Genomic DNA, 54771 nt, shown 5'->3' with positions numbered 1-54771 from the left:
ACGGCAACCAGTTCTTCAACACGCTAGGCAACCTGGCCGCGCACCCGCGCGCGGGGCTGCTGTTCGTCGACTTCGACAGCGGCGAGCTGCTGCACCTGGCGGTCACGTCCGAGATCGTCTGGAACGGCCCCGAGGTGGAGGCCTTCGAGGGCGCGGAGCGGCTGATGCGCTTTCGGGTGACGCATGCGCTGCGCCGGCCCGCGGCGCTGCCGCTGCGCTGGGGCGACGCGCAGTTCTCGCCGCACCTGTCCGGCACCGGTCAGTGGAACAGCGGAATGCGCGTGTTGACCGACGGCCGGTAGCGCCAGCCGCGCTGGCGCAGCGCATCGAGGTCGGGTGCGCGGCACAGCAAGGCCTCGAGCCCGGCGGCGGCCAGCGTGCAGGCCAGCGCCTGGCCGGGGCACGCGTGCATGCCGTGGCCGAAGCCGAGCATGCGGCGCCTGGCGCGCACGCGCATGAAGCGGTCGGGGTCGGGGTTGAACGACGCATCGCGGTTGGCGCTGGCCAGCAGTACCAGCACGGCGTCGCCCGCTGCGAGCGGCGTGCCCGCGAGGGTGACCGGTTCGGCCACGAAGCGGCGCGTGTTGTGCACCGGCGGATCGTGCCGCGCGGTTTCCTCGACGACGGCCTGCAGCCCGTCGCGCGTGCGGGCCGCCGCACGCAGCGCGGGCTCGCGCACCAGCGCGACGAGGCTGTTGCCGAGCAGGCCGGCGCTCGCATCGCAGGTCTGCGACAGCAGGCCCACCAGGTTCGCGAGCAACGAGCGCGAAGGCGCGGCGCCTTCTGCCGACCCGTCTGCCAGCGCGTCTGCCAGCGCGCCTGCCATCGTGCCGTTCATCACGCCGGCCAGCAGCGTGCCGTGCCGCGGGGTTGCGCCCGCGACCAGCACTTCGAAGCGCGTCATCAGCGCGCCGGCCGCCGCACTGGCCTGCTGCAACTGCTCCGGCGTGGACAGCGGCGACAGGCAGGCCACGAAGTCACGCATCCATCGCTCGACCTGCGGCAGCGCGTCGTCGTCGAAGCCGAGCAGGTGCGCCACGGTCTGCACGGGCACGGAGAACAGCGTGTCCGACAGCGCTTGCTGTGCAGGCACGCGCTGGGCCACCTGCAGCGCCGCGTCGCGCACCGCGTTCAGGTCGAGCCCGGCCAGCGCGCGTTGCAGCGCGGGCCGGTGCGCCTGGTGCGCCGCGCCGTCGTTCATGCGCACCAGGTGGCCGAACACCTCGCCGGCCGCGCTGCCCACGATGGCGCGCGGCACCGGCTCGGCGGCGGGACGCACGCGCAGTACGGCGTGCGCCTGCAGCACCTGCTCGACCACGTCCGCACGGCTGGCGACCCACAGGCGCAGCGTGTCGTTCCAGGCGAGCGGCGGCCCTTCGCGCAGCGCGGCGTAGTACGGGTACGGGTCGGCATGCGTGACGGCGGCGACCGGGTCGGCGGGAAAGTCGTGGGTGGCTGGGTTCATGGACCGCAGTGTGCGATCGGCCGTGCCGCCACACTTCGCCCGCGAACGAAGTGTGGCGTGCGCCACCGTCTTAGGATGCGCCCATGGACACCCTTGCCACCTCCGCCGACTTCCACCTGGCCCGCCTGGCCGGCGCCATCGCCGAGCCGGCGCGCGCCCGCATGCTGAGCTGCCTGATGGACGGCCACGCGCGCACCGCCACCGAGCTCGCCACCGTGGCCGAGGTGGCCGCGTCGACCGCGAGCGCGCACCTCGCGCGGCTGAAGGACGAGCGCCTGGTCGAGCTGCTGGTGCAGGGCAAGCACCGCTACTTTCGCCTCGCCAACGACGACGTGGCCGCCGCGCTTGAAAGCCTCATGGTGGTGGCCGGCGCGCCGCGCACGCCGGAGTTCAAGCCGAACACGCCGAGCCGGCTGCGCAGCGCGCGCACCTGCTACGACCACATGGCGGGCACCGCCGGCGTGGCGCTGCACGACCGGCTGCATGCGCAGGGCTGGCTCAGCGGCCTGCAGAGCGGCTCTTACGAGCTCACGACCGAAGGCGCCGTCGCGCTGGAGAGCCTGGGCGTGGAAGTCGACACGGTGCGCCGCTCGCGCCGCCGCTTCGCCTGCGCCTGCCTCGACTGGAGCGAGCGCCGTCCGCACCTGGGTGGCGCGCTGGGCGCGGCGTGGCTGCAGCTGTCGCTGCGCCGGGGCTGGGTGCGCCAGGAGCTCGACGGGCGGGCGCTCACGCTCACGCCGAAGGCGCAACGCGAGATGCCGGAGCTCTTCGCCTGAACCGGAAGCGCAGGGGGCGAGGTGTCGTGCTCAGGCCTTGAGCTTGAGCAGATAGATCAGCGGGCCGGCCATGGCCGTGTCCAGGTCCAGGAAGCTCTCGAAGTCCTTGCCCGCCATCCAGTACGCCTCCCAGTTGTTGCGCTTGATGGTCTTCTGCCAGAGGTCGGCCGCGGTGGCGCGGCGCACGGCCTCGAGCAGCACGGCGCGGCGCTCGGCGGGCACCTTCTTGCCGGTGAGCACGCCGCGCCAGTTGGCGAGGTCGGCGTCCACGCCCTGTTCGCGCACCGACGGAATCCCCAGGAACGGCCGCTTGGACGACACGCCGATGGCGCGCAGCTTGCCGTTGGCCAGGTGGTCGCTGAATTCGCTGTAGCCCGAGATGCCCGCGGCCGCCTTGCCGGTTTCCAGCGCCTCGACCACCTGCGCGCCGCCGGGGTGCGCCTGGTAGACCAGCGCGGCGGCGTTGCCGGCCACGCGCGCCAGCATGCCGGCGTACATGTGGTCCACGCCGCCGGCCGAGCCGCCGGCAATGACGGTCTTCGCGGCGTCCGCGCGCAGCTGGGCGATCAGGTCCTTCGGCGTCTTGATGGGCGAGTCGGCCTTCACGGCCACCACCTCGTAGTCGCTCGTGAGCCGCGCCACGGGCGCGACCTGCGCGATGGTCACGGCGGGCTTCTGCAGCGCCACCGCACCGACCATGACCATGCCGCTCATCAGGATGGTGTCGGGGTCGGCGTCGTATTTCTCGACGTACTTGGCCAGGCCGATGGTGCCGCCCTTGCCGCCGATGTTCTCGTAGCTGATCTCGCCCACGGCACCCGAGGCCACCATCGCGGCTCCGAGCGCGCGGCCGGTCTGGTCCCAGCCGCCGCCTTCGTTGGCGGGAATCACGATGCGCAGCTTGGGCGCCAGCTGCGGCTCGGCCGCGCCGGCCACCGCGGGCCAGAGCGCGGCGGGCATCACGCCGGCGGCGGCGGCCGACGCCATCCATGCAGCGAGGTGGCGGCGGGAAAGGCCGGCAGGCACGTGATGCGGCATTTTGTTTCCAGTTGTCTGTAAAAGTAACCGGATGATGTCCGAAAAACGTGTCAGCTCCGCGGGTTTTCGGATAAGGGAAAACCCGCGGAAATGGGCCGCGAACCCGTGCGGCTCAGGCCTTCAGCTTCAGCAGATAGATCAGCGGCCCAGCCATCGCGGTGTCGAGTTCGAGGAAATTCTCGAAATCCTTGCCTTCCATCCAGAAGGGGTCCCAGTTGTTCTGCTTGATGGTTTTCTGCCACAGGTCGGTGGCGGTGGCGCGCCGCACCACCGTCAGCAGCGCCGCCTTGCGGTACGGCGGCACCTTGCGCCCGGTGAGCACGCCGCGCCAGTTGGCGAGGTCGGCGTCCACGCCCTGTTCGCGCACCGACGCGATGCCCTGGAACGGCCGCTTGGACGACACGCCGATGGCGCGCAGCTTGCCGCTGGCCAGGCCTTCGCTGAATTCGCTGTAGCCCGAGATGCCCGCCGCGGCCTTGCCGCTGTCGAGCGCCTCGACCACTTCGGCGCCGCCCGGGTGCGCCTGGTAGACCAGCGTCTGCGAGGCCTCGGCCACGCGCGCCAGCATGCCGGCGTACATGTGGTCCACGCCGCCGGCCGAGCCGCCCGCGATGACGGTGTTGCCCGCATCGCTGCGCAGCTGCGCGATCAGGTCCTGCGGTGTCTTGAGGGGGGAGTCGGCCTTCACGGCCACCACCTCGTAGTCGCTGGTGAGGCGGGCGATGGGCGCCATGCTGGCCATCGTGACGGTGGGCTTCTGCAGCGCCACCGCGCCGACCATGACCATGCCGCTCATCAACATCGTGTCGGGGTCGGCATCGTATTTTTCGGCGTACTTCGCCAGCCCGATGGTGCCGCCCTTGCCGCCGATGTTCTCGTACACCACGTTGCCCACCGCGCCGGAGGCCAGCATCGCGGCGCCGAGCGCGCGGCCCGTCTGGTCCCAGCCGCCGCCTTCGTTGGCGGGAATCACGATGCGCAGCTTGCTGCTGAGCGGTGCGTCGGCGGCGTGCGCGGCACGCGGCCAGAGGGCGGCCTGCCCGCCGCCGACGGCTGCGGCCGAGGCCGCGATCCATGCCGAGAAGCTGCGGCGGGAGAGGGGAACGGAACGCGACTGGGTCATCTTTTTTCCGGTTTCTGTGGGGTAAACCGGATGATGTCCGCGAAACGACGCAATCAGCGTGCCGCGGCGGCAGGACAAACCCTGATGGTGCCTGTCCCCTGCGGCACACCCGCCGACGGGGCCGAAGGCACGGCTGGAGCCCTTCTTCTTACTGTCTTACTGGAACGCCACTTCGGCAAAGCTGCGCAGCTTGCGGCTGTGCAGCCGCGAAGAGCCCTCTTCGCGCAGGATCTCGATGGCCCGCATGCCGATGCGCAGGTGCTGCTCCACGCGCTCGCGGTAGAAGTGGTTGGCCATGCCGGGCAGCTTGATCTCGCCGTGCAGCGGCTTGTCGCTCACGCACAGCAGCGTGCCGTAGGGCACCCGGAAGCGGAAGCCGTTGGCCGCGATGGTCGCGCTTTCCATGTCGAGCGCCACCGCGCGGCTCTGGCTGAAGCGGCGTTGCGGCTGGTTGCCCGGCAGCAGCTCCCAGTTGCGGTTGTCGGTGCTGGCCACGGTGCCGGTGCGCATGATTTTCTTCAGGTCGGGGCCTTCGTAGCGCGTGACGTCGGCCACGGCCTTTTCCAGCGCGAGCTGGATTTCCGACAGCGCCGGAATCGGCACCCACAGCGGCAGCTCTTCGTCGAGCACGTGGTCCTCGCGCACGTAGGCGTGGGCCAGCACGTAGTCGCCGAGCTGCTGCGTGTTGCGCAGGCCGGCGCAGTGGCCCAGCATCATCCAGGCGTGCGGGCGCAGCACGGCGATGTGGTCGGTGATGGTCTTGGCATTGGCCGGGCCCACGCCGATGTTGGTCATGGTGATGCCGCTGTAGTCCTCGCGCACCAGGTGGTAGGCCGGCATCTGCGGCAGCCGCGGCGGAGCGGTGCCCTGGCTGCCGTCCAGCAGGTGCGCGAAGGTTTCGCTCGCGCCGGCCGCCAGCCCGCGCCGGCGCGTGATGACGTTGCCGGGTTCGACGAACGCCACGTACTCGCTGTTCTCGTCGGCCATGGCCTCGTGGCCCAGGCGCACGAACTCGTCGATATAGAACTGGTAGTTGGTGAACAGCACGAAGTTCTGGAACCACTCGGGCGCGGTGCCCGTGTAGTGGCGCAGGCGATGCAGCGAGTAGTCCACCCGCGCGGCCGTGAACAGCGACAGCGGCTGCGCCTCGCCGTCGCGCGCCTCGTAGGTGCCGTTGGCAATGCCGTCGTCCATCACGCCCAGGTCGGGCAGGTCGAACACGTCGCGCATGAGCGCGCGGCGCTCGTTGCTCATCGTGCCTTCGATGTGGTCGTTCTCGGCAAACGAGAAGTGGATGGGAATGGGCTGCGTGCTGGTGCCCACCTCGATCTCGACCTGGTGGTTTTCCAGCAGCAGGCGGAACTGGTCGAGGTAGTAGCGCGAGAACAGGTCGGGCCGCGTCAGCGTGGTCTCGTAGCGGCCGGGGCCGGCCACGAAGCCGTAGCTCAGGCCGGCATTGGCCGGCGGCGTGTGGCGCGAGACGGTGTGCGTGTGCACCCGCACGAAGGGGTAGCAGGCCCGCACCCGGCCCGGCAGTGCTTCGCCGGCAACGAAGCGCAGCATCGATTCGCGCAGGTGGGCGAGGCCGCCGTCGTAGATGGCCTTGACCTGTTCGAGCGCGGCGGCGGCATCGGTGAAGCGGGCGGGAGCGACAAAGGTGGGCATGTAGGGCATGGCGGCATTGTGCAATGCCAGCTGTGTTTGCCTTGGGCCGTGTTGGGGCTGTAGTTCAGGGCGGCGCTCACGCCGACGGGATGCCTTGCTCCGCGAATGTCCTCCGGCCTGCGGGCTCCCCCTTAATTGCGCTGCGCAAGGCACCCCATCGGCGCGAGCGTTTTCAGAGCCGGGGTTGATCAGCGTTGCACCGGCAGCGCGTCCACGCGCTCAGGGCATCGGGTGCTCCCCGCAGCGAAATAAAGGAGGAGGGGCAAGCCCCGGGGGACATTCGCGCAGGGGGGTACCCGGTGGCCTGTGCACGCGCCCCGAACGCGCCCAACCCGCTCAAACAGATCAGGCCAGCAGGCAGGCCAGCACCTTGGTGAGCATGTCGTCCACGTCGCGGGCCTGCACCGCGCCGGGCAGTTCCACGTCGCCGTGCATCACGAACACCGGCTTGCCCCATTTCAGCCCCATCGCCATTTCAGACAACGTGCCCATGTTGCCGCCGATGGCGACCAGGCACACGCCGCTGCGCGCGATGATGCCGTTGCGCATCTCGCCCATGCCCGTGGGAATGGCCACGCTGAGCCACTCGTTGGCGTTGCGGTCGTCCTCCTCGGGCAGGATGCCCACGGCAATGCCGCCGGCTTCCACCGCGCCGCGCGAGGCCGCGGCCATCACGCCGCCGCGTCCGCCGCACACCACCGCCATGCCCGCGCCGGCCAGCGCATGCGCCACCGCATAGGCGGCCTCGCACTCGGCCGGCCCGCCGTCGCCCGGGCCCAGCATGGCCACCGGCTGGCGATGGCGCTCGGGCCCCCACTGCTTCTGCGCCAGGCGCGTCAGCGCCTCAGTGACCGGCGCCGACAGCACCGCGCTCGCGCCTTCGCGTAAAGACATCGCCCACTCCCATCACGATCACACACACCACCATCAGCACCAGCGACAAGGCCGCCGCCACCGCGAAATCGGAACCCCCGTCGCCCACCTGCGCCAGCAGCATCAGCGGCAATATGTTGAGCTGCGTGCCCACCAGCGCCAGCGCCGTGCCATACGTGCCCATGGCAATCGCGGCCACCATGCAGGCGTTCGACAGCACCGAGGGCATCACCTCGGGCACCACCGTGTCCCAGAAGGCCCGCGCCCTCGACGCACCCAGCGTGCGCGCCGCCTGCGCCGGGCGCAGGTCGAGGTTGGCGAACACCGGGTACAGCGACAGCGCCACGCGCGGAATCAGGTAGTAGGCATAGGCGAAGCCCAGGCCCGACACGCTGTAGATCCAGCTGCCGATGGCCGCCGGGTCCGCACCCAGGCCCGCCAGCAATTGCGTCACGAACCCCGCGCGGCCGAAGGCCAGGATGAAGCCGTACGCAATCACCAGCCCCGAGAACGCCAGCGGCAGGCCCAGCAAGGTCATCATCCATTGGCGCCGCGCCGCGGGTTGCCGCGCCAGTTCGATCGCGATGCAGGTGCCCACCAGCGCCGACACCGCGCCCGCCGCCAGCCCGAGCGCCAGCGTGTTGCGCAGCGCCCCGAAGAACAGCGGGTTGCCGAACAGCCGCCCGAAGGCGCTGCCGCCCTCGCCGAAGGCTTCGGGCAGCAGCGCCGCCAGCGGCACCGCGAAGAACAGCGCCATGAAGGCCCAGGCGGGCCAGGCGCCAAAGCGTCGCATCACGTTCCTTCGGGCCTTCTTACTTGCCCAGGGCGGCCAGCGCCCAGAGCTTGTCGACCTCGGCCTTGCGCTCCGATGCCTTCACCACGTCGAGCGGGTGGATCTGCGGCGCGGGCGGCATCTTGGCGGCCACGTCGGCGGACAGCGGCGTGCCCGGCACGGCAGGGCGCACGAAGCCCTGCGCGAACAGCGACTGGCCGGCCTCGCTCATGATGAAGTTGAGCCACAGCTTGCCGGCGTTGGGGTTCGGGCCGTTCTTCACCAGGCTGATGGCATAGGGCGCGGCCACGCTGGCTTCCTTCGGGATCACCACCTCCACCGCGTCGCCCATGCCGTCGACGTGCTTGGCCTTCAGGCCGTCGTTCTCGTAGCTGATCCACACCGGGATCTCGCCCTTCAGGAACTTGGCGTACGGCGTGGTGCCTTCCACGCGCAGCACGTTGCCGGCCGAGTGCAGCTTGCCCAGGTAGTCGGTGCCGGGCTGCACGTTGTCCACGCTGCCGCCGTTGGCGTAGGCCGCGGCGAAGGTCAGCACCTGGCCGATGCCGGTGGAGCGCGGGTCGAGGTAGACCACCGTGCTCTTGAACTCGGGCTTGAGCAGGTCGGCCCAGCCGGTGGGCACGTTCTTCACCAGCTTCTTGTTCACCAGGAATGCGATGTTGAGCGTGTGGATGGTGAACCAGCGGCCCTCGGCCTCGCGGAACACCGGCGGCAGCTTGTCGAAGTTGGCGGGCTTGAAGGGCGCGACCACGTCCTTCCTGGCCGCGTCGACGCCCGAGGCCGCGAAGTAGTAGGCCGTGTCGGCCTGCGGGCGGCGCTTGGTCTTCTCGAGCGCGACCACGGTGGCGGCGGAGCCGATGTCGTTGTAGGTCAGCTCGATCTCGGGGTAGCGCTTCTTGAAGGCGGCGAACAGCGACTTCCAGTTGGCCCACTCGGGGCCGGTGTCGAAGGAGACGCACAGGCCTTCCTTCTGCGCATCGGCGTACAGCGCCTTCTCGCCCGCGTAGAGCTCGGGGCCGTCGAAAGCGAAGGCGTTGCGCGCCGCGAGGGTGGCCAGCGACAGCACTGGCAATGCGCCGGCGGCCTGGATCAGATGTCTGCGTTGCATGGTGGCTCCTTGAAGGAAAAGTTCAGTGGTCGAGTAAACGGAGGTGTTCGGGCGCGATGGCGATGGCCTCGACGGCTGGCGCGGGCGACTCGGCGAGGAAGGGCTTGGGCGCACCTGCCACTTCGAAGTCGTAGCGCGTGAGCGCGCCCAGGTAGCGCTGCGCGCCGGTGCGGCCCGCGAGGCGGTTCACCGCGTCGGGTGCCGGGTCGGGGCGGATGTGTTCGGGGCGCACCAGCACGTGCACCTGGGCGCCATGGGCGCGGCGGCCCGTGGGCGCGGCGAGTTCGGCAAAGCCCAGGTCCAGCCTGTCGGCGCTGCTGACCCTGGCCGGCAGGATCGTCGAGAGCCCGACGAACTCGGCCACCGCGCGGCTCGCGGGGTTCTCGTAGATCTCGCGCGGCGTGGCGATCTGCAGCAGCCGGCCGTCTTTCAGCATGGCCACGCGGTCGGCCATCACCAGCGCTTCTTCCTGGTCGTGCGTGACCAGCAGCGTGGTGGCGTTGAAGCGCTGTTGAATGGAACGGATCTGGTCGCGCAGATGGCCGCGCACGCTGGCGTCGAGCGCCGACAGCGGCTCGTCGAGCAGCAGGGCGCGCGGGTCGATGGCCAGTGCGCGCGCCAGCGCCACGCGCTGCTGTTGCCCGCCCGACAGCTGCGCGACGGCGCGCTGCGCGTAGTCGCCCAGGCCCACGATGTCCAGCAGCTCCTGCGCGCGCTGGCGCCGCTCGGCGGTGGCCACCTTGCGCAGCTTGAGCCCGTAGGCCACGTTGTCGAGCACGCTCAGGTGCGGAAAGAGCGCGTAGCTCTGGAACACCATGCCGATGTGGCGCTGGTGCACCGGCGTGCGCGACATGTCGTCGCCGCCCAGCGCAATGCGCCCCGTGTGGCCCGTCTCCAGGCCCGCCACCAGCTTCAGCAAGGTCGACTTGCCCGAGCCGCTGGGCCCGATCACCGCGACCAGTTCGCCCGCGCGCACGTCGAGCGACACCTCGTGCAGGCCGTGCGTGCTGCCCGGGTAGTTGTAGCTGACGTTGTCGAGGAGGAGGCTCATGGTCGGCTCACGGTCGATTCATGGTGGTCAAGCGCGTTGCTTCACCAGGGAGGAAGAGAGAAGCGCCGACGCGCCCGCCAGCACCAGGAGGATCACCGTGGCCGCGCAGGCGAAGCCCGTGGCGCCGTAGAAGGCCTGCAGCAGCACCACCGGGTAGGTGCGGTTCTGGAAGCTCGTGAGCAGGTTCGACACGCCGAACTCGCCCACCGAAATGGCCGCCACCATCACCAGCCCGCTGATCAGGCTCTGGCGCAGGCTCGGCAGCACCACGCCGGTGAACTGCTGCCAGCCCGAGGCGCCCAGCGTGGCCGCGGCCTGCTCGAGCCGGCCCAGGTCGAGGTGGCGCAGGTCGGTCAGCAGCGTGTTGGTGAGGTAGGGCAGCGTGAGGATCGCGTGCGCCGCGATCAGGAGCGGCATCGAGCCCAGCCAGGGCGCGAGGTCGGTGTTGAACACGATCATGTAGCCGAAGGCCAGCGTGATGGCCGGCACCGCCACCGGCGTGGCGCTCACGATGCGCGCCGCCAGGCTGCCGCCGCGCCGCGCGCCGTGGTACAGCGCGTAGGCCAGCGGCAATGCCAGTACGGTGTTGATGGCGCAGGCCGCCATGGCCACCACCAGGCTGCTCACGAAGGCCTTGCGGAACGAGGTGTCGAGCCACAGGTCGACGTACCACTGCCCCGTGATGCCCGTGGGCAGCAGCGTGTTGGTCCAGTTGCCGCCCAGGCTGCCGATCATCAGCAGCACGATGGGCAGCAGCAGGTACAGGCCGTAGATGAGCGAGATGCCGCGAACCAAGGTTGTCTCCAGTGTCATGCGCGCCCGGCATACTTTCCGGATGCGCTACTGTCTGCGCAGAGCGTGCCGCAGCGATGTCCCGAATTCTAGGAAGCGCATGCGTACCTATGGGTGAAAGTTGGATGACGACACTTGAGCAATTGGAAAACGTTTTTCACGCAGCTTTCACACGGCGCAGCCATGTGCAGCGGGGCCGCGCATGAAGCGCGACTGCCCCACCATCCAGGAACTGCTGGCCTTCGACGCCGTGGCGCGGCACCAGAGCATCACGCTCGCGGCCGGCGCGCTGTGCATCACCGTGAGCGCGGTCAGCAAGCAGATCGCGGGGCTCGAGGCCTTCCTGGGCCGCGAGCTGCTGCAGAAGAACGGGCGCGGCGTGCAGCTCACGCCGCAGGGGCGCGTGTACTGGCAGAAGATTTCGGGCGGGCTGCGCGCCATCGAGACCGCGACCTTCGAGGCGCGCTCGGGCGACGCCGGCGCGGGCCTGCTCACGCTGGCGAGCGTGCCCACCTTCCTCACCAAGTGGCTCATTCCGCGCCTGCCGGCCTTCAGCCAGAAGAGCCGCCACGTGATGCTGAGCTTCAGCCGCCACCTGGAGCCCAGCGACGGCATTCCGGCGGGCGTGGACGCGGCCATCCGCTACGGCCCCGACGGCTGGCCGGGCGTGGTGTCCGAGTACATCGCGGGGCGCGAGTTCGTGCTGATCGTGGCGCGCTCGCTGGTCGAGGGGCGCCACCGCATCGCGCAGCCCGCCGACATCCTCGGCCACACGCTGCTGCACCACGAGGGCGCGCCCACCGCCTGGCGCCAGTGGGCCGCGCAGCACGGCGTGCCCGAGGTGCAGACCGTGGCCGGCCCGCGCTTCGCGCAGTACTCGGCGCTGATCCAGGCGGCGCTCAACGGCCTGGGCATCGGGCTCGTGCCCAAGCTGCTGGTGCAGGAGGAACTGGCCGAAGGCGCGCTGCTGAGCCCCTGCGGCACGCCGGTGAGCGTGAACCAGGGGCACTACCTCTGCTACCGGCCCGACCGGCTCGACCTGCCGGCGTTCGCGGCGTTTCGCGAATGGCTGCTGGACGAGGGCGTGGCCTCGCGCGGTGTCGAGGTGGAAGCATGAGAAATGAGAAGGCCGTCTTGAGTAACCTCAGGGCCGAACAGACAACCCAGACCCCCGGAGGATGAATCGATGAAAGTTACAGTCATGGGCGCCGGCGCAGTCGGCTGCTACTACGGCGCCATGCTGGCGCGCGCGGGCCACGAGGTGGTGCTGGTCGGGCGGCCCTCGCACGTGGAAGCGGTCAAGGCCCAGGGCCTGCGGCTGGAGACCCAGGCCTTCGACGCACACGTGCGCATGGCCGCGAGCACCGAGGCCGGCGCGGTGCAGGGCGCCGACCTGGTGCTGTTCTGCGTCAAGTCGACCGACACCGAATCCGCCGCCGCGCAGATCGCGCCGCACCTCGCGCCCGACGCGCTGGTGCTCACGCTGCAGAACGGCGTGGACAACGACGCGCGCGTGCGCTCGGTGCTGTCGAACGACGTGGCCGCTGCGGTGGTCTACGTGGCCACCGAGATGGCGGGGCCGGGCCATGTGAGGCACCACGGCCGCGGCGAACTGGTCATTGCGCCGTCGCGCCGCAGCGAAGAAGTCGCGCGGCACCTGGAAGCCGCCGGCGTGCCCACGCAGATCTCGGGCAACGTGCGCGGCTCGCTGTGGGCCAAGCTCATCCTCAACTGCGCCTACAACGCGCTCTCGGCCGTCACGCAACTGCCCTACGGCGTGCTCGTGAAGGGCACGGGCGTGACCGACGTGATCCGCGACGTGGTGGCCGAGTGCCTGGCGGTGGCGAAGGCCGAAGGCGTGGACGTGGTCGGCGACACCGGCGCCGCGATCCGCGGCATCGCGCAGACCATGCCGTCGCAGTATTCATCGACCGCGCAAGACCTGGCGCGCGGCAAGCTCAGCGAGATCGACCACCTCAACGGGCTGGTCGTGCGGCGCGGCGAGGCCCTGGGTGTGCCCACGCCGGCCAACCGGGTGCTGTTCGTGATGGTGAAGCTGCTGGAAGGCAAGCAGCAGGCGCGTTGACTGCTTCCATGCGCGGAACACCGCGGAGCCGGCTTCGCCGGGCCGCAGGTGTTGCCCCCGGCAGGGGGGTGGAGAAGCGACACGCAGTGCGCGAAGCCTGGGGGCGAGCCCTTTCCCTTACCCCGGCATCGGCTCGCGCATCGTCACGAACTCTTCCGCAGCGGTCGGGTGGATGCCCACCGTGCTGTCGAAGATCGCCTTCGTCGCGCCCGCGCGCATGGCCACGGCGAAGCCCTGCACCACTTCGCCCGCGTCCGCGCCCACCATGTGCAGGCCGACCACGCGGTCGCTGGCCTTGTCCACCACCAGCTTCATGAAGGTGCGCTCGGTGCTGCCCGACAGCGTGTGGCGCAGCGACTTGAACTCGCTGGAGAACACCGTCACCTCGCCGAACTTCGCGCGCGCGTCGATCTCGCTGTAGCCGCAGGTGCCGATGTTCGGGTGCGTGAACACGGCCGTGGGAATGAACTCGTAGTCGAGCCGGCGCTTGCCCTTGCCGAAGAGTTCGTCGACCACCACCATCGCCTCGGCCAGTGCCACCGGCGTGAGCTGCACGCGGGTGGACACGTCGCCCACCGCGTGGATCGACGGCACCGACGTGCGGTAGTGCGCATCGACCGCGATGGCGCCGCGCTCGTCGAGCTTCACGCCCGCCGCCTCCAGGCCCAGGCCCTGCGTGTTGGGCACGCGGCCGGTGGCGAAGAGCACCGTGTCGGCCTCCAGCTGCTGGCCGCGCGCGAGCGTGACGGTGAGGCCGTGGCCATGCGCGTTGCGCGCGACCGATGTGACGTCGCAGTTCAGTCGCACGTCGACGCCGGCCTTGCCCATCTCGTTGGCGACGAACTGGCGCACGTCGTCGTCGAAGCCGGTGAGCAGGTGCGCGCGGCGGTGCAGCTGCGTCACCTTGGAACCCAGGCCGTTGAAGATCGATGCGAACTCGCACGCGATGTAGCCGCCGCCCACCACCAGCAGGCGCTTGGGGAAGGGGTCGAGGTCGAACATGGCGTCGGAGGTCACGATGTGCTCGCGGCCCGCGATGTCGGGCACGAAGGGCGTGCCGCCGGTGGCCACCAGCAGGTGGCGCGCGGTGTGGCGCTTGCCGCCGATTTCCACCGTGTGGGCGTCGGCCAGCTGTGCCCAGCCGATGACGAGCGTGACGCCCGAGTTCTTCAGCAGCGAGGCGTAGATGCCGTTGAGCCGCGTGATTTCCTTGGCCCGCTGCGACTTGAGGTGGGCCCAGTCGAACTGCGGCTCCTTCAGCGTCCAGCCGTAGCCCGCGGACTCCTCGAACGCTTCGGCGTAGCCGGCCGCGTAGCTGTAGAGCTTCTTGGGGATGCAGCCCACGTTGACGCAGGTGCCGCCGAGGTCGGCGGCCTCGGCCAGGCCGACGCGCGCACCGGTCTGCGCGGCCATGCGCGCGGCGCGAACGCCGCCGCTGCCGCCGCCGATGACGAAGAGATCGAAGTCGAATGTGGGCATGAAAGGCTCCTTGGCCGCCGACTGTAGCGGCGGGGCGAAGGCGGCGCTTTCGGCGGGGCTTAGGGGAATGGCGGCCGGTGCACCGCGCGGCGCACCGGGGCGGCCACGGCGTGCACAGCGTTCAGGGCGGTCACGACGTACACCGCGTTCAGGGCGGCGCCGTTCCGCGCGAGTCCGGCGAGGTCCAGAGCCGGTTCGGATCGTCGCGCGGGGCTTGCGGTTGCGCGATGCCGTGCTGCTGCTGAATGGCGCGCAACTGCGCTTCCTGCGCCTGGCGCATCGCGTTCTGCTGCGCCGCCTGCTGGGCTTGCACCTGCTGCTGCATCTGCAGGGCACGCAGCTGCATTTCCTGCTGTTGGCGAATCTGCTGCTGCTGTTGCTGGGCCTGTGCCGCCTGCTGGGCCGCGCGCTGCTGCTGTTGGAGCAATTGCTGTTGCTGCTGGGCCTGTGCCTGCGCGGCGCGCAACTGCATCTCCTGCTGCTGGCGCAAGGCCTGCTGTTGCTGCTGCTGGAGTTGCTGCTGCATCTGCTGTTGTTGCTGCTGTTGCTGCCAGCGGTCCTGCTCGGCGCGCTGGCGGCCGTCGCGCTGTTGTTGCCAATCGCGCTGCTGGCGTTGTTCGCGCCATTCCTGCTGCTGGCGCCAGTCCTGTTGCTGGCGCCAGTCCTGGTCGCGCTGCCACTCCTGCTGCTGCTGGGCCGCCTGCGCCGCGCGCTGCTGCTCCATCCATTGCGCTTGCTGTGCCTGCTCGTACCCGATCTGCTGTTGCCGCGCGATCGACGCCGCCGACGGCACCAGCGCGGCCGGCTGGCCGTAGCGTACGGACCCCGACGTGTCGTCGAACCGGTTGCGTTCGGCCACCCAGGCGTCGAAGCTGTTGTTCTGCGACCGCGTGTTTCTTGCCGTCGCGAGGTTGCGCCCCGACACCGTGGTCTGCTGGCGGCCGGTCAGCCGTTGCGACATGCCGTTCTGGCCATGCAGCGTGAGTTGGCCCGAGGCCACCGCCACCCAGGTGGTCGCCGAATCCGCTGCGATGCGGTAGTCGCCCGGCGTGCGGATCTCCGCCGAGAGATTGCCGGTCTCGATCCGGATGCCCTGGCTCTGACCCGACGGCGCGTCGCCTGCGCGCAGTTGCAGGTCGCCGCGGCCGAGGGTGACCTCGTCGACCCCGGAAAACTCCACGTCCGTTGCGCCATCGAGCCGCAGCGCGGTCGAGCCGATGTACACCTCGGCGCGCGCGTTGCGATCGGTCCGCAGGCGGTCGCCCACGGCCAGTGCACGGTCGGAGCGGGCCGCGTACCAGCGGTCCTGGCCGGCGGGCGAGACGCTCACCGTGCCCTGCTGCAGGTTCAGGCGCGCGATGGCGCCCGACGGGTCTTGCTGGGCGCTGGCCGCGAAGCCGGCGCACAGCAGGGCCAGGCCGAGCGCCCATTGGCGCAGCGGACGTTGAAAGGCCGGAAGGCTGGTTCGAGTCATGTGGTTTCTCTGATCCCCGGAAAAGGCAAGGCGATGGAAGCGATGAAAAGCGACGTAAAGCGACGGAAGCGTTGGAGTTGTAACGCGCGAGAATCCGCTGCCGCTGTCACCGCCTGTCACGTGGTTGGTGAAGCGCGCGTGCAATCGGCAACCGGGTGTAAGGAGGGAATTCACATGAAAAAGCAACAAGGCGCACGTCCAGTGGACGCATTGTGCTATCAAAAGAATAGTGTTTTCGCGCTGTGCATGGGGCTCGCCGCCCTCCTGGCCGCGGCGCCCGCCGCCGCCCAGCTGGCGCGCAAGCCCTCCTACTACCAGCAACAGAACCAGCCGCAGCCCGACGGCCCGGCCGCGCAACTGGTGCCGCGCCCGTCGGTGCCGTCGTCGTTGCCCGCGCTGCGCAGCCAGGGCGACTTCGACCAGCTCGCGCGGGTCTACGACGCCGGCACGCCCATGCAGCTCGCGCACGTGCTGTTCGCCATCGACCTGAAGGCCAGGCCGCCGCGCGCCTACTACATCGACACGCCGCGCTACCAGCTGCACGTGCGCTTCCTGCGCGACACGCGGCTGGTGCCGAACACGCTCAAGCGCGAGATCGACCGCAACTACCTGGTGCCCGAGCGCCGCTTCCTGTTCGGCACGCTGAGCTGGCAGCAGAACATCGGCAGCTTCACCTACGAGTTCTGGGAGGGCGACCGGCTCACCGTGGCGCTGCTGCGGCAGGCCGACGCGCAGGTGAAGGCCAGCTTCTTCGCGCCCGTGAAGTTCAAGACCAACTCCACGCTGCACGAACGCGTGGCCAAGGAGGCCGGCATCGATGCCGTGAGCCAGGAGGCGCTGATCCGCGAGCAGCCGTTCCTGCCGATGAACCTGGGCACGGCCACCGGCCGCGTGCGCATCGTGGACGACGAATCGGGCATCAACGCCTTGCTGCCCGACGACATCGCCGTGCTGCGGCAGGTGCCCATCAGCCTGCCACCCGTGGCCGGCGTGCTGACCGAGCGGCCGTCGACCGCGCTGTCGCACGTCAACCTGCTGGCCAAGGGCTGGGGCATTCCCAACGCCTACGTGCGCGATGCGGCCAGCGTGCTGAAGGAGCACGCGGGCCAGTGGGTGGCGCTGAAGGTGGCGGCCTCGGGCTACCAGGTGCGCCGCCTCGCGCCCGAGGAAATCGCGGCGCTGCCGCTGCGTTCGGCGCGCGTTGCCGCCGCGGGCGCGGTGCCCGGCGGTGCGCGCGGCATCCAGCCCGACCTGCGCGAGACCCGGCTGCTGCCGCTGGCCTCGCTGCGCGCGCGCAACAGCGCGCAATGCGGCGTGAAGGCCGCCAACCTCGGCGCCATGCAGGCCGCGCGCATTCCGGGCACGTCGGTGCCCGACGGCTTCTGCGTGCCGTTCGCGCACTACGACCGCTTCATGCGCGCCAACGGCCTGGCCGGGCGCATCGCGCGCATGCAGCAGCAGCCGGGCTTCGCGAGCGATCCCAAGCTGCGCCAGAAGGCATTGGCGCAGCTGCGCGACGAGATCGTGCAATGGCCCGTCGATGCCGCCACGGCCGCGGCGTGGCGCGCCGCGTGGCAGACGCAGCTGGGCGGCGGCGGTGTGTTCGTGCGCAGCTCGTCGAACTCGGAAGACCTGCCCGGCTTCAGCGGCGCGGGCCTGTACACCACCGTGCCCAACGTGAAGACCGGCGACGCGCTCGAGGCGGCGGTGAAGAAGGTCTGGGCCTCGGTGTTCAACCCCGAGGCCTGGGAGGCGCGCGGCGCCGCGGGCTTCAATGCCGAGTCGGTGCTGATGGGCGTGTTCGTGCAGACCGCCATCGACTCGGCCAACGCGGGCGTCATGATCACCCGCGACCCCTTCGACGCGGGCCACCCGCACGTGACCTACATCTCGGCCAAGCGCGGCATCGGCATCCGCGTGGTCGAGGGGCAGCGCGTGGCAGAGCAGGTGATGTACTCGAGCTGGTCGAAGGCCGTGCAGGTGCTCAGCCGTTCGGCCGAAGACACGGCGCTGCAGCTCGACAAGGACGGCGGCGTGAAAGAGGTGCCGGTGGAAGCCGGGCGCAACGTGCTGACCGACGAGCTGGTGGTGCGGCTGGCCAGCGTGGGGGCGGCCGTGAAGCGCACCTTCAGCGGGGTGGACCAGGACATCGAGTGGGCCACGGTGGGCGACAGGATCGTGCTGCTGCAGGCGCGGCCCTATGTGGAGCGGCGGCGCTGGCGGTGAAGCAGGATGGTTTTTCTATCTTTCCACTGCCTCTTTCCACTGCCTGACTGCGCGGAAACGACAGATTTTCTATCGTGGCGCCGCGCGGGCGAAGCCCATAGGCTCGCCGCATGAGCGAGTCACACATCGATGCCGCCCTTGCACCGGCGGCATCGCGCGGCGCGACTGAAGGGAAGAGCAGAAAAACCAGGAAGCCGGGCCTCGGCGCACCCGTGCCCCGCGCGTTCCGCTACGTCGAGACGCACGGCCCGCTTCGCATGTTTGCGGAAGGCGTGGTGTTCGTCGGCGCCCGCGTGATCTCCGCGAACCCCGCCAGCGGCGCCGCACAGCGCATCGAATGGCAGTCCGCCTTCTACCCCGGGCCGCGCCACCGCAACAGCGCCGATGCCGCAGGCGGCGCGCAGATGCTGCCGCTGGGGTTTCACGAGGGCTTCGACCTCTACCTGCAGCGGCGGCCCGGCGCAGGCGGCGACGCGGTCGTCGCGAGGTCGGGCGCTGGCGATGCGAACACGCTCGACACCGCCGTCCCGTGCGCGCCCGGCGCGGCCCAGGCCTTGCGCGAGGGCACGCGCCGCGCCGGTTTGCTGGCCGCCGGGCCTTACTTGTAGAGCAGCTGCGGCAGCCACAGGCCGATCTGCGGCCACACGTACAGCAGCACGATCGCCAGCACCTGGATGCCCATGAACGGCAGCATGCCCAGGAAGATCTGGTTCAGCGTGACGTGCGGCGGGCTCACGCCCTTCAGGTAGAAGGCGGCCATGGCCACCGGCGGCGACAGGAACGCCGTCTGCAGGTTCAGCGCCACCAGCAGGCCGAAGAACAGCGGGTCGACGCCGAAGTTGTCGAGCAGCGGAATGAAGATGGGCATGAAGATCACGATGATCTCGGTCCACTCCAGCGGCCAGCCCAGCAGGAAGATGATGACCTGGCTCAGGATCAGGAACTCCACCTTCGTGAGGTTCATGCCCAGCACCCACTCCTCCACCAGCGCCTGCCCGCCCAGCAGCGCGAACGCGGCCGAGAAGATGGCCGAGCCCACGAACAGCCAGCACACCATGGCCGAGGTCTTGGCCGTGAGGAACATCGACTCCTTCAGCACCGTGAGGTTCAGCCGCCGGTAGGCCGCCGCCAGCAGCATGCCGCCGAGCGCGCCCATGGCCGCGGCCTCGGTCGGCGTGGCCAGGCCCAGCACGATGGAGCCCAGCACCGACATGATCAGCAGCACCAGCGGGAAGAACGAGGCCAGCAGCATCTTGAAGATCTCGAGCCGCGCGAAGCTCAGGAACAGGTAGAACAGCGCGACCATGGCGCCGAACACCGCGAAGGTGACCCACCACCAGGTGGGGGCGGGGCGCACCGTGGCGGCCTCGGCCCCACCCTCGACCGCGCCCGGCGTTGCCGCCGACGGCTCGGCCAGCGCTGGCGCGGGCGTGGGCGTGGAAGGGGCGGGCTCCGCGGCCTGTCCTTCCGAGGGCGGCTCCTGCAGCCCACCTTCTTGCGGTGGTTCCGCCAACCCGCCTTCAGCCGGAGGCTCCTGCAGGCCGCCCTCGCTGGGCGCGCTGCGCACCGCGCCGATCTCCTCGATGTCGTAGCGCGCCTGCGCCTCCACCGTGGTCACGGCCTTGTAGCTGGAGGCCGCCAGCAGCAGGAAGATCACGCCGGGCATCGCGACGATGCCGAGCTGCCGCAGCACATGCGAGAACGGCACGCCGGCATTGCGCCGCCCCTTCAGCAGCCCGACCACCGCATGCGCCGCAGGGCTCTCGGCCAGCCGCTGCGACAGCGGCGGCAGCGGCACCACGCGCTCGGCCATCGACAGCGGCGGCGCCCACTGCGGCTTGAGCCACGCGATGAGGATCACGTACAGCACATAGAGCGACGCCAGCATCAGCCCCGGAAAGAACGCACCCGCGTACAGCTGCACCACCGACACGCCCGCCGTGGCGCCGTACACGATGAGCAATACAGACGGCGGAATCAGGATGCCCAGGCACCCGCCCGCGGTGATGGCGCCCGCGGCCAGCGGCACGCTGTAGCCGCCGCGCAGCATGGCCGGCAGCGCCAGCAGCCCCATCAGCGTGACCACCGCGCCCACGATGCCGGTGGCCGTGGCGAAGATGGTGCAGGTCACCAGCGTGGCCACCGCCAGCGCGCCGGGCAGCCGCGCCAGCGCCAGGTGCAGGCTCTTGAAGAGCGACTCGATCAGGTTCGCGCGCTCCACCAGGTAGCCCATGAACACGAACAGCGGCACCGCGATGAGCACGTCGTTGGCCATGGTCTTGAAGGCCGACTGCACCATCAGGTCGAGCGTGCGGTGCCAGTCGCGGTCGTAGGCCAGCCAGGTGAACAGCATGCCCATGCCCATCAGCGTGAACGCCGTGGGAAAGCCCAGCATGATGGCCACCACCACCAGCGAGAGCATCAACAGGCCCAGGTGGCCGTTGGTGATGGTGTCGGCGCTCAGCAGCACCGAGCCCGCGCCCACGACGATCAGCGCCATGAACGACAGGCCGAACCAGAGTTCGCGGCGGATCATCGCGTGCTCCCTTGCTGCGCGGCCGCGCCGTGCGCCACCACCATGCGGTCGAGCGCGGCGATGTCCTCGTCCTTCACGTGCACCATCTCCTTGAGCTTCTGCACGTCGACTTCTTCGACGTCCTGCTCGCGCGACGGCCACGCGCCGCTGCGGATGCACAGCACGCAGCGGATGATTTCGACGAAGCCCTGCAGCAGCAGCGTGAAGCCCGCCAGCGGAATGACGTACTTGAACGGGTACAGCGGCAGCGGCTCGGCCGAGAAGGTCTGCTCGCGGATGGCGAGCGACTCGCCCGCGTAGATCCAGCCCGCCCACGTGAGCGCCACGATGCCCGGCAGGAAGAACACGATGTACAGCACCAGGTCCACCAGCGCCTGCGTGCGCGGGCGGAAGAAGCCGTAGAGCACGTCGCCGCGCACATGGCCGTTCTTGGACAGCGTGTAGGCGCCGGCGGTCATGAACATCGCGCCGTACAGCATGATCTGCGCGTCCAGCACCCAGGCGTGCGGCTTGTTGAGCGCATAGCGCGAGAACACCTCCCAGCTGATCAGCAGCGTGAGCAGCAGGACGCACCAGGCGAAGGTCTTGCCGATCCATGTGGAGAACCGGTCGACCGCCAGGAGAAAGGATTGCATCGGAACGAACTCCTCGCCGCGACCCGTGCGCGGCTTGCGTGCAGGCATGAAAAGAGGGCACCCGCCGGGGTGCCCTCGCGTCACAGGAAGCGCTTCAGGTCTTCTTCGCCTGCCGTCCGAAGTAGTGGTTGTAGGCCATCTTGAAATCGACCGAGTAGTCGTTCTGCCACTGGCCCGCGCGCTCGGCGAAGGCGCGCTGCGAGTCGAGCACCTTCTTGAACATCGGGTTCTCGGTCGACTTCTTGGCGATGGTCTTGTCCCAGGAGGCCAGCTGTGCGCGCAGCACGGCGTCGGGCGTCTTGTAGAACTTGATGCCGGCCTTCTTCAGCTCTTCATAGTCCTTCGAGTTGCGGTCGATGGCCTTCCAGCTCATGTCCGCGCTCGCGGCCTGCGTGGCGTACTCGATGATCGACTTGAGCTCGGGCGGCAGCGCCTTGAGCTTGCCGCCGTTGAACAGCACCTCGAACTGCTCGCCGCTCTGGTGGAAGCTTTGCAGCATGCAGTTCTTGGCCACGTCGGGAAAGCCCAGCACGCGGTCGCTCGACGCGTTGTTGAACTCGGCCGCGTCGATCAGCCCGCGGTCCAGCGCGGGCACGATCTCGCCGCCGGGCAGCGGGTTCACGGCCGCGCCCATGTCGGTGAACACGTCCACCGCCAGGCCCACGGTGCGGAACTTCAGGCCCTTCATGTCCTCGGCCTTGGCCACCGGCTTCTTGAACCAGCCCAGCGGCTGCGTGGGCATGGGGCCGTAGAGGTAGGAGGCCACGTCGAGGTTCAGGCTCTTGTAGATCTCCTCCATCAGCGCCTTGCCGCCGCCGTAGGTGTGCCAGGCCAGGATCATGTTGGCGTCCATGCCGTAGCCCGGGCCCGACCCCCACAGCGCGAGCGCGGAGTTCTTGCCGTACCAGTACGCGACCACGCCGTGGCCGCCGTCGAGCGTGCCCTTGGCCACCGCGTCGAGCAGCTGGAAGGCGGGCACCACGGAGCCCGCGGGCAGCACCTCGATCTTCAGGCGGTTGCCCGCCATGTCGTTGACCTTCCTGGCGTAGTCCTGCGCGTACTCGTGGAAGATGTCCTTGGCCGGCCAGGTGCTCTGGAAGCGCAGCGAGGTGGTCTGGGCCATGCTGACCATCGGCACGGACATGGCGCCGGCGGCCACGGCGGCGCCCTTGAGCAGCCCGCGGCGGCGGGGCATTTTGCTGTCTGACATGTGTCTCTCTCCAATTGGTTCTGACTGGGAAAACCCAGGCCGCCGTCTTGGAGTTATGGTTTGACAGGCCCAAGCCGCCATCTTTGGCGCGCAGGAACACGCGACAAACAGGGTTTTCACGAAGCGGTGAAAAATTCCGCTAGTTGAAAACCCGCAGTGCGAACCCGCAAAGGAACGAAGAGATGACTGAACCCGTGAACGACAAGGGCTACGCCGGCGACGTGACGCCCGAGCAGGCCGCGCAATGGCTGGCCAGCGGCGAGGCCGTGATGGTCGACGTGCGCACCGACGCCGAGCGCGAATGGGTCGGCTACGTGCCGGGCGCCGTGCCGCTGGCCTGGAAGCAATGGCCGGGCATGGCGATGAACCCCGCGTTCGACGACGGCGTGCGCGCGGCGGCCGGCGGCAAGAAGGTCGTGCTGCTGTGCCGCAGCGGCGTGCGCTCGGTGGCGGCCGCCAAGCGGGCGACCGAACTGGGGGTGGAGGCCTACAACATCCTCGAGGGGTTCGAGGGGAATGCGGACGAGAGCGGGCACCGGGGGCAACTCGGTGGGTGGCGCAAGCGCGGGTTGCCCTGGAAGCAGGGCTGAGCAGCCTGTCTTCGCTACGGGGCCGCAGACCGCCTTGTGGCACCGCTGTTCGATCGCGCGCTCTTCATGGCGGGGTCAGAAGATCGGGTCGATGGGTGCGGAGCCGGTTTTCGGCATGGGCCAGCAACTGCGCGGCCTGGTCGATGCAGGCCTGCAGCGTGGCGGTGGAAATCGGGTCGCCTTCGTAGTCGCTCACATTGCGTTGCCGGCGCAGCGCATCGAGCACGATGATCTCCGGCTGCGCCACCGCCATCGTCAGGCCGAGACTCTGGATGGCCGTCTGGTGATGGCCCGGCTGGCTGGTGGACGTGCGGTAGCCGTTGGCCCACAAACCCAGCATCGCGCATTGCATGATGCATTTGCAGGCGGCATCGAATCGGTTGTCGGCGCTCACCTGTGCCACATGCGCATCGGCCAGATTGCGCCGTGCCGCCTGAAGCAGCTTGGCGATGCCCGCGGCATCAGCCTGGTGGGGCTGCAGCCGCCCGATCGTCAACAAGTTCTGCAAGCTCATCGGCTCCTCCCTTCACGAGCAACTTTGGCTTGGCCAGTATGTCGCGTGCGAATGCATCGCCGCTGCGCGCGCGTTGCGCAAATTCCTCGGGCGCGTACAGCACCGTGTTCACCTCGCGGCCCAGCGCCGCATGCAGAGGAAACACCGCCTGTGCCAGCGCCATGAAATCCACGCTGCCCAGCACCAGCAGGTCCACATCGCTGCCCGGCGAGGGCGTGCCACGCGCGATGGAGCCGAACACCAGCGCCAACCGTATCTGCGCATCCAGCGGCGCCAGCGCTTCGCGCACGGCAGGCACCACGCCATGCGTCTTGCGAAACAGTGCCGCCAGGTCATCGAACAGAGGGTGGCGCGTGTTCGCGCTGTAGCGCACCTGGTTGCCTTGTTCGCTGCGCAGCAGCAGGCCGGTGCGCGCCAGCTTGTCGACCTCTCGCGCCAGCGTGCCCGCATGGCTGTCGGTCAGGCGCGCAAGCTCCCGCAAATGGAAGCTCGACTGCGGATGCAGCAGCAGCACCGCCAGCACGCGCTGGCGCGCGGCGGGGAACAGCAGGTCCATCAGGGAAGAGTCGTTGCTCATTAGGCGACGATTGTTGCTAATAAGGCGACACTCGACAAGTGCCTGCAACATCGCGTGTGGTGTTGCGTGGTGCGCCGGCTGGTTGAACCGCCGCAAGGGCACCTTCGACCCCGCGGCACTCCTGGCGAGCCGAAAACAAGAAAGCCCACGGCACGCCGTGGGCTTTGCTGAAAAAGAACGACTGAAAGAAGCTCAGTTCAACGGCGGAATCCGCAGCTTCTGCCCCGGATAGATCTTGTCCGGGTTGCTCAGCATCGGCTTGTTCGCCTCGAAGATCGCGTTGTATTTGTTGGCATCGCCGTAGTACTTCTTCGAAATGGCCGAGAGCGTGTCGCCCTTCACCACGTCGTGGTACTGCGCGGGTGGGGCGGCCGGGGCCACCAGGTCGTTGTCGACGCTGGTCACGTTGGCCACGTTGCCCGCGGCCAGCGAGGCCTTCTCGCTGGCTTCCTGCGAAGGGGCATTGCCCGCGAGGGTGACCACGCCGCTGCTGGCCGTGTAGGTCACCACCAGCGCCGTGAGGCCGAGGTTCTGGGTCTCGATGTAGGTCTTGATGGCCGCGGCGGCGGCGGTGTTCGCGTCGGGTGTGTCGGGCGTGGCGGCGTGGGCCGACGATCCGCCGAACAGCTTTTCACCGGCCTCCTTGATGAAGCTGAGCAATCCCATGGTTCTCTCCTTGTGCGGTGTGTGCAGTGGTTGGGTCAGGCAGAGAAATGGTGGGGCGTAACGCGCCTGCCCGGCGTAGGCCCATGCCGCATATGCGACGGCCCGGGCCGGTTGCGGCGACCCGCGTCAGCAAGACTCGTCACAAAGTCGCAATAATCCCGCGCATGTCATCCCCCTTCCTCGCCATCGACATCGGCAACACCCGCCTTAAGTGGGCGCTCTACGACTCGGCCCGCCCCGGTGCCGCGTTGCAGGCGCAGGGCGCCGAATTCCTCGACCACATCGAACGGCTGGGCGACGGCCCGTGGGCCGACCTGCCCGCGCCCGCGTCCATGCTGGGCTGCGTGGTGGCCGGCGACGCGGTGCGCCGTCGCGCCGAGGAGCAGATCAACGAACGCTTCGACTGCACGCCGCGCTGGGTCATGTCGAGCGCGGGCGAGGCCGGCATCGTGAACGGCTACGACCACCCCACGCGCCTGGGCGCCGACCGCTTCGTGGCCATGATCGGCGCGCGCCACCGCATGCTGGCCGAACAGGCCGGGCGCGAAACGCGCCCGATGGTGGTGGTGATGATCGGCACGGCCGTGACGGTCGAGGCCATCGACGCCGACGGCAAGTTCCTGGGCGGGCTGATCCTGCCGGGCCACGGCATCATGCTGCGCGCGCTGGAGTCGGGCACGGCCGGGCTGCACGTGCCGACCGGCGAGGTGCGCGAATTTCCCACCAACACCAGCGACGCGCTGACCAGCGGCGGCACCTACGCCATTGCCGGGGCCGTGGAGCGCATGGTGCAGCATGTGCGCTCGCACTGCGGCGCCGAGCCGGCCTGCTACATGACCGGCGGCGCGGGCTGGAAGATGGCGCCCGTGATGAACGGGCACTTCGAGCTGGTCGAGAGCCTGATCATGGACGGGCTGCTGGTGATCGCCCGCGAACGGGCTTCCAGTTGAGGCCTGCGGTCAGGGCCGCATCAGCGCCTCGCCCATCGCCTGGAACGCGGGCAGCGTGAGCGGATCGTTGGCGCCGTTGGCCGCCACCGGGTGCGCCGCGTAGCGCACGATCACCATCTCGGCCTTCGGGTCGATGTAGATGCTCTGGCCGTGGATGCCGCGTGCCATGTAGGCGCCGTGCGGGTTGTGCGACACCCACCACATGTCGCGGTACGACCAGCCCTTGAGCAGCGCATAGCCGGCCTTCGCGAACTTCGCCGGGTCGCCGCCGCGCTGGATGTCGTCCACCACCGCCTTGGGAATGGCCTGCTGCCCGTTGGAGGCGCGCCCGCCGTTGCGCAGCGTCTCGCCGAAGCGGGCCAGGTCGCGCAGCACGGTGTTCAGGCCGCCGCCGCCCGACTCGGTGCCGATGCGGTCGACCATGAAGTACGCGTCCTGCTCGGCGCCGATGCGCCGCCAGATCTTCTCGCTCAGCAGCTCCGCCAGCGACTGGCCGCTGGCGCGGCGAAGAACCCAGGCCAGCACCTCGGCGTTGACCGTCTTGTAGGCGAAGGCATCGCCGTGCTCGCCTTCCTTCTTCAGCGTGACGAGGAACTCGTAGAACGACTTCGGGCCGGTGTAGTTGGCGCCCTGCGTGAGCATGCCGCCGGCACGGGCGTAGTCCCAGATCTCGGCCTTCGGGTCGGCGTAGTTTTCGGAGTAGTGCACGCCGACCGTCATGTCCATCACCTGGCGCACGGTGGCGTCGCCGTAGGCTGTGTCTTTCAGTTCTGGGATGTATTTGGTGACCGGCGCGGCAGGGTCGAGCTTGCCTTCGTCCGCGAGGATGGCCGCCAGCGTGCCCACGAAGGACTTGGTGACCGACATCGCGATGTGCGGGCGCTCCGGCGTGAGCGCGCCGAAGTACTTCTCGTAGACCACCTTGCCGCGGTGCATCACGAGGATGCCGTCGGTGTAGGTGCCGGAGATCATCTGCGCGAAGTTCAGCGTCTGGTCCGTGCCCAGGGGTTTGAACGTGACGGCCTCGATCTGCACCGGCGACGTGCCCGAGGGCAGCGGGCTGGCCGCGCCGCTGCCGCGCCACACGTTGGCCGTGGGCACGGTCTCGCGCACGTGCGAGAAGCTCCAGCGCGTGCGCGGAAACACGCCGCCGGCCGGGTTGTCGAAGGTGATGAGCTTGTCGGGCGGGGGCGGAAAGCCCTTCATCCAGCCCAGCGCGTCGACCGAGGTGGCCGCGGGGTCCGGGAGCGCGGCCGGCGTGGGGGTCTGGGCGGAAGTGGTGTTCACTGCAAGCAGGGTGACCACGGCGGCGAGCGCCGTGCGAATGAATAGGGACATGGCGAGGCCGGTGCGGGTGATCAACGGCCGCTGAAGCGCGCGGGACGGCGTTCGACGAAAGAGCGCACGCCCTCGGCGGCGTCCTCGCTGTTCGACAGGCGCTTCTGCGTCTCGATGAACTCCGACACGGCAGCCAGCGGGCCGTGCTCGATGGCTTTCAGCACATTGAGCCGCGTGGCCACCACCGCCAGCGGCGCCTGGGCCGCGATGCGCTGCGCAATGGCCAGCGCCGCGTCCAGCTCTTCGCCCGCCGGCACCACCTTCTGCACGAAGTTCAGGCGGAAGGCCTCGGCGCTGCCGAACTCGTCGGCCGTGAGCAGGTGCAGCATGGCGTTGCCCAGGCCGGCGCGCTCGGCCATGCGCAGCGTGGCGCCGCCCGTGGCCATGATGCCGCGCTGCACTTCCATCTGCGAGAAGCGGCAGTTGTCGGCCGCCACCACGATGTCGGCGCCCAGCATCAGCTCGATGCCCACCGTGAAGCAGATGCCCTTCACGGCCACCACCATCGGCTTGGTGCGGCGGCGGTAGCCTTCGAGCCCGAAGTCGTGCGGCTCCACCAGGCCCTGCGGAATCGCCTTCTCGCCACGCTTCATGTACTCGGCCACCGCCGGCAGGTCGAGGCCCGCCGTGAAGTGGTCGCCGAAGGCATGCAGCACGCCCACGCGCAGGTTCGGGTCGTCGTCCAGCCGGGTGTAGGCCTCGGCCAGCTGCTTGAACATCGGCGGCGTCCAGCCGTTGCGCTTGGCCGGGCGGTTGATGCCGATCAGCAGCACGTGGTCGAGCACCTGGGTGTCGATGCAGCCTTCTGCCGGTGGGGTGGTGGGCGTGGCGGTCATGGTGTCTGTCTCCGTTGTTCTTCTTGTGTGCCGGATCAGTACGTGTAGACGCCGCGGCCGGTCTTGCGGCCCAGTTGGCCCGCGGCGACCATTTCCTTCAGCAGCGGGCAGGGGCGGTACTTGGAGTCGCCGAACTGCTCGAGGTACACCTCCATCACGGCCAGGCACACGTCCAGGCCGATCATGTCGGCCAGCGCCAGCGGGCCGATGGGCTGGTTGCAGCCCAGTTTCATGCCGGCGTCGATGTCTTCCGCGGTGGCAATGCCTTCGGACAGCACGAAGAAGGCCTCGTTGATCATCGGCACCAGGATGCGGTTGACCACGAAGCCCGGCGCGTTCTTCACCGTGATGGGCGACTTGCCCAGGCGCTCGGCCAGTTCCTTCACCGTGTCGTGCGTGGCGTCGCTCGTGAGGTAGCCGCGGATCAGCTCCACCAGCGCCATCATCGGCACCGGGTTGAAGAAGTGCATGCCGATGAAGCGGTCGGGGCGCGAGGTGGCCGCGGCCAGCTGCGTGATGGAGATCGACGAGGTGTTCGACGCAACGATCACTTCGGCCGGCAGCATGTCGTCGACCTGCTTGAGGATCTTGAGCTTCAGCGCGTGGTTCTCGGTGGCGGCCTCGATGACCAGTTGCGCGCTCTTCAGGTCTTCGTAGTTGGTCGAGCCCTTGATGAGCGCCAGCGCGGCGGTCTTCTGCTCGGCGGTGAGCTTCTCTTTCTTGATCAGGCGGTCGAGGCTGCCCGACACGGTGGCCAGGCCCTTGTCGACGGCCGCCTGGGCGATGTCGACCATCACCACCTTCACGCCGGCCACCGCGCAGGCCTGCGCGATGCCGTTGCCCATTGTTCCGGCGCCGATGATGCCGACAGTCTGGATAGCCATGAGAGAACTCCTTGAGGAAAACAAAAAAAGGGAAGGGGGTGCGCGGGGCGGACGCCACGGCAAGGCATCGATTGTGAATCAGCCCCAGGGCCGCGCCGTTGCCGCGTGTGACACGGCCGGCGCGTGGGTGGCTTACAGTCCTGCGGTTGCTTTTTGTCCCTTTTCCCGATTCATCCGCTCCCCCTGATTCCCGACCATGACCACCCTCGGCACCCCCCTTTCCCCCTCCGCCACCCGCGTGATGCTGCTTGGCTCCGGTGAACTCGGCAAGGAGGTGCTGATCGCCCTGCAGCGCCTTGGTGTCGAGACCATCGCGGTCGATCGCTACGAGAACGCCCCCGGCCAGCAGGTCGCGCACCACGCGCGCACCATCACCATGAGCGACCCCGCGCAGCTCAAGGCGCTGATCGAGGCCGAGAAGCCCACGCTGGTGGTGCCCGAGATCGAGGCCATCGCCACGCCCATGCTGCAGCAGCTCGAAGACGCCGGCGTGGTGCGCGTGATTCCCACGGCCCGCGCCGCCCGCCTCACGATGGACCGCGAAGGCATCCGCCGCCTGGCCGCCGAGACGCTCGGCGTGCCCACCAGCCCCTACAAGTTCTGCGACTCGCTGGCCGAGCTGCAGGCGGCCATCGACGCCGGCATTGGCTACCCCTGCATCGTGAAGCCCGTGATGAGCAGCTCCGGCAAGGGCCAGAGCAAGATCGACGGCCCCGCCGACGTGCAGAAGGCCTGGGACTACGCCATGGCCGGCGGCCGCGTGAGCCATGGCCGCGTGATCGTCGAGGGCTTCATCGACTTCGACTACGAGATCACGCTGCTGACGGTGCGCGCCCAGGACGGCGCCGGCGCCGTGGAAACCAAGTTCTGCGACCCCATCGGCCACGTGCAGGTGAGCGGCGACTACGTGGAAAGCTGGCAACCGCACCCGATGGCGCCCGCCGCGCTGCAGAAGGCGCAGCAGATCGCGCAGGCCGTCACGGCCGACCTGGGCGGCCAGGGCCTGTTCGGCGTGGAGCTGTTCGTGAAGGGCGACGAGGTCTGGTTCAGCGAAGTCAGCCCGCGCCCGCACGACACCGGCATGGTCACCATGGCCACGCAGTGGCAGAACGAGTTCGAGCTGCACGCGCGCGCCATCCTCGGCCTGCCGGTGGACACCTCGCTCAAGAGCCCGGGCGCCAGTGCGGTGATCTACGGCGGCGTGGACGCCACCGGCATCGCCTTCGACGGCGTGGCCGAGGCGCTGCAGGTGCCGGGCAGCGACATCCGCCTGTTCGGCAAGCCCGAGAGCTTCACCAAGCGCCGCATGGGCGTGGCGCTGGTGCACGCGGCCGACACCGACACGGCCCGCGCGCTGGCCAAGGAAGCCGCTTCGCGCGTGAAGCCGCGCAAGGCCTGAAGCGCTTCCTGGCCCTTGTGCGGGTGAACCCGCGCTGAGCCGTCGAGGCGGGCCGGGTAGCCAGTTTTCGCAAGCCGCGCCGCAACGGCGCGGGCATGGTGCGGGAAGATCGAGTGACACCCACCCGACTCCCGGAGACTCCATGCTGCATCCCCAGGCGCGCGCCTTGCTCGACTTCATCGAGGCGCGCGGCATTCCGCCGACCCACACCCTCTCGCCCGCCGACGCGCGCGCCTTCTACCGCGAGCGCCGCGCCGCCACGCAACCGCTGCCCGCCGAAGTGGCCGAGGTGCGCGACCTGGCCGCGGACGGCCCGCACGGCCCCATTCCGGTGCGGCTGTACCGCCCGCTGGGGTCGGGCGCCGGCCCGCTTCCGGTGCTGGTGTACTTCCACGGCGGCGGCTGGGTCATCGGCGATCTCGACACGCACGACGTGCTGTGCCGCGAGCTGGCCAACGGCGCCGGCTGCGCGGTGGTCGCGGTCGACTACCGCATGGGGCCGGAGCACCGCTTCCCCGCCGCGGTGGACGACGTGCTCGCCGCCGCCCGCTGGGTGCGCCGCGAAGCCGCCACGCTGGGGCTCGATGCGAGCCGCCTCGCCGTGGGCGGCGACAGCGCGGGCGGCAACCTGGCGGCCGTGGTGGCGATTGCCGCGCGCGATGCCGGCGACCTGCCCATTGCGTACCAGTTGCTGATCTACCCGGCCACCGACATGCGCCGCGGCCATCCCTCGCACCAGGCCAACGGGCAGGGCTACCTGCTGACCCGCGACACGATGGCGTACTTTCACGACCACTACATCACCGACCCCGCGCACGACCTCGACTGGCGCGCCTCGCCGCTGCTGCACACCGACCTGGCGGGCCTGCCGCCGGCGCTGGTGGTCACGGCCGGCCACGACCCGCTGCGCGACGAGGGCGCCGCTTATGCGCAGGCGCTCACCGCCGCCGGCAACAGCGCGGCGTACGTGTGCTTCGAGCGCCAGATCCATGGCTTCATCACCATGGGCAAGGTGCTTGACGAGGCCAACGCGGGCGTTGCGCTGTGTGCCTCGGAGCTTCGCCGCGCGTTCGCCGCGGCCTAGGGAAAGTCCCCGCGCAAATCGCTGCCGCGCGGACGGTCCGCGCCGCTACGATCCAGCCAACAAAGACGCCACCCCCGCGTGGACGTCCACCGATGCAGGAGACAAACACCATGCAGCGATCGAGGACGACGCCGAGCCAGAGCGGCGCCGCACGGCAGGGCGAACGGCTGATGTGGCTCACGCCGCACCGCGTGTTCTATGCCGGCCTGCTCGGCGCTGCCGCCGAGCGCACGATGGGTGGACACGGCGTGTGCGTGTCGCCCGCCGGTGCGCCGCCCAACCGCATCCGCATCGGCGGCGGGGCCTGGCAGAGCGGTGAACTCATCGTGGTGCCGCCGCACGTGCCGCACCAGGTGGAGAGCGCGCACCCGCTCATCTTCAGTTTGATCATCGAGTCGGAGTCGGTCGACCCCGCGCGCATGCCGGCCTTCTTGCAGCACTGCGGCCCGGTGGAAGCACCGGCCTTCGTGCAGCGCGTGCGCGACGCCCATGCGCAGCTGCTGGCCGCCTCGCAGCGCGGCACCGACTTCGAGGGCTTCGACTTCGACGCGACGTTCTTCGGCGAAGGCCTCGCCCCGCGCGCGCTCGATCCGCGCATCCGCAAGGTGGCCGACGCCATCAACGCCGACCCGGCCGCGCCCATGTCGGCCGAAGACTGCGCGGCCTCGGTGCACCTGTCGTTCTCGCGCTTCCTGCACCTGTTCAAGCAGGAGACGGGCATGGCCTTCAGGGCGTTCAGGGCGTGGAAGCGCGCGCGCAGCCTGCTGCGCTACGTGCGCCAGGCCAGCACGCTGACCGACATCGCGCTGGACACGGGCTACCCCGACTCGACGCACTTCAGCCATTCGATCCGCCAGGTCTACGGCCTCAAGCCCAGCGACATCCTGGCCGGCTCGCGCCGCCTTGCGCTGCACGACGCGGCCGGCGGCTTGCGGCACTGAGCGCGAGACGAAGGACCCATGCAGATCCTTCAACTCCTGCTGTCGGGCATTGCGCAAGGTTGCATCTACGGGCTGATCGCACTGGGCTTCGTGCTGATCTACAAGGCCACCGAAACGGTGAGCTTCGCGCAGGGCGACCTGATGATGCTCGGCGCCTTCGGTGCGTTCGCGGGCATGTCGCTGTTCGGCCTGCCGTTCTGGCTCGCTGCAATCTTGGCGGTGGTGGCGATGGCGGCCTTCGGCGTGCTGCTGGAGCTGGTGGTGATCCGCCCGATCCTGGGGCAGCCGCAGTTCTCCATCGTGATGCTGACCATCGGCATTGCCTACGTGGCGCGCGGGCTCATCACCATGGTGCCGGGCATCGGCACCGAGACCCACACGCTGGCCGTGCCCTACAAGGACCAGATCTGGAAGCTGGGCGAGCTGGTGGTCAACCTGGAGCAGCTGGCCATCATCATCGCCACGGCCATCCTGTGCGGCCTGCTGTTCGCGATGTTCCGCTACAGCAAGCTGGGCATCGCGATGCAGGCGTCTTCGCAGAACCAGCTCGCGGCCTACTACATGGGCATTCCCGTGAAGCGGCTCAACGGGCTGGTGTGGGGCCTGGCGGCGGCGGTGGCGGCCATTGCCGGCATGCTGCTCGCGCCCATCACCTTCGTGCACGCGAACATGGGCTTCATCGGGCTCAAGGCCTTTCCGGCGGCGGTGGTGGGCGGCTTCGGCAGCCTGCCGGGCGCGATCGTCGGCGGGCTGGTGATCGGCATCGTCGAGTCGTTCGCGGGCTTCTACCTTCCCGACGGTTTCAAGGACACGGCGCCGTACATCGTGGTGCTGCTGATGCTCATGATCAAGCCGAACGGTCTGTTCGGCGAGAAGCTGCGCAAGAAGGTGTAAAGCAAATGCGCCCCCACGTTCGTCACTTCGTGTACTCGCTGCCCCCCGCGGGGGGGCAGGTCCGCCTTGGGGCGGCCCGGCGGCGGACCTGACCATGCGCTTCATCTTCAAGACCAGCTACGACCAGGACATCCGCCTCGCGCGCCATGGCGGGCACGTGTTCTGGTACGGCCTGCTCGTCGCGTTCCTGGTGGCCGCGCCGTGGGTCATCGACGAGTACTGGCTGGCGCAACTGACCTTCGTGCTGATCTACGGCATCGTCGGCCTGGGGCTGATGCTGCTGGCGGGGTTCACGGGGCAGTTCTCCATCGGGCATGCGGCGTTTCTCGGCGCGGGTGCGTACACGCAGGGCGTGCTGACGAACATGGGCGTGCCGTTCCCGCTCGCGTTGATTGCCTCGGCCGCGCTGGCGGCGGCGGTGGGCGTAGTGGTGGCCTTGCCCGCGTTGCGCGTGAAGGGCATCTACCTCGGCATTGCGACGCTGTCGTTCGGCTTCATCGTCGAGGAGGTGTTCGCGCGCTGGGAGAGCGTGACGGGCGGCAACGCCGGCCTGCACGTGAAGGCGCCGCAGCTCTTCGGCTGGTCGCTGGGCTCGGGCGACGGCTTCTACTTTCTGTGCCTGGTGGTGGCGGTGGTGGCGACGCTGGGCATCCTGAACCTGCTGCGCTCGCCGACGGGCCGCGCCTTCGTGGCGATCCGCGACTCGGAGATTTCCGCGCAGAGCATGGGCATCCACCTGGCGCGCTACAAGACGATGTCGTTCGCGATCTCGGCCGCGCTCGCGGGGCTGGGCGGCGCGTTGTATGCGCACAAGCTGAGCTTCATCTCGCCCGACCAGTTCAGCATCCTGCAGTCGATCGACCTGCTGCTGATGGTGGTGATCGGCGGGCTCGGCTCGGTGCACGGCGCGTTCCTGGGCGCGATCTTCCTGATCGCCATGCCGCAGCTCATTTCCATCGGCAAGGACTGGCTGCCCGAGGCCATCGGCCAGGCGCCGGGGCTGCAGGGGCTGGTGTACGGGCTGGTGCTGATCGCGTTCGTGCTGTTCGAGCCGCTGGGCTTGTACGGCCGCTGGCTCAAGGTGCGCACCTGGCTGCAGCTCTTTCCGTTCTACCGCAGGGGCTTGTTCAAGCGGCAGAAGTCGTTCACCAAGTCGGACCGCCTGAGATGAGCGGCGACATCCTCCTGTCGGCCAAGGAACTGAGCGTGCGCTTCGGCGGCGTGCTCGCGGTCAACAAGGTGAGCTTCGACGTGCGCCGCGGCGAGGTGTTCACGCTGATCGGGCCGAACGGCGCGGGCAAGACGACGGTGTTCAACCTGATCAGCCGCATCTACACGCCGACCACGGGCCAGATCACCTGGCACGGCGAAGAGGGCGGCCCCATCGCGCTGACGCAGCAGGCGCCGCACGCCATCGCGGCGCTGGGCATTGCGCGCACCTTCCAGAACATCGAGCTGTTCGAGCACGCGACGGTGCTGCACAACCTGCTGATCGGGCGCCACACGCACCGCCAGACGGGGTTCTGGAGCGAGGTGTTCTTCACGCCGGCCACGCGGCGCGCGGAGATCGAGGCGCGCGAGAAGGCGGAGCAGGTGATCGAGCTGCTCGACCTGCAGCACCACCGCGATTCGATGGTGGCGGGCTTGCCCTACGGCGTACGCAAGGTCGTCGAGCTGGCGCGCGCGCTGTGCACCGAGCCCAAGCTGCTGCTGCTCGACGAACCTTCTTCCGGCCTCAACGTGGAAGAGACGGCCGACATGGCGTTCTGGATCCAGGACATCCAGCACGAGCTGGGCGTTTCGGTGCTGATGGTCGAGCACGACATGTCGCTGGTGTCGAAGGTGTCCGACCGGGTGCTGGCGATGAACATGGGCGAGGTGTTGGCCACCGGTTCGCCGCGCGAGGTGCAGGCCGATGCGCGTGTGATCGAGGCCTACCTCGGGACCGTGGACGACGTGAGCAGCCTGAGGCGGGTGGCGGCATGAGCACCCGCCTTCGCACTGTTCCTTGGTCTTGCTCCTTCCCCTTCCGGGGGAAGGCTGGGATGGGGGCAGGCAGAGCGCCCATTGGATACGCCGCTTGCCCCCACCCCAACCCTCCCCCGGAAGGGGAGGGAGAAAAACAGGGGGCATCCGCATGCACCGCGCCGAGTCGCCCCAGGCAAGCTCGCACCGTAACGCGCAGCGTGAAGGTCGCCTTATGAGTGATGTCGTGCTTCAACTGCTCAACGTCGAGAGCGCCTACGGTCCCATCAAGGCGATCCGCGGCGTGAGCCTGAAGGTCAGGCAGGGCGAGATCGCGACGGTGCTGGGCTCCAACGGCGCGGGCAAGACGACCATCCTCAAGACCATCTCCGGCATCATCGATCCGCGCAAGGGCAGCATCGAGTTCCAGGGCAAGGACATCACCGCCAAGGACCCGGCCCACATCGTCCAGCAAGGGCTGAGCCACGTGCCCGAAGGCCGCGAAGTGTTTCCGCTGCTGTCGGTGAAGGACAACCTGCTGATGGGCGCCTACACCCGCAAGGACCGCGACGGCGTGGCGCGCGACATGGAAACGGTCTACGCCTACTTTCCCATTCTTCGCGAACGCGCCACGCAGGACGCGGGGCTGCTGTCGGGCGGGCAGCAGCAGATGCTGGCCATTTCGCGCGCGATCATGGCCGCGCCGCACCTCATTCTTCTGGACGAACCGAGCCTGGGCCTGAGCCCGAAGCTGACGAAGGAGATCTTCGAGATCGTGGTGCGCATCAACCGCGAGCGCGGCACCACGATCCTGCTGGTCGAGCAGAACGCCAACATGGCGCTGAACGCGGCCGACCACGGCTACGTGCTGGAGAACGGCCGCATCGTGATGGAAGACGCCTGCGAACGCCTGCGCGAGAAGGACGACATCAAGGAGTTCTACCTCGGCGTGAAGGACGACGGCGTGCGTGGCGAGCGGCGCTGGAAAAAGAAGAAGACCTGGAGATAGCCGCCATGCAAGGACTCTGGGACCTGAACACCTTCGCCCCGCGCACCGACGTGGTCGTGCCGGGCGACACCGTTTCCGCCATGTTCTGGAACGCCGTGAAGCAGCGCGGCGACGCGGTCTGGATGCGGCAGAAGGAGCTCGGCATCTGGCGCAGCTGGAGCTGGCACCGGACGGGCGACGCCGTGCGCGAGATCGCGGCGGGGCTGCAGGCGATCGGCTTCGCGCCGGGCGAGTGCGCGTCGATCCTGTCGAACACGGTCATCGAATGGGTGCTGGCCGACCTGGCCGTGCTGAGCTGCGGCGGTGTGTCGAACGGCATCTACCCGACCGACGCGGCCTCGCAGGTGCACTACCTGTGCGAGGACTCGCGCACCACGGTGCTGTTCGTGGAGGACGACGAGCAGCTCGACAAGGCACTCGAGGTGCGCGCCGGCCTGCCGGGGCTGCGCTGCGTGGTCGTGTTCGACATGGAGGGCCTGCGCGACCTCGACGACGCGGCGGTGATGAGCCTCGACGCGCTGCGCGCCCTCGGGCGCCAGCACCTGGCGACCGACCCGCAGGCGGTGGAGCGCACCGTGGCGGCCTGCCGTCCGGAAGACCTGGCGATCCTGGTCTACACCTCGGGCACCACCGGCAAGCCCAAGGGCGCGATGCACAGCCATGCGGGGCTGGTGTACACCGCGCGCGGCTACAACTCGCTCATTGCGCAGGACGAGACCGACGAGCGCATGTGCTTCCTGCCGCTGTGCCACATCGCCGAGCGCATGGGCGGCGAGTACTTCGCGATGTACACCGGCTCGATCCTCAACTTCGTGGAGAACCCCGAGACCGTGCCGGAGAACGTGCGCGAGATTGCGCCGACGGTGTTCACGGCGGTGCCGCGGGTGTGGGAGAAGTTCTACTCGGGCGTGATGATCGCGCTGAAGGAAGCCAGCCCGCTGCAGCAGGCCGCCTACAGGTGGAGCATCGGCGTGGGCGAGCAGATTGCCGGCCGCGTGCTGGCGGGCGAGCCGGTGAGCGCGGCGCTGAAGTTCAAGTTCAGGCTGGCGCGGGTGCTGGCGCTGGACAACGCGCGCAAGCTCATCGGCATTCACCGCGCGCGCTTCCTGGTGACGGGCGCGGCGCCCATTTCGCCCGAACTGGTGAAGTGGTACCTGGCGCTGGGCGTGCCGATGCTGGAGGTGTGGGGCATGACGGAGTCGTGCGGCGCCTCGACCGCGGTGCCGGCCTCGCGCATCAAGCCGGGGTCGATCGGGCCGGCCACGGCCTACAACGAGGTGCGCATCGACGCGGCCACCAGCGAGATCCTGGTGCGCGGGCCGAACGTCTTCATGGGCTACCTCAACCTGCCGGAGAAGACGGCCGAGACCATCGACGCCGACGGCTGGCTGCACACGGGCGACGTGGGCGTGATGGACGAGGACGGGTATTTCCGCATCACCGACCGGATGAAAGACATCATCATCACGGCGGGGGGGAAGAACGTGACGCCCAGCGAGCTGGAGAACGAGCTCAAGTTCAGCCTCTACATCACCGATGCCGTGGTCATCGGCGACAAGAAGCCCTACCTCACGGTGATCGTCATGATCGACCAGGAGAACGTCGAGAAGTTTGCGCAGGACCACGACGTGCCGTTCAGCAACTACGAGAGCCTGACGCGCACGCGCGAAGTGCAGGACCTGATCCAGGGCGAGATCGACCGCGTCAACGCCAGGTTCGCGCGCGTCGAGCAGATCAAGAAGTTCTTTCTGCTCGAGACGCAGCTCAGCGCCGAGGACGAGGAGCTCACGCCCACGATGAAGCTCAAGCGCAAGCTGGTGCAGACCAAGTACGCGGAGCGCATCGACGCCATGTACCGCTGACGCCTCTGAGCCGCTGACGCCGCTGAACCGCTGCCATTGCAGATCCGTTTTTTTCGCCAACCCGAGGAGACAACCGCATGAAGCTCAAGACACTGACGACGCTGGCCGTGCTGGGCCTGATCGCGACGCTCGCGTCCGCGCAGCAGCAGGGCGTGAGCAAGGACGAGATCCGCATCGGCACCATCCAGGACCTCTCGGGCCCGCTCGCGGGCTTCGGCAAGCAGGCGCGCAACGGCATGCAGCTGCGCGTGGATGAACTCAACGAGCAGGGCAGCGTGAACGGGCGCAAGCTCAAGCTGTTCGTCGAGGACTCGGGCTACGACCCGAAGAAGGCGGTACTGGCCGCGCAGAAGCTGGTGAACCAGGAAAAGATCTTCATCATGGCCGGCCACATCGGCACGGCGCAGAACATGGCGGCGATGCCGGTGCAGTTCGACAAGAACATCGTCAACTACATGCCCATCACCGCGGCGCGCGAAATGTACGAGCCGCTGAATCGGCTGAAGTATTCGTTCGCGGCCACCTACTACGACCAGATTCGCCTGGCGCTGCCGAAGATGGTGAAGGACAAGGGCGCCAAGAAGGTCTGCACCATCTACCAGGACGACGAGTTCGGGCTCGAGGTGCAGCGCGGCGCCGAGGCCGGGCTGAAGGCCGCGGGCATGGAGCTGGCCGAGAAGACCTCGTTCAAGCGCGGCGCCACCGACTTCAGCTCGCAGGTCGCGAAGATGAAGGCCGCCAACTGCGACCTGGTGGTGCTGGGCACCATCATCCGCGAGACCATCGGCACCGTGGGCGAGGCGCGCAAGACCGGCTTCAACCCGACCTTCCTGGGCTCCAGCGCGGCCTACACCGACCTGATCCACAAGCTCGGCGGCAAGGCGATGGACGGCGTGTACGCCACCATGACCGTGCAGAACCCCTACACCGACGAACAGTCGCAGCCGCTGCGCTTCTGGGCCAACAAGTACAAGACCAAGTTCAACGAAGACCCGACCGTGTTCTCGGTGTACGGCTACGTAATCGTCGATTCGTTCATCAAGGCGGCGACCAAGGCCGGCCCGAACCTCACGACCGACAGCTTCATCAAGGCGATGGACAGCATGACCTTCGAGCCCGACATGTTCGGCAGCCCGAAGAGCACCTACACGGCCACCAAGCGGCTGGGCAACGACCAGTCGCGCCTGTCGCAGATCAAGGACGGCAAGTGGGTCGTGGTGTCGGACTATGTGACACCATGACGGGACCATGCCCACGAACTCCGCCATTGCCGCCAGCTACTGGCTGATGAAATCCGAGCCCGACGAGGTCTCGATCGACGATGCGCTCGCCGCGCCCGGCGCCACCGTGGCGTGGACCGGCGTGCGCAACTACCAGGCACGCAACTTCATGCGCGACGGCATGAAGGTCGGCGACGGCGTGCTGTTCTATCACTCGAGCTGCCCGGAGCCGGGCATTGCCGGCATCGCGCGGGTGGCGTCGGGCGTGAAGCCCGACCCGACGCAGTTCGATGCCAAGTCGCCGTACTACGACGCGAAGTCGAAGCCCGGCGATCCGCGCTGGCTGCTGGTGGACGTGAAGGCGCTGCGCAAGACGCGGCTGCTGGCGCTGCCCGAGCTGCGCGAGAAGCCCGAACTGGCCGAGCTGGTGGTGCTGCGCAAGGGCAACCGGCTGTCGATCACGCCGGTGGAGCCCGCGCACTGGAAGATCATCGAGAAGATGCTGGCCTGAACCTTCAGCCCGTGCTCGGGCTGCTTCAGGCCACCTTCGACAGGATCGGGAACAGCTTGCCGAGCCCGTCGGCCATCACCTCCACCGCGAGCGCAGCCAGGATCAGGCCCATCAGCCGGGTCATGATGTTGATGCCCGTCTTGCCGAGCACGCGCGCAATGGGCTGCGCGAGCGAGAAGGCCACCGCGGTCGCCAGCGCCACCACCACGCCGTAGCCCACCAGCACCGCCAGCTCCCACAGGTGCTGCGTCTTGTCGGCGTAGATGACCACGGTCGAGATGGCGGCCGGGCCGGTGAGCAGCGGGATGGTGAGCGGCACCACCGCGATGGACGCGCCCATCGACGCCTTCACCTCGGTGGCGCGCAGCTCCTCGACGTTGGTCTTGCTCTCGGCCGGCTTGGCGTTGAGCATGGACATCGAGCTCATGAGCAGCAGCAGGCCGCCGCCGACCTGGAAGCTTGCGATGGAAATGCCGAAGAACGACAGCAGCTGCAGGCCGAGCAGCGCGCTCACCGCGATCACCACGAAGGCGCTGAAGGCCGACATGCGCACGGTGTGCCGGCGCTGCGCGTCGCTGTAGCCCTGCGTGTAGTGGATGAAGAACGGCACGATGGCCAGCGGGTTGACGATGGCCACCAGCGTGACCAGCGGCTTGATCAGGTCCATCGAGGTGCTCATGGCTCAGCGCCCTCCGGCGATGTCCAGCAGGGCCATGGTGGTGTAGCTCGCCTCGGCCGAGAGCAGCCACACGATGGCGCCCGCAATTTCGTCGGCGGTACCGGCGCGCCGCATCGGAATCTGCGGCCCGAGCGCGGCGGCGCGGTCGGGCAGGCCGCCGGAGGCGTGGATATCGGTGTCGATCACGCCGGGGCGCACCGCGTTCACGCGGATGCCTTCGTCGGCCACTTCCTTGGCCAGGCCGAGGGTGAAGGTGTCGATGGCGCCCTTGCTGGCGGCGTAGTCGACGTACTGGCCCGGCGAGCCCAGCCGCGACGCGGCGCTGGAGACATTGACGATGGCGCCGCCCGTGCCGCCGTGGCGGGTGCTCATGCGGCGCACGGCTTCGCGGGCGCACAGGAAGCTGCCGATCACGTTGATGCGGAACATGCGCTCCAGCCGGGCCACGCTCATTTCGTCGACGCGCGCCGTCACGTCGACGATGCCGGCGCTGTTGACCAACGCGGTGAGGCGGCCGAGCTTGGCGTCGACCTTCTCGAACATGGCGAGCACCTGCGCCTCGTCGCCCACGTCGGCCTGCACGGCCATGGCGGTGCCGCCGTTCGCGCGGATGGCGCGCACCACCTCGTCGGCGGCCAGCGAGTTGCTGGCGTAGTTGACGGCCACCGCATAGCCGCGCTTCGCGGCGAGCAGGGCGGTGGCGGCGCCGATGCCGCGCCCGCCGCCCGTGATCAAGAGCACCTGGTCCAAAACCTACCTCCTGCAGAGAAACTGCGTGTCAGTTAAAACCGTTGGTCGGATTACATCATCGGGGGCACGCGCATGAGCACAGCGCCGGGCCGTCCCAAGCAAGCTCGCACCGAAGTGCGGAGCACGGAGGTTACCTAATGAGCATCGGCAAAACGATCGACTACTACTTTGCGCCACAGAGCCCATGGACTTATCTGGGGCATTCCCGCTTCGCGGCGATTGCTGCGGCCGCCGGCGCCACGGTGCGCGTGCGGCCGATCGACCTGGGCAGCGTGTTCCCCGTGTCCGGCGGCCTGCCGCTGGGCAAGCGTGCGCCGCAGCGCCAGGCGTACCGGCTGGCCGACCTCGCGCGTTGTTCGCGCCACCTCGGCCTGCCGCTGAACGTCAAGCCGAAGTTCTTCCCGGTGGCCGGCGACGACGCGGCGCGCGTCATCATCGCGGTCGACCTGCACGACGGCACCGAGGCCGCGATGCGCATGTGCGCGGCGGTCTTCGCGGCGGTGTGGTCGCAGGAGCGCAACATCGGCGACCCCAACGTGCTCGAAGCGCTGGTCGTGGAAAGCGGCCTGCCGGCCAAGCGCTCGGAGCAGTCGCTGAGCCAGGCGGTGCAGGAGCGCTACGAGGCCTACACGCAGGAGGCCATCGACATTCAGGTGTTCGGCGCGCCGAGCTATGTGGTCGATGGCGAGATTTTCTGGGGGCAGGACCGCCTCGACTTCGTCGAGCGGGCGCTGCAACCTTGATTCCCTGATGCCGCAACGCCGGCATTCATTCATCCATCTGCCATCAAGGAGCAAGACAACATGGGCCAATTCATCGATCTCACCGCCAAGGACGGCTTCACCTTCCCCGCCTACGTGGCCGAGCCCGCCGGCAAGCCGCGCGGCGCGGTGGTCGTGGTGCAGGAAATCTTCGGCGTGAACTCGCACATCCGCTCGGTGGCCGACGGCTATGCGGCCGAGGGCTACCTGGCCGTGGCACCGGCTACCTTCCAGCGCGTGAAGCCGGGCGTGGAGCTGGGCTACTCGGACGACGACATGAAGAACGGCTTCGGCCTGAAGACCGCGGTCGAGGCGCTGCCCGCGCCCGGCGTGCTGCAGGACATCGAGGCGTCGATCGCCTACGCGTCGAAGGCCGGCAAGGTCGGCATCGTGGGCTATTGCTGGGGCGGCCTGCTGGTGTGGCGCGCCGCCGCGCTGCTGCCGGGCCTGGCGGCGGCAGCGCCTTACTACGGCGGCGGCATGACCTCGCCGGAAGAAACGGCGCGCAGTCCCAAGGTGCCGGTGCTCGCGCACTTCGGCAACCAGGACCACTGGATTCCGCTGGACACGATCGAGTCGTTCAAGAAGGCGCACCCCGAAGTCGAAGTGCACGTGTACCCGGTGGGCCACGGCTTCAACTGCGACCAGCGCGGCTCGTACGACGCCGATGCGGCCAAGCTGGCGCGCGAACGCACGCTGGCGTTCTTCGCCAAGCACCTCGGCTGAGCCGTCGGTTTTTCCGTTCGACCATGAAAAAACCCGGCGCTGCCGGGTTTTTTGCGTTCAGGCGTGGCTCGGCTTGCGCGGCGTGCTGCCCGGCCCCACGCGGGTTTGCAGGAAGTCGAGCAGGGCGCGCAGCGCGGCGCTGTTGTGGCGCCGCTGCAGGTAGGCGGCCGACAGCCACATGTCCTTGCGGGCGTATTCCGGCAGCACAGGCACCAGCTCGCCGTGGTCGAGGTGCGACTGCACCAGGATCGAAGGCAGGTAGATCACGCCGAAGCCGTGCATGGCCACGCGGATCAGCGGCGCGCCCTCGGTGCAGTCCATGCGGCTTTTCACGGGCACGTCGAGCGGCGTGCCGTTGTCGTCGAAGCGCCAGACCGGCTGCTGGCCCAGCAGCGAGAAGGTCAGCGCGTCGTGGCTGGCCAGGTCGCGCGGGTGCTCGGGCTTGCCGTGCTTCTTCCAGTAGACCGGGGAGGCGCAGACCACCATGTTCATGAGGCGCAGCTTGCGCACGATGAGGTTGGCGTCTTCCACCGGGCCGCTGCGCAGCTCGACGTCGATGCCTTCCTCGGCCAGGTCGACGGTGCGGTTGGTCAGCTGCAGGCTGATCGTCACGTCGGGGTAGTAGCGCATGAAGTCGGCCAGCAGGTTCGGAAACTCGCCGCTGCCCATGCCGTGCGGCGCCGAGATGCGCAGCCGCCCGCTGGGCTGGCTGGCGCGGTCCTGCAGCTCCGACTGGGTGAGCTCGACCATTTCGAGCATGGGCGTGCTGCGCTCCAGCAGCAGCTGGCCGGCGTCGGTCAGGCTCACCGAGCGCGTGGAGCGGTTGAGAAGGCGCACGCCGAAGCGGGTTTCCAGCTCGGCCACATACTTGCTGACGGTGGCCTTCGACATGTCGAGCCTCTTGGCTGCCTGGGAAAAGCTGCCGTGCGAGGCAACTTCCCGGAAGGTTCTGATCAGATCGAGACTGTCCATGTGAATGAGCCCATTGTTTCCGTTTTGGGAACGCGATGGTTCGATTCTCCCGGGTTTTTCCTAACTGGTTCGAGCGACACTTCGGTTACACGCCGACATCGCCAGCCTGGCTGGGTCGTTGGAAGGAACTGAAATGAAGACCTCGAACCTCATCGCCGCTGCCGTTTTGTCCCTGCTCGCCGCCTCCGGCGCGCAGGCCCAGGGCGCGCAAGCCAATGGCGCGCCGGGTTTCGAACCGGTGCGGCCGCTGCAGGCCGTGACCCGCCGGGCCGACGTGGCATCGGGCGCCGATGCCGCGGCGCGCGGCGGCAATGTCTACGGCGACGTGGTAGCGGCGCCGCTGACGTCGCGGCCGAGCTCGCGCGACCGGGCTTCGATCCGTGCCGAGGCGGTTGCCGCCGCTCACGCGCCGAACCAGAACCTCGACCGCCGCGCCTTCGTCAACAGCGAAGTGCCGCCGCAGTTCGAGGCGCCACGCCGCTGAGACGAAAAGCCGGCGTTCACATCGATCGAAAGCCGGGCCGGTGCGAACCGCCCGGCTTTTTCTTTGCATGCCCGGATGTCAGCATTGTTTCAATAGAGGAAACACCGTGTCTCTGAACCGAGTGATTTGGCAATGCCTTTCGCCCGGAAACTCGCCGCACAGGCAAGCGAACCAGCAAGCCTGGTGGACGAACCATCCGACGAACACACTAGGAGAACTGACAATGAAGACCTCGCAAATCCTCGCCGCTGCCGCCCTGACCCTGCTGGCCGCCACCGCTGCCCAAGCCGAAACGTACCAAGGCGTGAACACCGCCGTCTCGACCAAGAGCCGTGACGACGTGAACGCCGAAGCCGTGCGCACCGCATCGGCGCCGAACCAGAACGTGACCCGCGGTTCGCGCGGCGCGGAAACCGTCGCCGTGTCGAAGGACCGCGCCCTGGTGGAAGCCGAAGCCGTCCGTACCGCCTACGCTCCGAACCAGAACGTGACCGCCGGTTCGCGCGTGAACAGCAAGGTGGTGTCGAACATGCAACACCCGATGGACGTGAACGTTCAAGCCCAACAAGGCTCGGGCGCTGTCGCCAAGTAATTGAAGTGGCCCTTCGGGGCTGCCGAAATTGAAAAAGGGCCCCGCGAAAGCGGGGCCCTTTTTCTTTGGCGCGGCAGGCCGGGCGCTCAGCGGGTGCGCGCCAGGTAGCGCTTGCGCCAGAAGATCAGCACCAGCAGCACCGCGATGACCAGCATCGAGGTCATCGCGATCCAGAACCCGTCGGCCTTGTGCACCAGCGGAATGAACTCGAAGTTCATGCCGAAGATGCCCGCGATCAGGTTCAGCGGCAGGAACACGGCGGTGAGCACCGTCAGCACCCGCATGATGTCGTTGGCGCGGTGGCCCTGCACGCTGAAGTGCATCTGCACGGCCGTCTCGGCGTTCTGCTCCAGCCGGTGCACGTGGTGCACCACGCGCTCGATGTGCTCGAGCACGTCGCGGCTGCGGATCATGATGAGCTCGCGCTCGCGCAGCTCCGTCTCGCCCTTGGGCACGGGCAGGGTCTCGAGCGAGTCGATCCAGTCCTGCATGGCGGCGCGCTGGTCCTCGCAGATCTCGTCCAGGTGGTGCAGCGACTGGCGTGCCTCCATCAGCGCGCCCCAGTTGGTGAAGCGGCTGCGCGGGTCGATCAGCTCGGTCTGCCAATGGTCGAGCTGCTTGGTGAGCTCGCGCCGCAGGTCGAGGTAGCCGTCGACGATCTGGTTGATCACGCGCAGCATCAGGTCCGACGGGCTGGCCGGCAGGCGGGCCGAGGTGGCGCGCACGTCCAGCGCCGGGGCGCCCCGGTCGTCGGGCGATGCGGCCGCCAGCAGCCGCGTGGCGAAGGCGTCGCGCACCGCGCCGTCTTCCGGGTGCACCGACAGCAGCACGCGGTCGAAGACGGCGAAGCCGACCGGGCGGGTGTCGACGCGGCGCAGCACGGGCGGGCCGCTGCGGGGGGTGGGAGGTGTTGGGGGCGCGAGAGGCGTCGCGGGCGGTGTTTCGTTCCCGGTGCCCTTGCCATTGCCCAGATTGGCCAGCGCAGGCTGCCCCTGCCCGTTGGCCAGGCGCCGGAACACCAGCACGTCGTACTGCGAGGTGTAGTCGTAGTGCGAGGGCAACTGGTCGTTGAGCAGGTCGGCCACGTGCAGGTCGACCAGCTGCGTGAGGCACAGCGCCTGCAGGATCTGTTGCACCTCGGCCAGGGAGGCGCGGAATTCCTCGCGCGTGAGCGAGATCCACAGGTAGCCGCCGGCACCGCAGGCGCCCGGCACCGCAAGGGGTGCCAGCGCGGCGTGCTCGCTGACCTGCGTACGGCTGATTTCGAAGATGCGCATGCCCGGTGCCCGCGCGCTGTCAGCTTTTCAGCAGGCGCGCGGCGTCGAGCGCGAAATACGTCAGCACGCCGTCGGCGCCGGCGCGCTTGAAGGCCAGCAGGCTTTCGAGCACCACGGCGTCGTGGTCGAGCCAGCCGTTCTGGGCGGCGGCCTTGAGCATGGCGTACTCGCCGCTCACCTGGTAGGCGAAGGTCGGCACGCGGAACTCTTCCTTCACCCGGCGCACAATGTCCAGGTAGGGCATGCCGGGCTTCACCATCACCATGTCGGCGCCTTCGGCGATGTCGATGGCGACCTCGCGCAGGGCCTCGTCGCTGTTGCCGGGGTCCATCTGGTAGACCTTCTTGTTGCTCTTGCCGAGCGTGGCGGCCGAGCCGACGGCGTCGCGGAAGGGGCCGTAGAAGGCGCTGGCGTACTTGGCGCTGTAGGCCATGATGCGCGTGTGGATGTCGCCGCGGGCTTCGAGCGCGTTGCGGATGGCGCCGATGCGCCCGTCCATCATGTCGCTGGGCGCCACGATGTCCACGCCGGCTTGCGACTGGGTGAGCGCCTGCTTCACCAGCACCTCGACCGTGGCGTCGTTCAGGATGTAGCCGGTTTCGTCGAGCAGGCCGTCCTGGCCGTGGCTGGTGTAGGGGTCCAGGGCCACGTCGGTCATCACGCCCAGCTCGGGGAAGCGCGCCTTCAGCGCGGCCACCACGCGGGGAATCAGGCCGTCGGGGTTGAAGGCCTCGTCGCCGTTGGGCGTCTTCAGGCTGGCGTCGATCACGGGGAACAGCGCCATCACCGGAATGCCGGCTTCCACGCACTGCTCGGCCACGGGCAGCAGCAGGTCGAGGCTCAGGCGTTCCACGCCGGGCATCGAAGGGACGGCATCACGGCGCTTGTCGCCTTCCTGTACGAACACCGGATAGATCAGGTCGTGTGCAGTGAGCGCATGCTCTCTAACCAGGTTGCGGGTGAAAGCGTCGCGGCGCAACCGTCGCGGCCGCCCGGCGGGAAACATGGCCAGGGGGGAATTTGATGACGTCATATATCCAAAATTGTGCCTGAAGCACTCTTTCGCAGTACGCCGCGCCATGTGGCCGGTTGTCTGACAACTACGGAAAATCGTAGAACCAAGGTTCTCAATTTTTTGCTTCAAATGTCAAAGAAAGTGCCTCAGTCGCTTGAAACCTTGTTTCGTCTTTGTTAAATTCTCAGCGGGCGGCTTGCCGCTCCCCGCTTTTCCTCCCTGAGCGGGTGCCTTGATGTGTGACAGCAAAAGGGCTTCCCAGCCCGACGTGAAGACGTCGGGCTTTTTTTTGCCCGTCGCCTTTGCGTGCACGGGCAAAACGGGCGGTGGCGGGAGGCGCGCCACTAAACTGGCCCGCATGCTCTGGGTCAAATCTCTTCACATCGTCTTCATCGCCAGCTGGTTCGCGGGGCTGTTCTACCTGCCCCGGATCTTCGTCAACCTGGCCATGGTGCCGCCCGAATCGGTGGCGGAACGCGCCCGGCTCCTGCTGATGGCGCGCAAGCTGATGCGGTTCACCACGATGCTGGCGGTTCCCGCGATCGTTTTCGGCGCCTGGCTCTGGCTGGGCTACGGCATCGGCCGCGGCCCGGGCAACGGCTGGATGCACGCCAAGCTGGCGCTGGTGGTGGTGGCCATCGGCTACCACCACGGCTGCGGCGTGCTGCTGCGCCGCTTCGTGGCAGGGCAGAACCGGCGCAGCGACCGCTGGTACCGCTGGTTCAACGAGCTGCCGGTGGTGTTGCTGCTGGCCATCGTGATCCTGGTGGTCGTGAAGCCGTTCTGAGGCCGGGGCATCCAGTGGACCAGGCGCCAAGGCCGCACAAGTCCGCCGCGCTCCCCCTGGCGCTGGCGTACGCGGCGCTGATCGTCTATGCCAGCCTGTACCCGTTCGCCGACTGGCGCGACCAGGGGATCGCCCCTTGGGCCTACCTGTCGGCGCCCTGGCCCAAGTACTGGACGGGCTTCGACTTCGCGATCAATGTGGTGGGCTATGTGCCCTTCGGCTTCCTCTGTGCGCTGGCGGTGCTGCGCACGCGCCCCGGCGCCGGCGTGTGGCGGGCTGTGCTGCGCGCCACCGCGTCGGGGGCAGCCATCGCCTTTGCCATGGAGACGCTGCAGAGCTACCTGCCCGCGCGCATTCCGTCCAACGTCGACCTGGGGCTGAACACGTCGGGCGCCATCCTCGGCGCGGTGCTGGCGGCGGGGCTCGAGCGGCTGGGGGCGGTTGCGCACTGGAGCCGGGCGCGCTCCCAATGGTTCGTGGAGGACGCGCGCGGCGGCCTGGTGCTGCTCGCGCTCTGGCCGTTCGCGCTGCTGTTCCCGGCGGCCGTCACCTTCGGGCTGGGCCAGGTGTTCGAGCGGCTCGAGGTGGCGATTTCCGAATGGCTGCTCGACACCCCTTTCATCGACTGGCTGCCCGTGCGGCAGTTCGAGCTCGAGCCGCTGGTGCCGGCGGTCGAGCTGCTGTGCGTGATGCTGGGCGCGCTGGTGCCGTGCCTGCTGGGCTACCTGGTGGCGCGCTCCGTGGTGCAGCGCGCCGTGCTGCTGCCGCTGACGTTGCTGGCGGGCGTGGCGGCGTCGGCGCTGTCGGCGGCGCTGAGCTACGGGCCCGACCACGCATGGGCCTGGCTCGACCTGCCGGTGCAGGTCGGCATGGCGGCCGCGCTGTTCACCGGCGTGCTGCTGCTGTTCGCGCCGCGCCGCCTCTGCGCGGCGCTGCTGCTGGTGGGGCTGGTGCTGCAGCTGAGCCTGCTGAACCAGGCGCCCGAGAGCGCCTACTTCGCGCAGACGCTGGCAACGTGGGAGCAGGGGCGATTCATCCGCTTCCACGGGCTGGCCCAGTGGCTGGGGTGGAGCTGGCCTTTCGCGGTGCTGGCCTATGTGGTGGCGGCGCTGTCGCGCCGCAGCGGGGAGAAGGCGAAGGTTGACCAGGGCTGACCAAGGCTGACAGGAGCCGACAAGGGCCTACAAGGGCCTACAAGGGCCTACAAGGGCCGACAAAGGTTGACCAGGGCCGGCAAAGGTTGAACAGGGCGCGCTGGAAGGGCCGGTCACTAAAATCCTGCGATGCCCAGCCCCACACCCGCCGCACCGACCGGCTACTACGGCCGCCACATCTTCTTCTGCCTCAACGAGCGCAAGAACGGCGAAGACTCCTGCGCCCTGCACAACGCGCAGGAGGGCTTCGACCGCTGCAAGGCGAAGGTCAAGGAGCAGGGGCTTTCCGGGCCCGGCAAGGTGCGCGTCAACAAGGCCGGCTGCCTCGACCGCTGCGCGGGCGGGCCGGTGGCCGTGGTCTATCCGGAGGCCGTCTGGTACACCTTCGTCGACAGCGAGGACATCGACGAGATCGTCGAGTCCCATCTGAAGAACGGCCAGGTCGTCGAGCGCCTCGTGCTGCCGGCCGACGTCGGGCGCTGAACTTTTTCGCCGGCCCTTCGCTCGTACCGTGCGTAACCTGTGCCAATGAATTCCCAAACAGAAAAACTCAGCCTTCAGGGCGCCGCCGGCGCAATCGAGGTGCAGCGCGACCAGCCCGCTGAAACCGCGCGCGGCATCGCCGTGATCGCCCATCCGCATCCGCTGTTCGGCGGCACCATGGACAACAAGGTCGTCCAGACCCTGGCGCGTGCCTTCGTGGCGTGCGGCTGGACCACGGTGCGCTTCAACTTCCGCGGCGTGGGCGCCAGCGAAGGCGTGCACGACGAAGGGCGCGGCGAACTCGAAGACATGCTGAATGTCGTCGGCCAGCTGGCGCCCGAAGGCCCGATCGCGATTGCCGGCTTTTCGTTCGGCGCGTTCGTTGCCAGCGGCGCGGTCGAGAAGCTCTGGGTCGAACGCGACGTCCGGCAGATCGTGCTGGTCGGCACGGCCGCCGCGCGCAACGTGGTGGCCCCGCTGCCCGCCGAGGCGCACGAACGCGCGCTGGTCGTGCACGGCGAGGCCGACGACACCGTGGCGCTCTCCGCCGTGATGGACTGGGCGCGGCCGCAGTCACTTCCTGTCACAGTCGTCCCCGGGGGCGGCCATTTCTTTCACGGACAATTGCCGCTCCTCAAAAGTCTCGTTGTCCGCCATCTGCGCGCGGGCATTGCCTGATCGCCTCGCAGGCTTGTTTTCGTCTCTTTCCGCACTCTCCATGAATCGTTTTCTAGGCGCGCTCCGCACGCTGGTCCTTGCCGCCGCCGCATCCGTCAGCCTCATCGCCGCCGCCCAGGTGCCGGCGCCGCCCGAGATCGCAGCGCGCAGCTACCTGCTGCTGGACGTGACCGCGAACCAGATCCTGGCGCAGAAGGACATCGACAGCCCGGTGGAGCCGGCCTCGCTGACCAAGCTGATGTCTGCCTATGTGGTGTTCGACGCGCTGCGGGCCAAGAAGATCACGCTGACGCAGACCATGCCGGTCAGCCCGCGCGCCTGGAAGATGCCCGGCTCGCGCATGTTCATCGACCCGAAGATGCAGGTGCCGGTGGAAGACCTGATCAAGGGCCTGATCGTGCAGTCGGGCAACGACGCCACGGTGGCGCTGGCCGAAGGCGTGGGCGGCACGGTGGAGCACTTCGTCGAGATGATGAACGCCCAGGCCAAGGCGCTGGGCATGAAGAACACCAGCTACAAGAACCCCGAAGGCCTGACGGCGCCCGGCCACACCACGACGGCCCGCGACCTGAGCATCCTGGCGACCCGCCTGGTGCGCGACTTCCCCGAGGAAGCCAAGTACTACGCCATCAAGAAGTACCGCTACCCGGGCACGCCGTCGACCAACGACACCAACCGCAACCTGCTGCTGTTCCGCGACCCGACCGTCGACGGCCTGAAGACCGGCCACACCGAGGCCGCCGGTTACTGCATGATCGCCACCGCCAAGCGCGACTTCCCGAACCTGACCGGCGGGCGCCGCCTGCTGGCGATCGTGCTGGGCACCACCGGCGAGACCGTGCGCGCCAACGAATCGCAGAAGCTGCTGAACTGGGGCTACACGGCCTATGACGCCGTTCGCCTGTTCGACGGCGGCCAGCCGGCCGCCACCCCGGCCGTGTGGAAGGGCAAGTCCAACACACTGAAGCTGGGCCGCCCCGAACCCATCGTGGTCGCCGTGCCGGCAGGCACCGCCAGCAAGATCAAGACCCAGGTGTCGCGCCCCGACCCCCTGGTGGCGCCGTTCACCAAGTACCAGCCGGTGGGCTCGCTGAAGGTCACGCTGGACGACCAGCCGGTGGCCGACGTGCCGCTGGTGGCCCTGGAGCCCGTCGAGCAGGCCGGTATCTTCGGCCGCGCCTGGGATGCCGTGCGGCTCTGGATCAAGTGATCCGGAGGCGATAAACACATAGACGCGGCCTGCGGCAGGGCTTTCGCCACGGTCGGTCTTGCTGTTTCGGACTCGTTTGCTATACTCGTGGGCTTTTCGGAAATTTCCGAAGGGTTTCACGTTTTCGTCATCTCCCGGTTGTTCCTGCGTCACGACAGGAGCGGTTAATAGCCAAAGCCGGGCTGTTTTGGGACTTATTCATTCATGCCAACCATCAATCAACTGGTGCGTCAGGGTCGAACGGTCGAAAAGATCAATTCGAAGAGCCCTGCCATGCAGAACTCGCCGCAACGTCGCGGTGTCTGCACCCGCGTCTACACCACGACGCCCAAGAAGCCCAACTCGGCGCTTCGTAAAGTTGCCAAGGTCCGTCTGACCAATGGCTTCGAAGTCATCTCCTACATCGGCGGCGAAGGCCACAACCTGCAGGAACACAGCGTCGTGCTGGTTCGCGGCGGTCGTGTCAAGGACTTGCCCGGTGTTCGTTACCACATCGTGCGCGGTTCGCTCGACTTGCAAGGCGTGAAAGACCGCAAGCAGTCGCGTTCCAAGTACGGCGCGAAGCGCCCCAAGAAGGCTTAAGCCTTCCTGTCGTTAGAAAACAAGCGGTGTTCGGTTGCCTTGGCAGGCACATCGAACGAAGTGACCCAATGTCGGGTCGAGTAAGTGAGAGTTCGAACTGGCTCTCGCGGTATCGGAAACGGTACCAACTGAAGCAAAGAGGTTAAAAAAATGCCACGTCGTCGCGAAGTCCCCAAACGTGAAATCCTGCCGGATCCCAAGTACGGCAATGTCGAGCTGTCGAAGTTCATGAACGTGATCATGGAAGGCGGCAAGAAGGCTGTTGCCGAGCGCATCATCTACGGTGCTCTCGACTTCATCGAAAAGAAGAACCCGGACAAGGACCCCCTCGAAGCGTTCACCGTTGCCATCAACAACGTGAAGCCGATGGTCGAAGTGAAGTCGCGCCGCGTGGGCGGTGCGAACTACCAGGTTCCGGTCGAAGTGCGCCCCGTGCGCCGTCTGGCGCTGTCGATGCGCTGGATCAAGGAAGCTGCCCGCAAGCGCGGTGAGAAGTCGATGGCCCTGCGTCTGGCCAACGAACTGATGGAAGCCACGGAAGGCCGTGGCGGTGCCATGAAGAAGCGCGATGAAGTGCACCGCATGGCAGAAGCCAACCGGGCGTTCAGCCACTTCCGCTTCTAAAAATCAAACTTCGCTTGGGCGTTGGGTGTCGAGTGTCGGGCGTTGTGCCCGTGCTCGGGGCCCAGCGCTCAACGCATTTCAACCCGAAAGTAAATCATGTCCCGCAAGACCCCCATCGAGCGCTACCGCAACATCGGCATCTCCGCGCACATCGACGCCGGCAAGACCACGACGACCGAACGTATCCTGTTCTACACCGGTGTGAACCACAAGATCGGTGAAGTGCACGACGGTGCCGCCACGATGGACTGGATGGAGCAAGAGCAAGAGCGCGGTATCACGATCACGTCCGCTGCCACCACCTGCTTCTGGAAGGGCATGGCCGGCAAGTTCGACGAACACCGCATCAACATCATCGACACCCCCGGCCACGTGGACTTCACCATTGAAGTCGAGCGCTCGATGCGCGTGCTGGACGGCGCGGTCATGGTGTACGACGCCGTCGGCGGCGTGCAGCCCCAGTCGGAAACCGTCTGGCGCCAGGCAAACAAGTACAAGGTGCCCCGTCTCGCGTTCGTCAACAAGATGGACCGTACCGGCGCCGACTTCCTGCGCGTGCGCCAGATGATGGTGGACCGCCTGAAGGCCAACCCCGTCGTGATCCAGATCCCGATCGGTGCCGAAGAGCACTTCCAGGGCATCGTCGACCTCGTGAAGATGAAGGCCATCATCTGGGACGACGACAAGGGCGTGACCTTCCAGTACGGCGACATTCCGGCCAACCTGACCGATGTCTGCAACGAATACCGTGAAAAGCTCATCGAAGCGGCTGCAGAAGCCAGCGAAGAGCTGATGAACAAGTACCTCGAAGGCGGCGAGCTGAGCGAGGAAGAAATCAAGAAGGCCATTCGCCAGCGCACCATCGCCGGCGAAATCCAGCCGATGCTGTGCGGCTCGGCCTTCAAGAACAAGGGCGTGCAGGCCATGCTCGACGCCGTCGTCGAATACATGCCCGCTCCGACCGACATTCCGCCGGTGAACGGCCTGGACGAAGACGAAGCGCCTGTCATCCGCAAGGCTGACGACAGCGAGAAGTTCTCGGCTCTCGCATTCAAGCTGATGACCGACCCGTTCGTGGGCCAGCTGACCTTCGTGCGCGTCTATTCGGGCGTGCTTTCGAAGGGCGACAGCGTCTACAACCCGGTGCGCGGCAAGAAGGAACGTATCGGCCGTATCGTGCAGATGCACGCGAACAACCGCGAAGAAGTCAGCGAAATCCGCGCCGGCGACATCGCCGCCTGCGTGGGCCTGAAGGAAGTGACCACCGGCGAAACGCTGTGCGATCCGGATGCAATCGTGACGCTCGAGCGCATGGTGTTCCCTGAATCGGTGATCTCGCAGGCCGTCGAGCCGAAGACCAAGGCCGACCAGGAAAAGATGGGCATCGCCCTGCAACGCCTGGCTCAGGAAGATCCTTCGTTCCGCGTGAAGACCGACGAAGAATCGGGCCAGACCATCATCGCCGGCATGGGCGAGCTCCACCTTGAAATCATCGTGGACCGCATGAAGCGCGAATTCGGCGTGGAAGCCAACGTGGGCAAGCCGCAAGTGGCTTACCGCGAAACGATCCGCAAGACCGTCGAAGATGCCGAAGGCAAGTTCGTTCGCCAATCGGGCGGCAAGGGCCAGTACGGTCACGTGATCCTGAAGCTCGAGCCGCAGGAAGCCGGCAAGGGCTTCGAGTTCGTCGACGCCATCAAGGGCGGTGTGGTTCCTCGCGAGTACATCCCCGCGGTGGAAAAGGGCGTTGTTGAAGCGCTGACGCAAGGCGTGCTGGCGGGCTACCCCGTCGTGGACGTCAAGGTCACGCTGCACTTCGGTTCGTACCACGACGTGGACTCGAACGAAATGGCGTTCAAGATGGCCGCCATCTTCGGCTTCAAGGAAGGCGCCCGCAAGGCCAGCCCCGTGATCCTCGAGCCGATGATGGCCGTGGAAGTCGAAACGCCTGAAGACTACGCCGGCAACGTGATGGGCGACCTGTCCTCGCGTCGCGGCATGGTGCAAGGCATGGACGACATGATCGGTGGCGGCAAGTCCATCAAGGCCGAAGTGCCGCTGTCGGAAATGTTCGGCTACTCGACCACGCTGCGTTCGATGTCGCAAGGCCGCGCCACGTACACGATGGAGTTCAAGCACTACGCTGAAGCTCCGCGTAACGTTGCCGAAGCCATCGTGGCCGCTCGCGCAAAGTAATTTCAGGAATGTGGGGCCGTGCAGTGCGCGGCCCTTCTTGTCTGCGATCGTGTGCCCTCCGCTGCCCGTGGCGAAGGAACCAGCAATGCGGTGCAGACATAAAACCAATACACGGGACATGCTCTTTCAAGGATTAAAAAATGGCAAAAGGTAAGTTCACCCGTACCAAGCCCCACGTCAACGTGGGCACGATCGGTCACGTCGACCATGGCAAGACCACGCTGACGGCTG

56 protein-coding genes (1 of these 56 only partly in view) are annotated in these 54771 nt (G+C 68.1%); 31 read left to right on the top strand and 25 right to left on the bottom strand.

Annotation, left to right across the window (positions count from 1 at the left end):
• Positions 1-302 carry the 3' portion of a pyridoxamine 5'-phosphate oxidase family protein gene (locus BM004_RS31680; RefSeq protein WP_093133686.1) on the top strand. It extends 697 nt beyond the left edge of the window, so 302 of the gene's 999 nt are visible here — the last part of the coding sequence; the start codon falls outside the window, past its left edge; its stop codon occupies positions 300-302.
• Here the strand turns inward: BM004_RS31680 and BM004_RS31675 are convergent.
• Positions 260-1465 carry a cytochrome P450 gene (locus BM004_RS31675; RefSeq protein ID WP_093219274.1) on the bottom strand — a complete coding sequence of 402 codons (1206 nt, stop codon included), beginning with the start codon at positions 1463-1465 and terminating at the stop codon, positions 260-262. The genes BM004_RS31680 and BM004_RS31675 overlap by 43 nt on opposite strands.
• Positions 1466-1548: 83 nt before the next feature.
• Between BM004_RS31675 and BM004_RS31670 the strand changes: the two genes are divergently transcribed.
• The gene (locus tag BM004_RS31670) at positions 1549-2241 is read left to right on the top strand and encodes an ArsR/SmtB family transcription factor (protein ID WP_093133692.1); all 693 of its coding nucleotides are present in this window, start codon (positions 1549-1551) and stop codon (positions 2239-2241) included.
• Positions 2242-2271: 30 nt separating this feature from the next.
• On the opposite strand, the gene BM004_RS31665 is transcribed toward BM004_RS31670, so the two are convergent.
• The 8 genes from BM004_RS31665 to BM004_RS31630 all read right to left on the bottom strand — a co-directional run bounded on the left by BM004_RS31665 (position 2272) and on the right by BM004_RS31630 (position 10705).
• A complete protein-coding gene (locus tag BM004_RS31665) occupies positions 2272-3279 on the bottom strand; it encodes a Bug family tripartite tricarboxylate transporter substrate binding protein (RefSeq protein ID WP_093219271.1) in 1008 nt (335 codons plus the stop codon).
• A 112-nt stretch (positions 3280-3391) separates the two neighbouring features.
• Positions 3392-4402, bottom strand: a complete 1011-nt coding sequence (locus BM004_RS31660) for a Bug family tripartite tricarboxylate transporter substrate binding protein (RefSeq protein ID WP_177206667.1) — start codon at positions 4400-4402, stop codon at positions 3392-3394.
• A gap of 156 nt (positions 4403-4558) precedes the next feature.
• On the bottom strand, positions 4559-6076 hold the full coding sequence (locus tag BM004_RS31655) for an AMP nucleosidase (protein ID WP_093133839.1): 1518 nt from the start codon (positions 6074-6076) through the stop codon (positions 4559-4561).
• A gap of 336 nt (positions 6077-6412) precedes the next feature.
• Positions 6413-6961 (bottom strand): TIGR00725 family protein, encoded by a 549-nt coding sequence (locus BM004_RS31650; RefSeq protein ID WP_093219270.1) that lies wholly within the window; start codon positions 6959-6961, stop codon positions 6413-6415.
• A complete protein-coding gene (locus BM004_RS31645) occupies positions 6912-7733 on the bottom strand; it encodes an ABC transporter permease (RefSeq protein WP_093219267.1) in 822 nt (273 codons plus the stop codon). The genes BM004_RS31650 and BM004_RS31645 overlap by 50 nt, the downstream gene beginning before the upstream one ends.
• Positions 7734-7752: 19 nt before the next feature.
• The gene (locus tag BM004_RS31640; RefSeq protein WP_093219265.1) at positions 7753-8841 is read right to left on the bottom strand and encodes an extracellular solute-binding protein; all 1089 of its coding nucleotides are present in this window, start codon (positions 8839-8841) and stop codon (positions 7753-7755) included.
• 22 nt (positions 8842-8863) lie between these two features.
• Entirely contained in the window at positions 8864-9892 is a 1029-nt protein-coding gene (locus BM004_RS31635; RefSeq protein WP_093219262.1) for an ABC transporter ATP-binding protein, read from the bottom strand.
• A gap of 27 nt (positions 9893-9919) precedes the next feature.
• Positions 9920-10705, bottom strand: coding sequence for an ABC transporter permease (locus BM004_RS31630; RefSeq protein ID WP_093133708.1), 786 nt, complete (start codon positions 10703-10705; stop codon positions 9920-9922).
• A gap of 181 nt (positions 10706-10886) precedes the next feature.
• On the opposite strand from BM004_RS31630, the gene BM004_RS31625 reads away from it, so the two are divergent.
• Together BM004_RS31625 and BM004_RS31620 are read left to right on the top strand one after the other, a co-directional pair.
• On the top strand, positions 10887-11801 hold the full coding sequence (locus tag BM004_RS31625) for a LysR substrate-binding domain-containing protein (protein ID WP_093133710.1): 915 nt from the start codon (positions 10887-10889) through the stop codon (positions 11799-11801).
• A gap of 69 nt (positions 11802-11870) precedes the next feature.
• The gene (locus BM004_RS31620; protein WP_093219260.1) at positions 11871-12770 is read left to right on the top strand and encodes a ketopantoate reductase family protein; all 900 of its coding nucleotides are present in this window, start codon (positions 11871-11873) and stop codon (positions 12768-12770) included.
• 117 nt (positions 12771-12887) lie between these two features.
• On the opposite strand, the gene gorA is transcribed toward BM004_RS31620, so the two are convergent.
• Positions 12888-14249 (bottom strand): glutathione-disulfide reductase, encoded by a 1362-nt coding sequence (gorA, locus tag BM004_RS31615; protein ID WP_093219257.1) that lies wholly within the window; start codon positions 14247-14249, stop codon positions 12888-12890.
• Between the two features lie 148 nt (positions 14250-14397).
• Positions 14398-15723: a FecR family protein gene (locus BM004_RS31610; protein WP_093219256.1), complete on the bottom strand. Its 1326-nt coding sequence runs from the start codon at positions 15721-15723 to the stop codon at positions 14398-14400.
• Between the two features lie 174 nt (positions 15724-15897).
• Between BM004_RS31610 and BM004_RS31605 the strand changes: the two genes are divergently transcribed.
• On the top strand, positions 15898-17949 hold the full coding sequence (locus BM004_RS31605) for a PEP/pyruvate-binding domain-containing protein (protein ID WP_093219253.1): 2052 nt from the start codon (positions 15898-15900) through the stop codon (positions 17947-17949).
• A gap of 212 nt (positions 17950-18161) precedes the next feature.
• Entirely contained in the window at positions 18162-18557 is a 396-nt protein-coding gene (locus BM004_RS31600; protein WP_093133724.1) for a hypothetical protein, read from the top strand.
• Here BM004_RS31600 and BM004_RS31595 read toward each other — a convergent pair.
• The 3 genes from BM004_RS31595 to BM004_RS31585 form a co-directional block, all read right to left on the bottom strand.
• Complete coding sequence (locus BM004_RS31595) at positions 18548-20485, bottom strand: TRAP transporter large permease (RefSeq protein ID WP_093219249.1); 1938 nt, start codon at positions 20483-20485, stop codon at positions 18548-18550. The two genes, BM004_RS31600 and BM004_RS31595, sit on opposite strands and share 10 nt — an antisense overlap.
• On the bottom strand, positions 20482-21120 hold the full coding sequence (locus BM004_RS31590) for a TRAP transporter small permease subunit (protein ID WP_093219414.1): 639 nt from the start codon (positions 21118-21120) through the stop codon (positions 20482-20484). The genes BM004_RS31595 and BM004_RS31590 overlap by 4 nt, the downstream gene beginning before the upstream one ends.
• A 94-nt stretch (positions 21121-21214) precedes the next feature.
• Positions 21215-22330, bottom strand: a complete 1116-nt coding sequence (locus BM004_RS31585) for a TRAP transporter substrate-binding protein (protein WP_093219247.1) — start codon at positions 22328-22330, stop codon at positions 21215-21217.
• 182 nt (positions 22331-22512) lie between these two features.
• Here BM004_RS31585 and BM004_RS31580 point away from each other — a divergent pair, with 182 nt between their 5' ends.
• The gene (locus tag BM004_RS31580; RefSeq protein ID WP_093133732.1) at positions 22513-22920 is read left to right on the top strand and encodes a rhodanese-like domain-containing protein; all 408 of its coding nucleotides are present in this window, start codon (positions 22513-22515) and stop codon (positions 22918-22920) included.
• A gap of 64 nt (positions 22921-22984) precedes the next feature.
• Here BM004_RS31580 and BM004_RS31575 read toward each other — a convergent pair whose 3' ends face one another.
• The 3 genes from BM004_RS31575 to lysM all read right to left on the bottom strand — a co-directional run bounded on the left by BM004_RS31575 (position 22985) and on the right by lysM (position 24677).
• Positions 22985-23434 (bottom strand): DNA-binding protein, encoded by a 450-nt coding sequence (locus BM004_RS31575; protein ID WP_093219244.1) that lies wholly within the window; start codon positions 23432-23434, stop codon positions 22985-22987.
• Positions 23382-24062: a nucleotidyltransferase domain-containing protein gene (locus BM004_RS31570; protein ID WP_256220131.1), complete on the bottom strand. Its 681-nt coding sequence runs from the start codon at positions 24060-24062 to the stop codon at positions 23382-23384. Before BM004_RS31570 ends, BM004_RS31575 begins: the two co-directional genes overlap by 53 nt.
• Positions 24063-24203: 141 nt before the next feature.
• On the bottom strand, positions 24204-24677 hold the full coding sequence (gene lysM / locus BM004_RS31565; RefSeq protein WP_093219240.1) for a peptidoglycan-binding protein LysM: 474 nt from the start codon (positions 24675-24677) through the stop codon (positions 24204-24206).
• A 164-nt stretch (positions 24678-24841) separates the two neighbouring features.
• Between lysM and BM004_RS31560 the strand changes: the two genes are divergently transcribed.
• The gene (locus tag BM004_RS31560) at positions 24842-25627 is read left to right on the top strand and encodes a type III pantothenate kinase (RefSeq protein ID WP_093133753.1); all 786 of its coding nucleotides are present in this window, start codon (positions 24842-24844) and stop codon (positions 25625-25627) included.
• Positions 25628-25636: 9 nt separating this feature from the next.
• Here BM004_RS31560 and BM004_RS31555 read toward each other — a convergent pair whose 3' ends face one another.
• The 3 genes from BM004_RS31555 to BM004_RS31545 are packed head-to-tail and all read right to left on the bottom strand — an operon-like array spanning position 25637 to position 28685.
• Entirely contained in the window at positions 25637-26965 is a 1329-nt protein-coding gene (locus BM004_RS31555) for a serine hydrolase domain-containing protein (protein WP_093219412.1), read from the bottom strand.
• A gap of 20 nt (positions 26966-26985) precedes the next feature.
• A complete protein-coding gene (locus BM004_RS31550) occupies positions 26986-27801 on the bottom strand; it encodes a crotonase/enoyl-CoA hydratase family protein (RefSeq protein ID WP_093219237.1) in 816 nt (271 codons plus the stop codon).
• Between the two features lie 35 nt (positions 27802-27836).
• Positions 27837-28685: a 3-hydroxybutyryl-CoA dehydrogenase gene (locus BM004_RS31545; RefSeq protein WP_093133759.1), complete on the bottom strand. Its 849-nt coding sequence runs from the start codon at positions 28683-28685 to the stop codon at positions 27837-27839.
• Positions 28686-28881: 196 nt separating this feature from the next.
• On the opposite strand from BM004_RS31545, the gene purT reads away from it, so the two are divergent.
• From purT to BM004_RS31495, 10 genes are all read left to right on the top strand, one after another.
• Positions 28882-30084 (top strand): formate-dependent phosphoribosylglycinamide formyltransferase, encoded by a 1203-nt coding sequence (gene purT / locus BM004_RS31540; RefSeq protein ID WP_093133762.1) that lies wholly within the window; start codon positions 28882-28884, stop codon positions 30082-30084.
• A 142-nt stretch (positions 30085-30226) separates the two neighbouring features.
• Complete coding sequence (locus BM004_RS31535; protein ID WP_093219235.1) at positions 30227-31168, top strand: alpha/beta hydrolase; 942 nt, start codon at positions 30227-30229, stop codon at positions 31166-31168.
• 110 nt (positions 31169-31278) lie between these two features.
• Positions 31279-32109, top strand: coding sequence for a helix-turn-helix domain-containing protein (locus tag BM004_RS31530; RefSeq protein WP_093219232.1), 831 nt, complete (start codon positions 31279-31281; stop codon positions 32107-32109).
• Positions 32110-32127: 18 nt separating this feature from the next.
• Positions 32128-33003, top strand: coding sequence for a branched-chain amino acid ABC transporter permease (locus BM004_RS31525; protein WP_093133767.1), 876 nt, complete (start codon positions 32128-32130; stop codon positions 33001-33003).
• 94 nt (positions 33004-33097) lie between these two features.
• Complete coding sequence (locus tag BM004_RS31520) at positions 33098-34174, top strand: branched-chain amino acid ABC transporter permease (RefSeq protein WP_093133770.1); 1077 nt, start codon at positions 33098-33100, stop codon at positions 34172-34174.
• The gene (locus BM004_RS31515; protein ID WP_093219230.1) at positions 34171-34989 is read left to right on the top strand and encodes an ABC transporter ATP-binding protein; all 819 of its coding nucleotides are present in this window, start codon (positions 34171-34173) and stop codon (positions 34987-34989) included. The genes BM004_RS31520 and BM004_RS31515 overlap by 4 nt, the downstream gene beginning before the upstream one ends.
• Positions 34990-35203: 214 nt before the next feature.
• A complete protein-coding gene (locus tag BM004_RS31510; RefSeq protein ID WP_093219228.1) occupies positions 35204-35977 on the top strand; it encodes an ABC transporter ATP-binding protein in 774 nt (257 codons plus the stop codon).
• Between the two features lie 5 nt (positions 35978-35982).
• Complete coding sequence (locus BM004_RS31505) at positions 35983-37839, top strand: AMP-dependent synthetase/ligase (protein WP_093219226.1); 1857 nt, start codon at positions 35983-35985, stop codon at positions 37837-37839.
• 77 nt (positions 37840-37916) lie between these two features.
• Positions 37917-39080 carry an ABC transporter substrate-binding protein gene (locus BM004_RS31500; RefSeq protein ID WP_093219223.1) on the top strand — a complete coding sequence of 388 codons (1164 nt, stop codon included), beginning with the start codon at positions 37917-37919 and terminating at the stop codon, positions 39078-39080.
• A 7-nt stretch (positions 39081-39087) separates the two neighbouring features.
• A complete protein-coding gene (locus BM004_RS31495; protein WP_093219221.1) occupies positions 39088-39570 on the top strand; it encodes an EVE domain-containing protein in 483 nt (160 codons plus the stop codon).
• Between the two features lie 25 nt (positions 39571-39595).
• Here BM004_RS31495 and BM004_RS31490 read toward each other — a convergent pair whose 3' ends face one another.
• The gene (locus BM004_RS31490; RefSeq protein WP_093133784.1) at positions 39596-40249 is read right to left on the bottom strand and encodes a MarC family protein; all 654 of its coding nucleotides are present in this window, start codon (positions 40247-40249) and stop codon (positions 39596-39598) included.
• A 3-nt stretch (positions 40250-40252) separates the two neighbouring features.
• A complete protein-coding gene (locus BM004_RS31485) occupies positions 40253-40999 on the bottom strand; it encodes an SDR family oxidoreductase (protein WP_093133787.1) in 747 nt (248 codons plus the stop codon).
• Positions 41000-41136: 137 nt separating this feature from the next.
• On the opposite strand from BM004_RS31485, the gene BM004_RS31480 reads away from it, so the two are divergent.
• Both BM004_RS31480 and BM004_RS31475 read left to right on the top strand, forming a co-directional pair.
• Positions 41137-41742 (top strand): 2-hydroxychromene-2-carboxylate isomerase, encoded by a 606-nt coding sequence (locus tag BM004_RS31480; protein ID WP_177206666.1) that lies wholly within the window; start codon positions 41137-41139, stop codon positions 41740-41742.
• A gap of 60 nt (positions 41743-41802) precedes the next feature.
• A complete protein-coding gene (locus BM004_RS31475; protein WP_093133790.1) occupies positions 41803-42486 on the top strand; it encodes a dienelactone hydrolase family protein in 684 nt (227 codons plus the stop codon).
• A 57-nt stretch (positions 42487-42543) separates the two neighbouring features.
• Here the strand turns inward: BM004_RS31475 and BM004_RS31470 are convergent, their stop codons facing one another.
• Positions 42544-43458 carry a LysR family transcriptional regulator gene (locus tag BM004_RS31470; RefSeq protein ID WP_093133792.1) on the bottom strand — a complete coding sequence of 305 codons (915 nt, stop codon included), beginning with the start codon at positions 43456-43458 and terminating at the stop codon, positions 42544-42546.
• A gap of 133 nt (positions 43459-43591) precedes the next feature.
• Between BM004_RS31470 and BM004_RS31465 the strand changes: the two genes are divergently transcribed.
• Positions 43592-43942: an alpha/beta hydrolase gene (locus tag BM004_RS31465; RefSeq protein ID WP_093133795.1), complete on the top strand. Its 351-nt coding sequence runs from the start codon at positions 43592-43594 to the stop codon at positions 43940-43942.
• Positions 43943-44165: 223 nt separating this feature from the next.
• Entirely contained in the window at positions 44166-44534 is a 369-nt protein-coding gene (locus tag BM004_RS31460; protein WP_093133797.1) for a DUF4148 domain-containing protein, read from the top strand.
• Between the two features lie 86 nt (positions 44535-44620).
• Here the strand turns inward: BM004_RS31460 and BM004_RS31455 are convergent, their stop codons facing one another.
• Both BM004_RS31455 and hemB read right to left on the bottom strand, forming a co-directional pair.
• Positions 44621-45811, bottom strand: a complete 1191-nt coding sequence (locus tag BM004_RS31455; RefSeq protein WP_093133800.1) for a magnesium transporter CorA family protein — start codon at positions 45809-45811, stop codon at positions 44621-44623.
• 19 nt (positions 45812-45830) lie between these two features.
• A complete protein-coding gene (hemB, locus tag BM004_RS31450) occupies positions 45831-46817 on the bottom strand; it encodes a porphobilinogen synthase (protein ID WP_093133802.1) in 987 nt (328 codons plus the stop codon).
• A gap of 367 nt (positions 46818-47184) precedes the next feature.
• Here hemB and BM004_RS31445 point away from each other — a divergent pair, with 367 nt between their 5' ends.
• The 9 genes from BM004_RS31445 to BM004_RS31405 form a co-directional block, all read left to right on the top strand.
• Positions 47185-47613, top strand: coding sequence for a CopD family protein (locus BM004_RS31445; RefSeq protein ID WP_093133805.1), 429 nt, complete (start codon positions 47185-47187; stop codon positions 47611-47613).
• A gap of 14 nt (positions 47614-47627) precedes the next feature.
• A complete protein-coding gene (locus BM004_RS31440; protein WP_093133807.1) occupies positions 47628-48767 on the top strand; it encodes a VanZ family protein in 1140 nt (379 codons plus the stop codon).
• 129 nt (positions 48768-48896) lie between these two features.
• Positions 48897-49250 carry a (2Fe-2S) ferredoxin domain-containing protein gene (locus tag BM004_RS31435; protein ID WP_093133809.1) on the top strand — a complete coding sequence of 118 codons (354 nt, stop codon included), beginning with the start codon at positions 48897-48899 and terminating at the stop codon, positions 49248-49250.
• 45 nt (positions 49251-49295) lie between these two features.
• Positions 49296-49928 (top strand): alpha/beta hydrolase, encoded by a 633-nt coding sequence (locus tag BM004_RS31430; protein WP_093219218.1) that lies wholly within the window; start codon positions 49296-49298, stop codon positions 49926-49928.
• Between the two features lie 40 nt (positions 49929-49968).
• Complete coding sequence (locus tag BM004_RS31425; RefSeq protein ID WP_093219217.1) at positions 49969-51138, top strand: D-alanyl-D-alanine carboxypeptidase family protein; 1170 nt, start codon at positions 49969-49971, stop codon at positions 51136-51138.
• A 204-nt stretch (positions 51139-51342) separates the two neighbouring features.
• A complete protein-coding gene (rpsL, locus tag BM004_RS31420; protein WP_013543948.1) occupies positions 51343-51720 on the top strand; it encodes a 30S ribosomal protein S12 in 378 nt (125 codons plus the stop codon).
• A 150-nt stretch (positions 51721-51870) separates the two neighbouring features.
• On the top strand, positions 51871-52344 hold the full coding sequence (rpsG, locus tag BM004_RS31415; protein ID WP_007829591.1) for a 30S ribosomal protein S7: 474 nt from the start codon (positions 51871-51873) through the stop codon (positions 52342-52344).
• Positions 52345-52440: 96 nt separating this feature from the next.
• Positions 52441-54540: an elongation factor G gene (fusA, locus tag BM004_RS31410; protein ID WP_093133817.1), complete on the top strand. Its 2100-nt coding sequence runs from the start codon at positions 52441-52443 to the stop codon at positions 54538-54540.
• Between the two features lie 140 nt (positions 54541-54680).
• On the top strand, positions 54681-54771 hold a 91-nt coding region (locus tag BM004_RS31405; RefSeq protein WP_038111923.1), incomplete at its 3' end, for a GTP-binding protein.

The sequence above is a fragment of the Variovorax sp. OK212 genome (assembly GCF_900112425.1).
Classification (GTDB): Bacteria; Pseudomonadota; Gammaproteobacteria; order Burkholderiales; family Burkholderiaceae_C; genus Variovorax.
Note: the sequence above shows the minus strand (reverse complement) of the source record. Positions and strands in the feature narration are given on the sequence as shown.

Coding starts and splice junctions, on each gene's coding strand:
- BM004_RS31560 (WP_093133753.1), top strand. CDS start 24,842: ATGTCATCCCCCTTCCTCGCCATCGACATCGGCAACACCCGCCTTAAG.
- BM004_RS31475 (WP_093133790.1), top strand. CDS start 41,803: ATGGGCCAATTCATCGATCTCACCGCCAAGGACGGCTTCACCTTCCCC.
- BM004_RS31545 (WP_093133759.1), bottom strand. CDS start 28,685: ATGGCTATCCAGACTGTCGGCATCATCGGCGCCGGAACAATGGGCAAC.
- hemB (WP_093133802.1), bottom strand. CDS start 46,817: ATGTTTCCCGCCGGGCGGCCGCGACGGTTGCGCCGCGACGCTTTCACC.
- BM004_RS31445 (WP_093133805.1), top strand. CDS start 47,185: ATGCTCTGGGTCAAATCTCTTCACATCGTCTTCATCGCCAGCTGGTTC.
- purT (WP_093133762.1), top strand. CDS start 28,882: ATGACCACCCTCGGCACCCCCCTTTCCCCCTCCGCCACCCGCGTGATG.
- rpsL (WP_013543948.1), top strand. CDS start 51,343: ATGCCAACCATCAATCAACTGGTGCGTCAGGGTCGAACGGTCGAAAAG.
- BM004_RS31630 (WP_093133708.1), bottom strand. CDS start 10,705: ATGACACTGGAGACAACCTTGGTTCGCGGCATCTCGCTCATCTACGGC.
- gorA (WP_093219257.1), bottom strand. CDS start 14,249: ATGCCCACATTCGACTTCGATCTCTTCGTCATCGGCGGCGGCAGCGGC.
- rpsG (WP_007829591.1), top strand. CDS start 51,871: ATGCCACGTCGTCGCGAAGTCCCCAAACGTGAAATCCTGCCGGATCCC.
- BM004_RS31580 (WP_093133732.1), top strand. CDS start 22,513: ATGACTGAACCCGTGAACGACAAGGGCTACGCCGGCGACGTGACGCCC.
- BM004_RS31555 (WP_093219412.1), bottom strand. CDS start 26,965: ATGTCCCTATTCATTCGCACGGCGCTCGCCGCCGTGGTCACCCTGCTT.
- BM004_RS31650 (WP_093219270.1), bottom strand. CDS start 6,961: ATGTCTTTACGCGAAGGCGCGAGCGCGGTGCTGTCGGCGCCGGTCACT.
- BM004_RS31590 (WP_093219414.1), bottom strand. CDS start 21,120: ATGCAATCCTTTCTCCTGGCGGTCGACCGGTTCTCCACATGGATCGGC.
- BM004_RS31515 (WP_093219230.1), top strand. CDS start 34,171: ATGAGCGGCGACATCCTCCTGTCGGCCAAGGAACTGAGCGTGCGCTTC.
- BM004_RS31505 (WP_093219226.1), top strand. CDS start 35,983: ATGCAAGGACTCTGGGACCTGAACACCTTCGCCCCGCGCACCGACGTG.
- BM004_RS31620 (WP_093219260.1), top strand. CDS start 11,871: ATGAAAGTTACAGTCATGGGCGCCGGCGCAGTCGGCTGCTACTACGGC.
- BM004_RS31635 (WP_093219262.1), bottom strand. CDS start 9,892: ATGAGCCTCCTCCTCGACAACGTCAGCTACAACTACCCGGGCAGCACG.
- BM004_RS31495 (WP_093219221.1), top strand. CDS start 39,088: ATGCCCACGAACTCCGCCATTGCCGCCAGCTACTGGCTGATGAAATCC.
- BM004_RS31640 (WP_093219265.1), bottom strand. CDS start 8,841: ATGCAACGCAGACATCTGATCCAGGCCGCCGGCGCATTGCCAGTGCTG.
- BM004_RS31535 (WP_093219235.1), top strand. CDS start 30,227: ATGCTGCATCCCCAGGCGCGCGCCTTGCTCGACTTCATCGAGGCGCGC.
- BM004_RS31455 (WP_093133800.1), bottom strand. CDS start 45,811: ATGCGCATCTTCGAAATCAGCCGTACGCAGGTCAGCGAGCACGCCGCG.
- BM004_RS31655 (WP_093133839.1), bottom strand. CDS start 6,076: ATGCCCTACATGCCCACCTTTGTCGCTCCCGCCCGCTTCACCGATGCC.
- BM004_RS31430 (WP_093219218.1), top strand. CDS start 49,296: ATGAATTCCCAAACAGAAAAACTCAGCCTTCAGGGCGCCGCCGGCGCA.
- BM004_RS31550 (WP_093219237.1), bottom strand. CDS start 27,801: ATGACCGCCACGCCCACCACCCCACCGGCAGAAGGCTGCATCGACACC.
- BM004_RS31500 (WP_093219223.1), top strand. CDS start 37,917: ATGAAGCTCAAGACACTGACGACGCTGGCCGTGCTGGGCCTGATCGCG.
- BM004_RS31605 (WP_093219253.1), top strand. CDS start 15,898: ATGAAAAAGCAACAAGGCGCACGTCCAGTGGACGCATTGTGCTATCAA.
- BM004_RS31575 (WP_093219244.1), bottom strand. CDS start 23,434: ATGAGCTTGCAGAACTTGTTGACGATCGGGCGGCTGCAGCCCCACCAG.
- BM004_RS31525 (WP_093133767.1), top strand. CDS start 32,128: ATGCAGATCCTTCAACTCCTGCTGTCGGGCATTGCGCAAGGTTGCATC.
- BM004_RS31520 (WP_093133770.1), top strand. CDS start 33,098: ATGCGCTTCATCTTCAAGACCAGCTACGACCAGGACATCCGCCTCGCG.
- BM004_RS31490 (WP_093133784.1), bottom strand. CDS start 40,249: ATGAGCACCTCGATGGACCTGATCAAGCCGCTGGTCACGCTGGTGGCC.
- fusA (WP_093133817.1), top strand. CDS start 52,441: ATGTCCCGCAAGACCCCCATCGAGCGCTACCGCAACATCGGCATCTCC.
- BM004_RS31435 (WP_093133809.1), top strand. CDS start 48,897: ATGCCCAGCCCCACACCCGCCGCACCGACCGGCTACTACGGCCGCCAC.
- BM004_RS31645 (WP_093219267.1), bottom strand. CDS start 7,733: ATGCGACGCTTTGGCGCCTGGCCCGCCTGGGCCTTCATGGCGCTGTTC.
- BM004_RS31480 (WP_177206666.1), top strand. CDS start 41,137: ATGAGCATCGGCAAAACGATCGACTACTACTTTGCGCCACAGAGCCCA.
- BM004_RS31610 (WP_093219256.1), bottom strand. CDS start 15,723: ATGACTCGAACCAGCCTTCCGGCCTTTCAACGTCCGCTGCGCCAATGG.
- BM004_RS31675 (WP_093219274.1), bottom strand. CDS start 1,465: ATGAACCCAGCCACCCACGACTTTCCCGCCGACCCGGTCGCCGCCGTC.
- lysM (WP_093219240.1), bottom strand. CDS start 24,677: ATGGGATTGCTCAGCTTCATCAAGGAGGCCGGTGAAAAGCTGTTCGGC.
- BM004_RS31665 (WP_093219271.1), bottom strand. CDS start 3,279: ATGCCGCATCACGTGCCTGCCGGCCTTTCCCGCCGCCACCTCGCTGCA.
- BM004_RS31465 (WP_093133795.1), top strand. CDS start 43,592: ATGAAGACCTCGAACCTCATCGCCGCTGCCGTTTTGTCCCTGCTCGCC.
- BM004_RS31470 (WP_093133792.1), bottom strand. CDS start 43,458: ATGGACAGTCTCGATCTGATCAGAACCTTCCGGGAAGTTGCCTCGCAC.
- BM004_RS31425 (WP_093219217.1), top strand. CDS start 49,969: ATGAATCGTTTTCTAGGCGCGCTCCGCACGCTGGTCCTTGCCGCCGCC.
- BM004_RS31660 (WP_177206667.1), bottom strand. CDS start 4,402: ATGACCCAGTCGCGTTCCGTTCCCCTCTCCCGCCGCAGCTTCTCGGCA.
- BM004_RS31595 (WP_093219249.1), bottom strand. CDS start 20,485: ATGATCCGCCGCGAACTCTGGTTCGGCCTGTCGTTCATGGCGCTGATC.
- BM004_RS31585 (WP_093219247.1), bottom strand. CDS start 22,330: ATGTCAGACAGCAAAATGCCCCGCCGCCGCGGGCTGCTCAAGGGCGCC.
- BM004_RS31460 (WP_093133797.1), top strand. CDS start 44,166: ATGAAGACCTCGCAAATCCTCGCCGCTGCCGCCCTGACCCTGCTGGCC.
- BM004_RS31625 (WP_093133710.1), top strand. CDS start 10,887: ATGAAGCGCGACTGCCCCACCATCCAGGAACTGCTGGCCTTCGACGCC.
- BM004_RS31510 (WP_093219228.1), top strand. CDS start 35,204: ATGAGTGATGTCGTGCTTCAACTGCTCAACGTCGAGAGCGCCTACGGT.
- BM004_RS31570 (WP_256220131.1), bottom strand. CDS start 24,062: ATGTTGCAGGCACTTGTCGAGTGTCGCCTTATTAGCAACAATCGTCGC.
- BM004_RS31670 (WP_093133692.1), top strand. CDS start 1,549: ATGGACACCCTTGCCACCTCCGCCGACTTCCACCTGGCCCGCCTGGCC.
- BM004_RS31530 (WP_093219232.1), top strand. CDS start 31,279: ATGCAGCGATCGAGGACGACGCCGAGCCAGAGCGGCGCCGCACGGCAG.